Origin of the sequence: Streptococcus sp. A22, assembly GCF_043674215.1 — a bacterium.
Taxonomy (GTDB): Bacteria; Bacillota; Bacilli; order Lactobacillales; family Streptococcaceae; genus Streptococcus; species Streptococcus suis_V.
On the sequence record NZ_JBIMJQ010000004.1, the window covers coordinates 56,930 to 114,600 of the forward strand.

At 44.1% G+C, this 57,671-nt stretch carries 48 protein-coding genes and 3 pseudogenes (2 of these 51 running past the window's edge); 37 read left to right on the top strand and 14 right to left on the bottom strand.

Annotation, left to right across the window (positions count from 1 at the left end; translation table 11 throughout):
• The 17 genes and pseudogenes from cls to ACHBHN_RS02670 all read left to right on the top strand — a co-directional run.
• Positions 1 to 144, top strand: partial view of a cardiolipin synthase gene (gene cls / locus ACHBHN_RS02590; protein WP_105110755.1) — the 3' portion only. The gene continues 1,404 nt to the left of window position 1, outside the view; only the last 144 of its 1,548 coding nucleotides appear in the window; its start codon lies off the left edge, out of view; the stop codon is at positions 142 to 144.
• Positions 145 to 221: 77 nt separating this feature from the next.
• Entirely contained in the window at positions 222 to 2,432 is a 2,211-nt protein-coding gene (gene recJ, locus ACHBHN_RS02595; protein ID WP_394733575.1) for a single-stranded-DNA-specific exonuclease RecJ, read from the top strand.
• A complete protein-coding gene (locus tag ACHBHN_RS02600) occupies positions 2,417 to 3,415 on the top strand; it encodes a DUF3114 domain-containing protein (RefSeq protein ID WP_394733594.1) in 999 nt (332 codons plus the stop codon). Before recJ ends, ACHBHN_RS02600 begins: the two co-directional genes overlap by 16 nt.
• Positions 3,416 to 3,441: 26 nt before the next feature.
• Positions 3,442 to 3,954 carry an adenine phosphoribosyltransferase gene (locus ACHBHN_RS02605; RefSeq protein WP_105110758.1) on the top strand — a complete coding sequence of 171 codons (513 nt, stop codon included), beginning with the start codon at positions 3,442 to 3,444 and terminating at the stop codon, positions 3,952 to 3,954.
• Between the two features lie 112 nt (positions 3,955 to 4,066).
• The gene (gene metA, locus ACHBHN_RS02610; RefSeq protein ID WP_105110759.1) at positions 4,067 to 5,008 is read left to right on the top strand and encodes a homoserine O-succinyltransferase; all 942 of its coding nucleotides are present in this window, start codon (positions 4,067 to 4,069) and stop codon (positions 5,006 to 5,008) included.
• A gap of 9 nt (positions 5,009 to 5,017) precedes the next feature.
• The gene (locus tag ACHBHN_RS02615; RefSeq protein WP_105110760.1) at positions 5,018 to 5,698 is read left to right on the top strand and encodes a DnaD domain-containing protein; all 681 of its coding nucleotides are present in this window, start codon (positions 5,018 to 5,020) and stop codon (positions 5,696 to 5,698) included.
• A gap of 1 nt (position 5,699) precedes the next feature.
• Positions 5,700 to 6,383 (top strand): tRNA (adenine(22)-N(1))-methyltransferase TrmK, encoded by a 684-nt coding sequence (locus ACHBHN_RS02620; RefSeq protein WP_105110761.1) that lies wholly within the window; start codon positions 5,700 to 5,702, stop codon positions 6,381 to 6,383.
• Positions 6,373 to 7,167, top strand: a complete 795-nt coding sequence (locus tag ACHBHN_RS02625; RefSeq protein ID WP_105110762.1) for a Nif3-like dinuclear metal center hexameric protein — start codon at positions 6,373 to 6,375, stop codon at positions 7,165 to 7,167. Before ACHBHN_RS02620 ends, ACHBHN_RS02625 begins: the two co-directional genes overlap by 11 nt.
• A 205-nt stretch (positions 7,168 to 7,372) precedes the next feature.
• Complete coding sequence (locus ACHBHN_RS02630; RefSeq protein WP_105122675.1) at positions 7,373 to 8,197, top strand: ZIP family metal transporter; 825 nt, start codon at positions 7,373 to 7,375, stop codon at positions 8,195 to 8,197.
• Positions 8,198 to 8,289: 92 nt separating this feature from the next.
• A complete protein-coding gene (gene rfbA, locus ACHBHN_RS02635; RefSeq protein WP_105122676.1) occupies positions 8,290 to 9,159 on the top strand; it encodes a glucose-1-phosphate thymidylyltransferase RfbA in 870 nt (289 codons plus the stop codon).
• Complete coding sequence (locus tag ACHBHN_RS02640; RefSeq protein ID WP_105122677.1) at positions 9,159 to 9,752, top strand: dTDP-4-dehydrorhamnose 3,5-epimerase family protein; 594 nt, start codon at positions 9,159 to 9,161, stop codon at positions 9,750 to 9,752. Before rfbA ends, ACHBHN_RS02640 begins: the two co-directional genes overlap by 1 nt.
• On the top strand, positions 9,752 to 10,237 hold the full coding sequence (locus ACHBHN_RS02645; protein WP_105122678.1) for a phosphoribosylanthranilate isomerase: 486 nt from the start codon (positions 9,752 to 9,754) through the stop codon (positions 10,235 to 10,237). The genes ACHBHN_RS02640 and ACHBHN_RS02645 overlap by 1 nt, the downstream gene beginning before the upstream one ends.
• A gap of 197 nt (positions 10,238 to 10,434) precedes the next feature.
• Positions 10,435 to 11,475, top strand: a complete 1,041-nt coding sequence (gene rfbB, locus ACHBHN_RS02650; RefSeq protein WP_105122679.1) for a dTDP-glucose 4,6-dehydratase — start codon at positions 10,435 to 10,437, stop codon at positions 11,473 to 11,475.
• 55 nt (positions 11,476 to 11,530) lie between these two features.
• A complete protein-coding gene (gene rfbD, locus ACHBHN_RS02655) occupies positions 11,531 to 12,391 on the top strand; it encodes a dTDP-4-dehydrorhamnose reductase (RefSeq protein WP_394733105.1) in 861 nt (286 codons plus the stop codon).
• 335 nt (positions 12,392 to 12,726) lie between these two features.
• Positions 12,727 to 12,930 (top strand): annotated as a pseudogene (locus ACHBHN_RS02660) (IS481 family transposase); the annotation flags it as partial.
• 359 nt (positions 12,931 to 13,289) lie between these two features.
• Positions 13,290 to 20,411 (top strand): MucBP domain-containing protein, encoded by a 7,122-nt coding sequence (locus ACHBHN_RS02665; RefSeq protein WP_394733576.1) that lies wholly within the window; start codon positions 13,290 to 13,292, stop codon positions 20,409 to 20,411.
• A gap of 246 nt (positions 20,412 to 20,657) precedes the next feature.
• Positions 20,658 to 21,098 (top strand): annotated as a pseudogene (locus tag ACHBHN_RS02670) (transposase); the annotation flags it as partial.
• On the opposite strand, the pseudogene ACHBHN_RS02675 reads toward ACHBHN_RS02670, so the two are convergent.
• The 5 genes and pseudogenes from ACHBHN_RS02675 to ACHBHN_RS02695 form a co-directional block, all read right to left on the bottom strand.
• Positions 21,098 to 21,580: pseudogene (locus ACHBHN_RS02675) on the bottom strand (IS3 family transposase); the annotation flags it as partial. The pseudogenes ACHBHN_RS02670 and ACHBHN_RS02675 sit on opposite strands and share 1 nt — an antisense overlap.
• Positions 21,581 to 21,909: 329 nt before the next feature.
• Positions 21,910 to 23,628, bottom strand: coding sequence for a phospho-sugar mutase (locus ACHBHN_RS02680; RefSeq protein WP_394732968.1), 1,719 nt, complete (start codon positions 23,626 to 23,628; stop codon positions 21,910 to 21,912).
• A 93-nt stretch (positions 23,629 to 23,721) separates the two neighbouring features.
• Positions 23,722 to 24,261, bottom strand: coding sequence for an ECF transporter S component (locus ACHBHN_RS02685; RefSeq protein WP_161943036.1), 540 nt, complete (start codon positions 24,259 to 24,261; stop codon positions 23,722 to 23,724).
• Positions 24,262 to 24,280: 19 nt separating this feature from the next.
• Positions 24,281 to 24,826, bottom strand: a complete 546-nt coding sequence (gene coaC, locus ACHBHN_RS02690) for a phosphopantothenoylcysteine decarboxylase (protein WP_105160151.1) — start codon at positions 24,824 to 24,826, stop codon at positions 24,281 to 24,283.
• A gap of 4 nt (positions 24,827 to 24,830) precedes the next feature.
• Entirely contained in the window at positions 24,831 to 25,514 is a 684-nt protein-coding gene (locus tag ACHBHN_RS02695) for a phosphopantothenate--cysteine ligase (protein WP_394733577.1), read from the bottom strand.
• A 204-nt stretch (positions 25,515 to 25,718) separates the two neighbouring features.
• Between ACHBHN_RS02695 and ACHBHN_RS02700 the strand changes: the two genes are divergently transcribed.
• Complete coding sequence (locus ACHBHN_RS02700) at positions 25,719 to 27,389, top strand: formate--tetrahydrofolate ligase (protein ID WP_105122684.1); 1,671 nt, start codon at positions 25,719 to 25,721, stop codon at positions 27,387 to 27,389.
• 408 nt (positions 27,390 to 27,797) lie between these two features.
• On the opposite strand, the gene ACHBHN_RS02705 is transcribed toward ACHBHN_RS02700, so the two are convergent.
• Both ACHBHN_RS02705 and ACHBHN_RS02710 read right to left on the bottom strand, forming a co-directional pair.
• Entirely contained in the window at positions 27,798 to 29,330 is a 1,533-nt protein-coding gene (locus ACHBHN_RS02705) for an ATP-binding cassette domain-containing protein (RefSeq protein ID WP_394733578.1), read from the bottom strand.
• Between the two features lie 209 nt (positions 29,331 to 29,539).
• Entirely contained in the window at positions 29,540 to 30,175 is a 636-nt protein-coding gene (locus ACHBHN_RS02710; RefSeq protein ID WP_394733579.1) for an NAD(P)H-binding protein, read from the bottom strand.
• A gap of 111 nt (positions 30,176 to 30,286) precedes the next feature.
• Here ACHBHN_RS02710 and ACHBHN_RS02715 point away from each other — a divergent pair, with 111 nt between their 5' ends.
• On the top strand, positions 30,287 to 30,778 hold the full coding sequence (locus tag ACHBHN_RS02715) for a GNAT family N-acetyltransferase (RefSeq protein WP_105110774.1): 492 nt from the start codon (positions 30,287 to 30,289) through the stop codon (positions 30,776 to 30,778).
• Positions 30,779 to 30,933: 155 nt separating this feature from the next.
• On the opposite strand, the gene ACHBHN_RS02720 is transcribed toward ACHBHN_RS02715, so the two are convergent.
• Positions 30,934 to 31,674, bottom strand: coding sequence for an amino acid ABC transporter ATP-binding protein (locus ACHBHN_RS02720; RefSeq protein ID WP_105110775.1), 741 nt, complete (start codon positions 31,672 to 31,674; stop codon positions 30,934 to 30,936).
• The gene (locus ACHBHN_RS02725) at positions 31,674 to 33,878 is read right to left on the bottom strand and encodes an ABC transporter substrate-binding protein/permease (RefSeq protein ID WP_394733580.1); all 2,205 of its coding nucleotides are present in this window, start codon (positions 33,876 to 33,878) and stop codon (positions 31,674 to 31,676) included. The genes ACHBHN_RS02720 and ACHBHN_RS02725 overlap by 1 nt, the downstream gene beginning before the upstream one ends.
• A gap of 194 nt (positions 33,879 to 34,072) precedes the next feature.
• Here ACHBHN_RS02725 and ACHBHN_RS02730 point away from each other — a divergent pair, with 194 nt between their 5' ends.
• The 11 genes from ACHBHN_RS02730 to thrS all read left to right on the top strand — a co-directional run bounded on the left by ACHBHN_RS02730 (position 34,073) and on the right by thrS (position 44,691).
• The gene (locus ACHBHN_RS02730; protein ID WP_394733581.1) at positions 34,073 to 34,738 is read left to right on the top strand and encodes a hypothetical protein; all 666 of its coding nucleotides are present in this window, start codon (positions 34,073 to 34,075) and stop codon (positions 34,736 to 34,738) included.
• Positions 34,735 to 36,720, top strand: a complete 1,986-nt coding sequence (uvrB, locus tag ACHBHN_RS02735) for an excinuclease ABC subunit UvrB (protein ID WP_394733582.1) — start codon at positions 34,735 to 34,737, stop codon at positions 36,718 to 36,720. The genes ACHBHN_RS02730 and uvrB overlap by 4 nt, the downstream gene beginning before the upstream one ends.
• 202 nt (positions 36,721 to 36,922) lie before the next feature.
• Complete coding sequence (locus ACHBHN_RS02740) at positions 36,923 to 37,399, top strand: YSIRK-type signal peptide-containing protein (protein ID WP_105122691.1); 477 nt, start codon at positions 36,923 to 36,925, stop codon at positions 37,397 to 37,399.
• 161 nt (positions 37,400 to 37,560) lie between these two features.
• A complete protein-coding gene (locus ACHBHN_RS02745; protein WP_269089460.1) occupies positions 37,561 to 37,695 on the top strand; it encodes a hypothetical protein in 135 nt (44 codons plus the stop codon).
• A complete protein-coding gene (locus ACHBHN_RS02750; RefSeq protein ID WP_394733583.1) occupies positions 37,696 to 38,382 on the top strand; it encodes a hypothetical protein in 687 nt (228 codons plus the stop codon).
• A gap of 7 nt (positions 38,383 to 38,389) precedes the next feature.
• Entirely contained in the window at positions 38,390 to 39,136 is a 747-nt protein-coding gene (locus ACHBHN_RS02755; RefSeq protein ID WP_161943361.1) for an LPXTG cell wall anchor domain-containing protein, read from the top strand.
• Positions 39,137 to 39,303: 167 nt separating this feature from the next.
• A complete protein-coding gene (locus tag ACHBHN_RS02760; RefSeq protein WP_105122693.1) occupies positions 39,304 to 40,302 on the top strand; it encodes a glycosyltransferase family 4 protein in 999 nt (332 codons plus the stop codon).
• Positions 40,303 to 41,616 (top strand): glycosyltransferase family 4 protein, encoded by a 1,314-nt coding sequence (locus ACHBHN_RS02765; protein WP_105122694.1) that lies wholly within the window; start codon positions 40,303 to 40,305, stop codon positions 41,614 to 41,616.
• A gap of 11 nt (positions 41,617 to 41,627) precedes the next feature.
• The gene (locus ACHBHN_RS02770; RefSeq protein ID WP_105122695.1) at positions 41,628 to 42,011 is read left to right on the top strand and encodes a hypothetical protein; all 384 of its coding nucleotides are present in this window, start codon (positions 41,628 to 41,630) and stop codon (positions 42,009 to 42,011) included.
• 258 nt (positions 42,012 to 42,269) lie between these two features.
• On the top strand, positions 42,270 to 42,587 hold the full coding sequence (locus tag ACHBHN_RS02775; RefSeq protein ID WP_105122696.1) for a MazG-like protein: 318 nt from the start codon (positions 42,270 to 42,272) through the stop codon (positions 42,585 to 42,587).
• Between the two features lie 154 nt (positions 42,588 to 42,741).
• Positions 42,742 to 44,691, top strand: coding sequence for a threonine--tRNA ligase (gene thrS / locus ACHBHN_RS02780; protein ID WP_394733584.1), 1,950 nt, complete (start codon positions 42,742 to 42,744; stop codon positions 44,689 to 44,691).
• Between the two features lie 100 nt (positions 44,692 to 44,791).
• On the opposite strand, the gene ACHBHN_RS02785 is transcribed toward thrS, so the two are convergent.
• Positions 44,792 to 45,667 carry a LysR family transcriptional regulator gene (locus tag ACHBHN_RS02785; protein WP_105160161.1) on the bottom strand — a complete coding sequence of 292 codons (876 nt, stop codon included), beginning with the start codon at positions 45,665 to 45,667 and terminating at the stop codon, positions 44,792 to 44,794.
• 170 nt (positions 45,668 to 45,837) lie between these two features.
• On the opposite strand from ACHBHN_RS02785, the gene ACHBHN_RS02790 reads away from it, so the two are divergent.
• Entirely contained in the window at positions 45,838 to 46,389 is a 552-nt protein-coding gene (locus ACHBHN_RS02790) for a DapH/DapD/GlmU-related protein (protein WP_394719786.1), read from the top strand.
• A gap of 21 nt (positions 46,390 to 46,410) precedes the next feature.
• Complete coding sequence (locus ACHBHN_RS02795; RefSeq protein ID WP_394733585.1) at positions 46,411 to 47,457, top strand: zinc-binding dehydrogenase; 1,047 nt, start codon at positions 46,411 to 46,413, stop codon at positions 47,455 to 47,457.
• A 172-nt stretch (positions 47,458 to 47,629) separates the two neighbouring features.
• Here ACHBHN_RS02795 and ACHBHN_RS02800 read toward each other — a convergent pair whose 3' ends face one another.
• The 4 genes from ACHBHN_RS02800 to ACHBHN_RS02815 all read right to left on the bottom strand — a co-directional run bounded on the left by ACHBHN_RS02800 (position 47,630) and on the right by ACHBHN_RS02815 (position 50,919).
• The gene (locus tag ACHBHN_RS02800) at positions 47,630 to 48,289 is read right to left on the bottom strand and encodes an amino acid ABC transporter permease (RefSeq protein WP_105110789.1); all 660 of its coding nucleotides are present in this window, start codon (positions 48,287 to 48,289) and stop codon (positions 47,630 to 47,632) included.
• An 11-nt stretch (positions 48,290 to 48,300) separates the two neighbouring features.
• The gene (locus ACHBHN_RS02805; RefSeq protein WP_394719763.1) at positions 48,301 to 48,999 is read right to left on the bottom strand and encodes an amino acid ABC transporter permease; all 699 of its coding nucleotides are present in this window, start codon (positions 48,997 to 48,999) and stop codon (positions 48,301 to 48,303) included.
• A 309-nt stretch (positions 49,000 to 49,308) separates the two neighbouring features.
• Positions 49,309 to 50,148, bottom strand: a complete 840-nt coding sequence (locus ACHBHN_RS02810) for a transporter substrate-binding domain-containing protein (protein ID WP_105122700.1) — start codon at positions 50,146 to 50,148, stop codon at positions 49,309 to 49,311.
• Positions 50,149 to 50,157: 9 nt separating this feature from the next.
• Complete coding sequence (locus tag ACHBHN_RS02815) at positions 50,158 to 50,919, bottom strand: amino acid ABC transporter ATP-binding protein (protein ID WP_105110792.1); 762 nt, start codon at positions 50,917 to 50,919, stop codon at positions 50,158 to 50,160.
• 191 nt (positions 50,920 to 51,110) lie between these two features.
• On the opposite strand from ACHBHN_RS02815, the gene yycF reads away from it, so the two are divergent.
• The 5 genes from yycF to pbp2b form a co-directional block, all read left to right on the top strand.
• Entirely contained in the window at positions 51,111 to 51,815 is a 705-nt protein-coding gene (gene yycF / locus ACHBHN_RS02820) for a response regulator YycF (RefSeq protein ID WP_105122701.1), read from the top strand.
• Positions 51,808 to 53,157, top strand: a complete 1,350-nt coding sequence (gene vicK, locus ACHBHN_RS02825; protein ID WP_394733586.1) for a cell wall metabolism sensor histidine kinase VicK — start codon at positions 51,808 to 51,810, stop codon at positions 53,155 to 53,157. Before yycF ends, vicK begins: the two co-directional genes overlap by 8 nt.
• A 6-nt stretch (positions 53,158 to 53,163) precedes the next feature.
• Positions 53,164 to 53,967 (top strand): MBL fold metallo-hydrolase, encoded by an 804-nt coding sequence (locus ACHBHN_RS02830; protein WP_004298858.1) that lies wholly within the window; start codon positions 53,164 to 53,166, stop codon positions 53,965 to 53,967.
• Between the two features lie 252 nt (positions 53,968 to 54,219).
• A complete protein-coding gene (gene vga(F), locus ACHBHN_RS02835) occupies positions 54,220 to 55,605 on the top strand; it encodes an ABC-F type ribosomal protection protein Vga(F) (protein WP_394733587.1) in 1,386 nt (461 codons plus the stop codon).
• 78 nt (positions 55,606 to 55,683) lie between these two features.
• Positions 55,684 to 57,671 carry the 5' portion of a penicillin-binding protein PBP2B gene (gene pbp2b / locus ACHBHN_RS02840; protein WP_394732977.1) on the top strand. 100 nt of this gene lie beyond the right edge of the window, so only the first 1,988 of its 2,088 coding nucleotides appear in the window; it begins with the start codon at positions 55,684 to 55,686; its stop codon lies beyond the right edge, outside the window.

Genomic DNA, 57,671 nt, shown 5'->3' on the forward strand with positions numbered 1-57,671 from the left:
GGTGTTCTAGCAGCAATCAAGGAAGACTTTGACCAGTCCTTCAAGAAATCCCAGCAAATCAAGCTCCTGCCCTTTATCAAAACCTATTCGTGGAACAAACGACTGGCCGGAGCCATTATGCGCATTATTGCCCCCTTATTATAGAAAACGACAGATTTTCCCTGTCGTTTTTTCCTTTGAACATGGTATAATGGAAAGATAGATGCTAAGGAGAAAAAAGTATGATTAAACCACAATATGACTGGCAATTGATGCCCAGTTTTTCTGATGAAACATTTGTCAAATTGGCAAAGAAAGAAGGGTTGGACCCTATCGCAGCCAAGCTCCTCTACGAGCGGGGCATCCAGACAGCGGAGGATTTGCAGAAATTTTTGCAGCCCAGCCTTGAAGACCTGCATGATCCTTATCTACTGCATGACATGGACAAGGCCGTTGAGCGGATTCGTCGGGCCATTGAGGACTACGAGCAGATTCTGATCTATGGTGATTACGATGCGGACGGCATGACATCAGCTTCGATTTTGAAGGAGACCTTGGAGGAGCTAGGGGCGGAGGTCCAGGTCTACCTGCCCAACCGCTTTACCGATGGCTACGGCCCCAACCAGTCTGTCTACAAGTATTTCATTGAGCAGCAGGGGATTTCTCTCATTGTTACGGTTGACAATGGCGTAGCGGGTCATGAAGCTATTGCCTATGCCCAAGAGATGGGTGTTGATGTGATTGTGACGGACCACCATTCCCTTCAGGCGACTTTACCGGCTGCTTATGCCATTGTTCATCCAGAGCATCCCGAAGGCAACTATCCCTTTAAGCACCTGGCTGGCTGTGGCGTCGCCTTCAAATTGGCATGCGCACTTTTGGAGACGGTTCATGCAGACCTATTGGACCTAGTCGCAATTGGAACCATAGCCGATATGGTCAGCCTGACCGATGAAAATAGGGTTATGGTCAAATACGGCCTTTCTCTGCTCAAACAAACTGAGCGGGCTGGCCTACAAGAATTGATGAAGATTGCTGGGATTGAGCTCGATGGCCTTGATGAAGAAACGGTCGGTTTTCAAATTGCCCCCCGCCTCAATGCCCTGGGCCGCCTGGATGACCCCAATCCAGCCCTTGAACTCTTGACTGGCTTTGACGATGAAGAGGCCCATGAAATTGCCCTCATGATTGATGCTAAAAATGTGGAACGCAAGGATATTGTCCAGGCTATTTACGATGAGGCCAAGACCATGCTAGATACCAGTCGGCCTGTACAGGTTCTAGCCAAGGAAGGCTGGAATCCTGGTGTGCTGGGGATCGTTGCAGGCCGTCTCTTGGAAGAGCTGGGCCAGCTGGTCATTGTCCTGTCCATTGAGGAAGGGCGGGCCAAGGGCTCTGCCCGGTCACCGGAGGCTGTTGATATTTTCCAAGCCCTCAAGGACCACCAGGACCTCTTTATCGCCTTTGGCGGTCACGCTGGAGCTGCTGGCATGACGCTGGAAGTGGATAAATTAGACCAGCTGGCGGACACTTTAGCGACCTTTATCGAAGAGAATAAACTGGACTTGTCTCAGAAATCTGCACTGGTTATTGATGAGGAGCTTGACCTAGAGGAATTGACCCTGGATACTTTAAAATCCTTTGACAAGCTGGCTCCCTACGGCATGGACAACAAAAAACCTGTCTTTTATGTCAAGGATTTTCAGGTTGAGTCTGCCCGGACTATGGGGCAAAACAATGCCCACCTCAAGCTCCGGATTAGTAAGGGAGCAGCCGGATTTGACGTCGTTGCCTTTGGCAAGGGCAATCTGGCTCTGGAATTTTCTCAGGCCAAGGATCTGGAGCTGGCTGTGACCCTTTCTGTCAACAGATGGAATGGCAATACCAGCCTGCAGCTCATGCTGGTGGACGCGCGTGTGGACGGTGTTCAGCTCTATAACATTCGCAGTAAACAGCATCCGATTCCTGCTGGCATTCCTCTGGTGGACATGGTAGAGCAGACGAGTTCGCCTGTCATTGCTCTAGCTAGTTTGCCAGAGGATTTAGAAAGTCTGCGCAGCTATTTCCAAGAACATCAATTCGAGGCTATCTACTTCAAAAATGAGATAGCCAAGCCCTATTATTTGGATGGATACGGGAGTCGGGAGCAATTTGCCAAGCTCTATAAGACCATTTACCAGTTTGATGAGTTTGATGTGCGTTATAAACTCAAGGATTTGGCTGCTTATCTGAAAATTAAGGACAGCTTGCTGGTCAAGATGATTCAGATTTTCCAGGAATTGGAGTTTGTCACCATTTCAGATGGGGTGATGAGGGTCAATAAGGATGCCCAGAAGCGGGAGATTTCGGACAGTCAGATTTACCAAGACCTGAAGAAAACGGTCGTCCAGCAGGAGCTTTTTGCTCTGGGAACGGTCCAAGAAATTTATGATTGGCTGTGTGGTTCATCATGATCTGGCAGGTCTTATTATTGGCAGTCCTTATCTGTCTGCCCTTCTTACCCTGGCGTAAGTGTCGGACCTGTAGCGTTCCTCTTCAAGCTAAGAGACTAGACCAGTTGACCTTTGCCAGCCTAGCCCGTGCGGAGACTTTGAAGGAAATGAGAAGAAACTTGGACCAGGCAAGCTCTGCTCAGTTGGTGGACCAGATTATTGCCAGTCTTGAATTTCCAGAGGAATTGGAGCAGAAGCACCTGACCTGGTTAATGGGACAGATGGACCAAAATCTGCCTCCACATCATGCCTTTTGGAGGGAGTTTGCTCGGCTAGTTGACTTAGCTTACCCTGATGAGAGCCTACCTAAGCAGGTTCACCAGCTCCGTTACTTGATTTCCTACCAGCAGGCGGCTTGGGTCCGCAGGCACTACGGGCAGGGGAAATCAGACTGGCAGGCCTTGACTAGCTATCTGTCTACTTTGCCACGCCGGAGTTACCAGCTGCGGCAATCTGCCCGCCTCCACAACAAGCAACTCTTTCGCAGAGAAAAATTAACACAGAGCCTGCCCCTCAACATCAAGATCCTCATCCATTTTCACAGCGAGTTTATTTTGGATGAAAAGGGGAACTTTGCCTTGATTTTGGATGAGACTCCGACCTTAAATGGTCAGGTCAACGGTGCCTCCTTTAACTATGCCAGGGCCAATAATCTCAGGCACTACCAGCTGGACATGAAACCGGTTGGTCCCCACGACCCTGTCTACCGTAAGAAAATCCTCCGTTCCAAGGCAGGGGCTTATCTGTCTCCGGCTAGAATTTACTGGTTCCAACTGCGCAAGTCCAAGGCGGGCTGGAACCATTCCTATTTCAACCGGCAGGGAATATTTTCCTCAGGTGGAAATAGCAGAGCAGCCCAGGTAGCTAAACTGCGAAAGGAATTTTCCAGAGACATAGGATTTAGATTATGCCAAAAGATAAAATCATGGTATAATAAAGAGTAAAATTATTTTTAAAAAGTGAGAAAAACATGAACTTAAAAGATTACATCGCAACTATTCCTGACTATCCAAAAGAGGGTATCGAGTTCCGTGATATTAGCCCCTTGATGGCTGATGGAAATGCCTACAGCTATGCTGTTCGTGAGATTGTGCAGTATGCTGTTAGCAAGGATATTGATATGATTGTTGGTCCTGAGGCGCGTGGATTTATCGTAGGTTGTCCTGTTGCCTTTGAATTGGGTATAGGATTTGCACCAGTTCGTAAGCCAGGGAAATTGCCACGCGAAGTGATTTCGGCTGACTATGAAAAAGAATACGGTGTGGATACCTTGACTATGCACGCAGATGCTATCAAACCTGGTCAACGTGTCCTGATTGTAGACGACCTGTTGGCTACTGGTGGTACGGTCAAAGCAACAATCGAAATGATTGAAAAATTGGGTGGAATTGTTGCTGGATGTGCCTTCTTGATTGAGTTAGATGACCTCAAAGGCCGTGAAGCTATCGGCGACTACGACTACAAGGTTTTGATGCATTATTAAGATTATCTATCAAGGGTATAGTTATAATCTATAACTGGTACTAATTTTAAGCTATTTGATTTGTCTGGACACCTGCTTTATAATAGATAATAAGATAATAAGGAGGTTGTCCATGCCAATCAAGATTGAAAAATCCTTACCAGCAGTAGATATTTTGAGACAAGAGAATATCTTTGTCATGGATAGCGACCGAGCTAGCCATCAGGACATCCGTCCGATAAAGATTTTAATTCTTAATCTTATGCCCCAAAAAATTGTGACGGAGACCCAGTTGCTCCGTCTTTTGGCCAATACGCCCCTGCAGCTTGAAGTGGAATTTCTGCACATGGTCAGTCATGAATCCAAGAATACTCATGCTGACCACTTGGACCAATTTTACAAGACCTTTGAAGAGGTCAAGGATAGCTATTTTGACGGGCTCATCGTCACTGGTGCTCCAGTAGAAAATTTACCATTTGAGGAAGTGGACTATTGGCAGGAACTGGTCCAAGTTTTCGACTGGTCCAGGACTAATGTCTACTCAACCTTGCATATTTGTTGGGGGGCACAGGCTGGACTGTACGCCCGCTACGGTGTCGAAAAATACCAGATGGATCGCAAATTGTCCGGCGTCTATTGCCAAGAAGTAGTAGGGGCAAACAATCCCCTCATGCGTGGATTTGATGATGAGTTTCGCTCACCTCATTCCCGCTATACTGAGGTCAAGGCGGAAAATATTGCTCATTTAGGACAGCTGGAAATTCTATCCCAAGGAGCAGATGTCGGCCTGTCTATTCTAGCCAGCAAGGACTTGCGCGAAGTCTATAGTTTTGGTCATTTGGAGTACGACCGTGACACCCTGGCTAAGGAATATGAGCGAGATTGCCTGGCTGGGAAAAATCCCTATGTGCCAGAGAATTATTTCAAAAACGATGATCCGACCAGCAGACCAGCTCTGTCTTGGAATTTGCCAGCAGCACAATTCTTTACAAACTGGGTCAACTATGCGGTCTATCAAGAAACACCTTACGACTGGAATCACGCAGAATTATCAGCTCTTTCAGCGAGTTTATAAAGAGGAAGTATGAATTATTCACAGCAATTTCAGCAGGGCCACGTGGTCCTGCCTTCTGCCTTACTATTTCATTTTAAGGATGTATTTCCCTCATCACAGACTTTTTTGGTTTGGCAGTTTTTCTATTTTCAAAATACCAGTAAATTAGAAACCCTTGCCCCAAGCGACATCGCTCAGGCCATTGGGGCTACGGTGGCCGAGGTGAATCGGGCCATTGAACAGTTGCAGGATTCAGGCTTGCTGGAGATGAAAACCATTATCTTAGATGGTGAGATTGAGATGATTTTTGATGCAGCCCCAGCCCTGGAAAAGCTGGATGGTTTATTTGCTGCGCCTAAGGAATCTGCTGTGGAGATTCTTGCTCCTGCTAATGATTTGAAGATCATTGTAGGTGATTTTGAGCGAGAACTTGGCCGTCTCCTGTCGCCTTTTGAGATTGAGGATTTGCAGAAGACGATTGAAGAGGACAAGACCTCCGTTGAGCTCATTCGAGCAGCCCTCAAAGAGGCCGTATTCAACAATAAGACCAACTGGAAATATATTCAAGCTATTCTGCGTAACTGGCGTCGGGAGGGCATTACCACCGTCGCTCAAGTAGAGGCAAAAAATGCAGAAAGAGATTTGCCATCGCCCAAGAATGTCACTGCATCCAGCGATTTTCTGGCGGCCATGGATCTCTGGAAAGAGTAAAATGGAAACAAAATTATCAAAACGGCTGGAAACAGTCGCATCTTTCGTGCCAACCGGAGCACGCTTAGTCGATGTAGGGAGTGACCATGCTTATCTCCCTCTTTTTTTGGTGGAGCAGGGTAGGATTGACTTCGCCGTGGCAGGTGAAGTGGTCCAGGGCCCCTATCAGTCTGCCCTTCAAAACGTCGAGCAGGCGGGACAGACGGACAGGATTTTGGTTCGTTTGGCCAATGGGCTGGCGGCCGTAGAAGCTGTTGACCAGATTACTGCTGTGACTATCGCAGGCATGGGCGGTAGACTCATCGCCGACATCTTGGAGGCCGGTCAGGATAAGTTAGCAGGCGTTGAGCGCTTGATTCTCCAGCCAAATAACCGAGAGGACGATGTTCGGCGCTGGCTCCAGGCAAGTGGATACCGTCTGATTGCCGAGGAAATCCTGGAAGAAAATGACAAACTCTATGAAATCCTAGTAGCGGAGCCAGGAAAGATGAGCTTGTCTGCAACAGAAGAGCGATTTGGACCTTATTTATTGGAGCAGCAGTCTGCTGTCTTTGTTAATAAGTGGTTGAAGGAGCTGGATAAGCTCACTTATGCCCTGGAACAAGTGCCCCTTGAAAGACAGGATGACCGCTCTGCCATTTCCCAAAAAATCAATCACATCAAGGAGGTTTTGCATGTTAGCTAGTCAACTCATCGCACGTTATCAAGCCTTTTGTCCGCCCCATCTAGCCATGGAAGGGGATGTCAGCGGTCTGCAAATCGGGACGCTGAAAAAGGATATCAAGCGGGTCATGGTGGCCCTGGATATTCGTGAAACGACAGTGGCAGAGGCCATTGACAAGCAGGTGGATTTGATTATTGTCAAGCATGCCCCTATTTTCCGTCCGATTAAGGATTTGGTGGCGGATAAGCTGGAAAATCAGATTTATCTGAATTTGATTAAGCACGATATTGCGGTCTATGTCAGCCACACGGACATTGATGTGGTCGAGGGTGGTCTGAACGACTGGTTCTGTGAACTCTTGGGGATAGAGGAGACAACCGTTCTTCATGAGACTATTGAAGGTCACGGGATTGGTCGTGTGGGCACCATAGCAGAGCAGACCTTGGAGGAGCTGGCAGTGAAGGTTAAGTCCGTCTTTGGTCTGGATGCGGTTCGCCTGGTTACCTATGGTCATCAAGCCCAGCAATATGTTAGTCGAGTGGCTATTTGTGGCGGTAGTGGCGGTTCATTCTATCAGGATGCGATTGCGAAGGATGCGGATGTCTATATCACTGGTGATATTTACTATCATACTGGTCAGGACATGCTGACCCAGGGCCTCTTGGCCATTGACCCAGGTCATCACATTGAGGTGCTCTTTATTAAGAAAATCGCTGATTTGCTAGAGAACTGGAAGGCTGAAAACGGCTGGGATGTGGAAATCTTGCCTTCAACCGTGTCGACCAATCCCTTTCGACATTTGTAAAAATTATGCTTGGCACCCTAGTGGTGCTTTTTTTAACCAAAATAGAAAGATACCAGTGAGCAAGGGTCAGGTTGAAGGCAGTGGCAACAACCTTTGCTCTATTTTCGGTTCCAAAACTTATCCAAACTATCTGAGCTTGCAATTCTTCTGAATTTGGGTTATGCTAGAGGAACTTAAGATATTGATTTAGAAAGTTGGTTCTTCTATGACCTGGTTTATGGAACAATCAGTTGTTGTACAGGCCTTGTTGGGAGGGCTCTTTACCTGGTCCTGTACTATTTTAGGGTCAGCGGTTGTTTTTTTCTTTAAAACGATTAGTCGGAGGCTCTTGGATACCATGTTGGGCTTTGCGGCTGGAGTGATGATTGCGGCCTCGTTTTGGTCTCTCTTGGCTCCTTCGATTAGCTATGCGGAGGAGACCTATGGTGCCTGGGCTTGGGTGCCTGCAGCTCTTGGTTTTGCTTTTGGAGGCATCTTTTTACGCTTGGTCGATGCTCTGGTGCCACATTTGCACCTGGGGCACGACAAATCTCAGGCCGAAGGTGGGGGTGAGGAGGACAGGAAAAATCTGTCTAAAACAGCTCTGCTATTTTTGGCCATAACTATCCACAATATTCCTGAAGGGTTGGCGGTCGGGGTAACCTTTGGTGCTCTGGCGTCGAACTTTAGTCCTGCTGCCCTTGCAGGTGCTATTGGGTTAGCAGTCGGTATCGGTCTGCAAAATATTCCTGAGGGAGCAGCCCTGGCCATCCCTATTCGGACAGACGGCGCGACTCGAAGTAAGGCCTTTTTCTGGGGGTCCATGTCGGCCATTGTTGAGCCTATTGCTGCTGTGATTGGGGCAGTGGCGGTGACCTACATGACACCGATTTTACCCTATGCCCTATCTTTTGCGGCCGGTGCTATGATTTTCGTCGTGGTCGAGGAGCTCATTCCGGAGTCCCAGACCAATGGAAATACGGATATTGCAACGCTGGGCCTCATGGCTGGTTTCATCATCATGATGATTCTGGACGTGGCTCTTGGATAAACTTGAAAGTCTCTTCGGGGGCTTTTTCCTTATGACAAAAACGCTGAAAATATGGTATAATGGACTGGTATTATACGCAGGAAGGTAAGACTATGAAAGGTATTATTTTAGCCGGTGGTTCAGGCACTCGCCTCTATCCGCTGACGCGTGCAGCTTCCAAACAGCTCATGCCCATTTACGACAAACCCATGATTTACTATCCGTTGTCAACCCTGATGTTGGCTGGGATTAAGGAGATTTTAGTCATTTCCACGCCGCAGGATCTTCCACGCTTCAAGGATATGTTGGGTGACGGTTCTGAGCTGGGTATTTCTTTGGAATATGCAGAGCAGCCAAGTCCAGATGGACTTGCGCAAGCCTTTATCATCGGTGAAGAATTTATCGGTGATGACCATGTAGCCCTTATCTTAGGGGATAACATTTACCATGGAAATGGCCTGACCAAGATGCTCCAACGGGCAGCCAGCAAGGAAAAAGGTGCGACAGTCTTTGGATATCAAGTCAAGGATCCAGAACGTTTTGGTGTCGTTGAGTTTGATGAAAACATGAACGCTATTTCCATTGAAGAAAAACCAGAGGTTCCCAAATCAAACTTTGCGGTTACTGGACTCTACTTCTATGACAATGATGTTGTGGAAATCGCGAAAAATATTAAACCATCACCTCGTGGCGAGTTGGAAATCACAGATGTCAATAAGGCTTATCTGGAACGTGGCGACTTGTCAGTAGAGCTTATGGGACGCGGATTTGCCTGGTTGGATACAGGTACACACGAGAGCCTTTTGGAAGCGGCTCAGTACATCGAAACGGTTCAGCGCTTGCAAAACGTTCAAGTCGCGAACTTGGAAGAAATTGCTTACCGCATGGGCTACATTACAAAAGAACAAGTGCATGAATTGGCACAACCGCTTAAGAAAAATGAATACGGACAATACTTGCTCCGTTTGATTGGAGAGGCTTAATGACAGAAAACTTTTTCGGTAAAGAGCTTGCGGCTCGTCCAGTTGATGCTATTCCTGGTATGCTGGAGTTTGACATTCCAGTGCACGGAGATAACCGTGGCTGGTTCAAGGAAAATTTTCAGAAGGAAAAAATGTTGCCACTTGGTTTCCCAGAAAGTTTCTTTGCAGAAGGAAAATTGCAGAATAATGTTTCCTTCTCTCGTAAAAACGTTCTTCGTGGTCTTCACGCAGAGCCTTGGGATAAATACATTTCAGTAGCAGACGGCGGTAAGGTTTTGGGAACTTGGGTGGATCTTCGTGAAGGAGAGACCTTCGGTAATACCTACCAAACCGTTATCGATGCTTCAAAAGGTATCTTCGTTCCGCGCGGAGTAGCCAATGGTTTCCAAGTCTTGTCAGACTTCGTGGCCTACAGCTACTTGGTTAATGACTATTGGGCATTGGAACTCAAGCCTAAGTACGCTTTTGTCAACTACGCAGACCCTAGTCTCGACATTAAATGGGAAAACCTAAAAGAAGCAGAAGTTTCAGAAGCAGATGAAAACCATCCATTCCTCAAGGATGTCAAGCCTTTGAGAAAAGAGGACCTCTAATGTTTCAAGCCTTTTTGGAAATAGCAGAGCAGTTAAACAAGTTAGGAATCACTCCCTTGTTAATGGGCTCAGTTGGTTTGGAAAGGCGCACAGGGAGGGACTGGCAGGCAGGAGATTTGGACATCCATGTTCCAAGTGATCCGCGTGGCTGGGAAGCCCCAGACGACGAAAGGATTTATCAGGCGGATGCCTTGATTGCTATGATGAACCAACTAGGTTACGTCCTTGTTGACCGTCATGAACATGAATTTCATAAAGACGGCTTATCTGTTGAATTCGGAGGCCTACATTCACTGCCTGAATTTGCTGGTGTAGAGCTAGAAGATTTGGAAGAACTAGAAACAGCAGGTGTTCGCTATTACCTACCGACACTTGAACAATACCTGAAAATCTACCAAGCCTCTTCAAAAGATTCCTACCGTGCAGAAAACAACAATCAAAAAGACTTTGCTAAGATTGCTTACTTAAAAGAAATCTTGAAGTAAAATAAGCGAGCAAAGCGAGCCTATAAAGGGGAGTTGCTGCTGTAGCGATAGTACCCGAACTGCTTTGGAAGTTCGGGTACAGGGGATTTTCGAGACTTTTGGCTCGAAAATAAGCAATGAAACGCCTAAGGCGGTTGCTTGCGCCCCACGCTACCTTAAGCAGCTCAAAAAAATAAAAAACATTTTCGGAGAAAAAAATGTATAAAAACATCATCGTTACAGGTGGAGCTGGTTTCATCGGCTCAAACTTTGTGCACTACGTTTACAATAACCACCCAGACGTCCATGTGACTGTCTTGGATAAACTCACTTATGCAGGAAACAAGGCTAACTTGGAAGCTATTCTTGGTGACCGTGTGGAGTTGGTTGTCGGCGATATCGCAGATGCCGAATTGGTGGATAAGTTGGCTGCTAAAGCGGATGCGATCGTTCACTACGCAGCGGAAAGCCACAACGACAACTCTCTCAATGATCCAAGCCCATTTATCCATACCAACTTTATTGGTACTTACACTCTTCTTGAAGCGGCTCGTAAATACGATATCCGTTTCCACCATGTATCGACTGACGAAGTATACGGTGACCTTCCTTTGCGTGAAGATTTGCCAGGTCATGGCGAAGGTCCAGGTGAGAAATTCACTGCGGAAACCAACTACAACCCATCATCTCCATATTCATCAACTAAGGCTGCTTCAGACTTGATTGTCAAAGCATGGGTGCGTTCTTTTGGCGTCAAAGCGACCATTTCCAACTGTTCAAACAACTACGGTCCTTACCAGCATATCGAGAAATTCATTCCGCGCCAGATCACCAATATCTTGGCAGGTATCAAGCCAAAACTCTACGGTGAAGGTAAGAATGTTCGCGACTGGATCCACACCAATGATCATTCAACAGGTGTCTGGGCGATTTTGACAAAAGGTCGCATGGGCGAAACTTACTTGATTGGTGCCGATGGTGAGAAGAACAATAAGGAAGTTCTTGAATTGATTCTTGAAAAAATGGGTCAACCCAAAGATGCTTACGACCACGTGACTGACCGTGCAGGACATGATTTGCGCTATGCTATTGACGCAAGCAAACTTCGTGACGAGCTTGGCTGGACACCGCAATTTACAGACTTCTCTCAAGGTTTGGAAGAAACAATCCAGTGGTACACAGATAACCAAGACTGGTGGAAGGCTGAAAAAGAAGCTGTTGAAGCCAACTACGCAAAAACGCAAGAAGTTATTAAGTAAAAAAAACAGAAGGCTGGGGCAATTGCCCAAGCCTTTCTTGAAATAAGGAGCAAACATGATTTTAATTACAGGTGCAAATGGTCAGTTGGGTACAGAATTGCGTTATCTCTTGGATGAGCGTGGTGTCGAGTATGTTGCCGCTGACGTAGCAGAAATGGACATCACGGATGCAGACAAGGTAGATGCCTTCTTTGCAGAGGTGAAGCCTAGCGTTGTTTACCACTGTGCAGCCTACACAGCTGTTGATATGGCAGAAGATGAGGGCAAGGAACTCAACTACAAGATTAACGTAACGGGCTCTGAGAATGTTGCCAAGGCTGCAGCCAAATACGGTGCAACCCTTGTCTATATCTCAACAGACTATGTCTTCAATGGGGAGTTGCCAGTCGGTCAAGAGTGGCAAGTAGATGACCAACCCGATCCTCAGTCAGAATACGGCCGTACCAAGCGTTTGGGTGAAGAGGCCGTTGAGAAATACGCAGATAAGTTCTACACTATTCGCACGGCTTGGGTATTTGGAAATTACGGTAAGAACTTTGTCTTTACCATGCAAAACCTTGCACAGACCCGCGATACTTTGACAGTTGTCAATGACCAGCATGGTCGTCCAACTTGGACACGGACCTTGGCAGAATTTATGGTACATTTGGTGGAAACCAAGCAAGCATTTGGTTATTACCATTTGTCCAATGATGCGACAGAGGATACAACTTGGTTTGATTTTGCGACGGAAATCCTCAAAGATACTGATACAAAAGTCTTGCCAGTAGATTCTAGCCAATTCCCAGCCAAGGCAAAACGTCCTTTCAACTCGACTATGAGCTTGGACAAGGCGAAAGCGACTGGCTTTGTCATCCCGACATGGCAAGAGGCCTTGCAGGCGTTTTATGAGCAGGAAAAAATGGGTGATAAGTAGCTAGGATTATATAATATAGGTCACGAAACCTCTACATATCCCAGGAAATATTTCTTAGCATTCATATAATTTCCCAGGTATTTTACTTAAAAAATCAAGTTCATTGGTTTATAATAAAAATATTAAAGGAGTTAGCGCTAACTAACTCCTGCGTAAATCCGTTTAAGACTGAACAGCTCCCTGTCAAGTGGACAATGAAATAATAAAAGATTAGGCGACGGCCTTGTTCCTCATTTCAAGAGGGGCAAGGCCGTTGTTGCGCTCTTGAAAGCGTTGATGATTGTAAAAATAGATGTTCTCTTTTTTTGATAAGTATGTCGTATACACGTTCATCACAAGTTCAACTGCTAGATGTACTCTGTTAAAAGCTTGGCATTGAGCACAGAATCATTCGATCTCAGAATCCGAAACATAATGGCAATGCTGAACGCAGACATCGAAATGACAAACGCCGCTTCTATCAGCATGTAACCTTCTATTCCTATGATGATTCTATCAAGCAGATTCAGTGCTTTCTTTACTGCTCCAATCGACTCCCCCATTCAGACTTTAGTCTAGATATCTTTTATCGCGATCAGCAAATTTCTACTAGTAATATAGCTGAATATTTAGATTGCTTGAAAATGGCATTTTAAGCCTCGCTTCATTGACAATGGTGCCGTGGTAATTAGTAACATTTCTTGCTTCGATTACCATTTTGTTTGGTGAAGAGCAGTCACTATATTAAATAAATAAATGTGCAACCTTTTTTTTCTAAAACTAGTCGGAAGTCACATGAAAAAATCGGGTGTGTATTAGTGTATTTCCTTGCTTTCTAAGGAGAATTAGGATGTAATTAACGCATTTGAAACAGTAGATTAATTCATTGTTTCATAGAATATTTGGAGGACATTTCATAATGAAACGCAAAAAATCATTTGATTGGTATGGAGCGAGACAACGTTTCTCAATTCGTACTTATCATTTCGGTGCGGCGAGTGTTTTGCTAGGTTTGACATTGGCAACTGGCGCTCAAGCTGTACAAGCAGAAGAGCTTGTTGCTGACACTACTGTCACAACTAGCATTCAAAGTCCAGCGACTACCGATACGACACCAGCACTTACGACGGAAACTGTTACGCCAGCTGAGCGGACAGCAACCATCGATTACGTGGTTAACTATGTCTTGGAAGACGGCACACTTGTCAACGCTGGTGTGAAAACAGCTACCGTTACGACGACAGAAGCAGTTGCTTCAACTAGCGTTGATGTAGCAGTCGAAGTACCTGCCGGCTATGAGTTGGCGCAAGGTCAAGCGACAACGGTGACCCAAGTTGTTACCGAGGGCTCTGAAAATCTTGTTACCGTTCAATTGGTTAAAAAAGCTGAAGTAGTAGCTCCAACAACTGAAGCCGCAACAGAAGCACCTGCAACGATAACTGAAGCTGCAACTGAAACACCTGCAACGACAACAGAAGTAGCAGCACCTGTGACTGTTGAAGAAGCTTCAGTAATGCCAGCTGTTCCAACAACAGCTGAAGAAGCAAAAGTAGTTCTTGAGCAAGTAACTTCAGAAGCTGAAGTATTGGCTAACGAAGCGGAACGTCTTGTAGCAGCATCGGATAGCAATAACACTGCATTGAAAGCAGCTGCTGCAGCGACTAAATTAACTGCAACAGAAGCGACTGCAGTCTTGAACGATTCAGCAGCAACACTTGAAGAGGTTAACGCTCAAATCGACGCTGTTCGTACTAACGTTGAAGCATTTGCCTTGGAATTGCGGAAGTACTTAGGTACTGATGCAATCGAGATTGTATTGAACAATACTTTTTCTGACTTGCAAGTGGGTGAAGGTTTGGGTGTCTTAGTTGAGGCGTCAACAACAGCAACTCCGTCTATGGACGATCCAAACGGAGCTGGTATCAAACCACATACACTTCGAACTGGCATCACTGCTACAACTGAACCTGGATGGTATACATTTGATTCTTATGATTTATATTCTTATAATGTGAATATGAAAAGTTCCACTTTCAACGGAACTGAAGTTGACGCCTATATGCGATTCTCATTGAACTCAGATCCTACTACAAACACCATCTTGGCTGAATTGGTTAGTAAGGCAGATGGACAAGTAATAGAGAAACATACAGTCGAACCAGGTTCTAGTGTATTATATACTTATCCGAAAACAATCGATACGGATAATGAAAATATCCAAATGCTATATGAAACTCAAACTGCTGTCAACGGTAGTACCTATGGAAACTTGAGATTCATAGGTGACGGAACTGGATCAATTTATAACAATACAATTATTCCAGTTTATCAAATTAACACAACCACTTATAAAGTTGAAGATGGCCGGATTTTAGCGACCTATAACCTTCAAACAATCGGTGGTCAAACTGTTACATCTTCTGGTCAACGTGAATTTGAAGGTTATGAGTTTGTAGAAAAGCAAGTAGAACCTGCCCAAGGTGGTTATCCAGTAGGTACGGTTTATGTGGCTGGTGTAGTTAATTCTACAACGGATCCAACAAATACTATTCAGTATAAGGTAATTCGAACAATTGTCTCGAATACTGAGTACGTCCACGAGATTTTTGTATTGGATCCAACCTACACTGGAACTGTAGATTGGGAGGGTCTGGATACTAGTGGATTCTTCAAGTTGCTTGAGACTTCTCATTTGAGTTATACTCCGGATAGAGTATCGTATGATTATAATACTGAGGCAAGAATTTGGGCAGACCATACTATTGATCCAGAAAAAGGATATATGGTATTTGCAGAATCACCAGCTAATGCTGATGGTTCTAAATATCGCGTAGTTGCTAACTGGTCGGGCACATCAACTACCGGTCCTTACGGAAGAATTTTCATCGGCTCACAAGTATGGACTAAAGCGAATACGGGCGCTGATACTCCATTTGCATGGCAGTCTGTAGATGGCACATATGTTGACTTGGGTTACAAACCTTATGGTATCCAACAAACTTTGCGTGGTGCCTCTACTCCGGCCGCGTTAACAACTACATATGTTTATAAACCTTTAGAGCAACAAGCGATCATCCGCTACCAAATTGAAGGAGCGACAGATTACTTGGAAGATTCAGGTACATTGACTGGTGGTTCAGGTACTGATATCAACTACTCAACTGAAGATACAATCAACAAGTATAAGCAATTGGGTTATGAGCTTGTTTCAGATAACTTTACGACTACTGACGGTCAAGACTATGATACTGACACAGCAGTTTTACAAGAGTTTTTAGTTGTTATTAAGCCACGTGTCGAAGAAGTTCCAAATACAGCGGTTCCAGGTCAGCCAGTAGATCCAACCGATCCAAACTCACCTGTTTGGCCAGACACTATTAATAACCTTGAGACAACACAAGAAGTTACTCGTACAGTTGAGTACAAGTATGAAGATGGAACTCCAGTTCGTGTAGATGCTGCAGGCAACATCTTGCCTAAAGACTCTACAGAAGGTACGCCACTTGTTAAGACTGAAACAGTATCCTTTACTCGCCCAGCTCAAGTGAACCTTGTAACAGGTGAAGTGACTTATGGTGAATGGACAGCTGACTCGACAGATGTTCTTAATGGTAACCTCATTCCAGAAATCACAGACTACACAGCAACTCGTACAACTCTCGAAGGTGCTGATGCTCCAATGACAGAAACAGTAAAAGATAAGACTGTTACTGCAACTGATGCAGACATTAATGAAGTGGTTTACTTCAAAGAAAATCCTAAGTATGGTGATGTTGTTGTTAACTATGTAAACGAGGATGGCAAAGTTATTGCAACTCCTGTTGTAGATACAAACGATGCTCTTGTAGGTACAGACTACTCAACAGCTGACCAAGTTCCAGCGAAGATTGTTGAAGATGCAACTGGCGATGTATACTACTACAAAGAAATCAAAGCTGAAGATGCAACTAAAGAAACTGGCACAGTCGTAGAAGGTACTACAGAAGTAACCTACGTTTACGAAAAAGCTGGTGACGTTGTTATCAAGTATGTGGACGTTAACGGTCTTGAATTGAAAGCTCCAGTTTCGGACACTACAGACGGTAAACCAGGTTCAGACTACAACACAGCTGAAGGTACTGAAAAACCAGCAACTATCACAACAGCAGACGGTAAAGTATATGCTCTTGTTCCAGCAGGTGACTACCCAGTTGGTACAGTAGCAGCAGATAGCAACTTGGCTTCAGGCGCAACTCCAACAGGTACTGTTGAAGCAGGCGTAACTAAAGAAGTAACTTACGTTTACCAAGAAGTGAAAGGTAAGGTTGTCGTTAACTACATCACTGAGGACGGCACAGTGATTAAGACTCAAGTTGAAGATACAAAAGAATCATCAGCAGGAACTCCATACGACACAACAGATAACAAGCCAACAACTATCACAACTGATGATGGTAAGACTTACGAGTTGATCCCAGCAGCAACAATCGGTACTGAAGAAGGTACAGTTGAAGCAGGTAAGACAACAGAAGTTACTTATGTCTACAAAGAAGTGAAAGGTTCAGTAGTTGTTAACTATGTAACAACTGATGGCACAGTTCTTCAAGCACCTGTAACAGACACTCCAGAAACTTCAACAGGTACTCCATACGATACAACAGATGTTATGCCAGGAACTATCACAACTGCTGATGGTAAGACATACAAACTTGTTCCAACCCTTACTAAAGGTTCTGAAACAGGTGACGTTGTTCCAGGTGTAACGGAAGTAACATACGTTTACGAAGAAGTCAAGGGTGACGTTGTTATTAACTATGTAAACACTGATGGCAAAGTCATTGCTTCTCAAGTAGTTGATACGAAGGCAACTTCAACAGGTACAGACTATGATACAACTGATAACAAACCAGCTAAGATCACAACTGAAGATGGTACAGTTTACTACTACAAAGAAGTAGATGCAACTTCAGCTACTGAAACTGGTAAGGTTGTGGAAGGCACTACTGAAATCACTTACGTTTACGAGCAAGCTGGTTCTGTAACAGTTAACTATGTAACAACTGACGGTAAAGTTATCAAATCTCCAGTTAAGGATGAAGAGAATGCTGAGCCAGGTAAGACATACTCAACTGAAGACAACAAACCTGAAACAATCACAACAGAAGACGGTAAGACTTACAAGCTTGTTCCAAATGCAACTACAGGCGAAGAAAACGGAACAATCACTTCTGGTGAAGATAAGCAAGTCACTTACGTTTACGAAGAAGTGAAAGGTAACGTTGTTGTTGAGTACTACAACACTGCTGGTGAGAAGATTGCCGAAGATGTTGAAGATACTCCTGCATCATCAACAGGTACAGCCTACACAACTCTTGATAATAAACCAGAAACTATCACAGCAACTGACGGTACAGTTTACTACTACAAAGAAGTGAAAGCTGACTCAGCAGCTGAAACAGGTGACGTTGTAGAAGGTACAACTACTGTTAAGTACGTTTACGAACAAGCTGGTAACGTAGTTGTGAACTACATCACTGAAGATGGTACAGTTATCAAGCAACCTGTGAATGATGAAACAAATGCAGCTCCAGGTAGTGAGTACAACACAACTGATAACAAACCAACTACAATCACTACTGAAGATGGCACAACCTACGAATTGGTTCCAAGTGCAACTATCGGTACTGAAAATGGAGAAGTTGAATCTGGTAAGACTACTGAAGTAACTTATGTTTACCGTAAGGTTGAAACTCCAGCAGCTAAGACTGGTAACGTTGTGGTTGAATATTACAATACTGCAGGTGAGAAAATCGCTTCTGATGTTGTAGATACACCAGAAACAACAACTGGAACTGTCTATGAAACATTTGATTTCAAACCAGCAACAATCACAAAAGATGGTGTAACATACTTCTACAAAGAAGTGAAAGACACATCAGCTGCTGAGAAAGGTACTGTTGTTGAAGGTACTACAACTGTTCAATACGTCTACGAGCCAGCTGGTTCAGTAACAGTTAACTATGTAACTACAGATGGTACAGTAATCAAATCTCCAGTTAAGGATGAAGAGAACGCTGAACCAGGTAAGACGTACACAACAGAAGACAATAAGCCAACTACAATCACTACTGAAGATGGTAAGACATACAAACTTGTTCCAAGCTTGACTACTGGTGAAGAAAATGGATCAGTAACTTCAGGCGAAGACAAGCAAGTAACTTACGTATACGAAGAAGTGAAAGGTGACGTTGTTGTTAACTACATCGACACTGAAGGCAATGTCATCAAAGCACCTGTAACAGATACACCATCTACATCAACAGGTACATCTTACGATACAACAGATAACAAACCAACTACTATCACAACTGAAGATGGTACTGAGTACAAACTTGTTCCAGTATTGACTAAGGGCGAAGAAAATGGTTCTGTTGTTGAAGGTACAACTCAAGTAACTTATGTTTACCAAAAAGTAACAACTCCAGCTCCAAATCCAAACGGTAGCGTTGTCGTTAACTATGTGAACACGAATGGTGAAACAATTGCAACTTCAGTAAACGACACTACTGATGCGGCTCTTGATACAACTTACGATACAACAGATTTCAAACCAGCAGTTATCAAACACAATGGTGTTACATACTTCTACAAAGAAGTGAAAGCTGGCGATAACGAGTCTGGTAAAGTTGTAGAAGGTACTACAGAAGTAACTTATGTTTACGAGCCAGCAGGTTCAGTAACAGTTAACTATGTAACTACAAATGGTACAGTAATCAAATCTCCAGTTAAGGACGAAGAGAACGCTGAACCAGGTAAGACATACACAACTGAAGATAACAAACCAGGTACAATCACTACTGAAGATGGTAAGACATATAAACTTGTTCCAAGCTTGACTACTGGTGAAGAAAATGGATCAGTAACTTCAGGCGAAGACAAGAAAGTAACTTACGTATACGAAGAAGTGAAAGGTAACGTTGTTGTTAACTACATCGACACTGAAGGTAATGTGATTGCTTCTCCAGTAGAAGATACAAGCTCAACTTCAACAGGTACATCTTACGATACAACAGATAACAAACCAACTACAATTACTACAGCTGACGGTTCTGTCTATGAACTTGTTCCAGTATTGACTCAAGGTAATGAAAATGGTTCTGTAGTAGAGGGTACAACTCAAGTAACTTACGTATACCGTAAAGTATCTAGTGCAGTTAAATCTCCTGTAACCAACCACGTTGATGAGAATGGTAAGTCTATTTCACCTCAAGAAGATGGCACTAAACCAAATACATCAATTCCAGGTTATGAGTTTACAGGTAAGACTACTGTTGACGAAGATGGCAATGTGACTCACGTTTACCGTAAAGTAACACCTAAAGGTACAGTTGTCGTGAACTATATCACTGAAGATGGTACAGTTATTTCTACTCCAGTAACAGATACACCATCATCAGATGTAGACACACCATACGACACAACAGATAACAAGCCAGGTACAATCACATTTAACGGTGAGGAATACGAACTTGTTCGAGTTGACGGTACTGAAAACGGTACAGTTGTTGAAGGTGAAACTGTAGTAACTTATGTATACCGTAAAGTAACACCTGCTAAGAAAGTTGTAACCAACCACGTTGACGAAGATGGAAATGTCATCAATCCACAAGAAGATGGCACAACACCAAATAAAGGTAACTCAATTCCAGGTTACGTATATGTGAAGACTACAACTGACAGCGATGGTAATACAACTCATATTTACCGTAAGATTCCAACAAATCCTACAAGTCCTGTAACTCCAAATCCAGGTCGTCCAGTACCACCTACACCAGGTAAACCAGTTACTCCGACTCCTGACAAGCCTGTTACTCCTGTAACTCCAGAGCCAGGTAAACCAGGAACTCCTGCTACTCCGGCTAAACCAGCAACTCCAGCTGCGGGTCAAGCTCAATTACCAAATACGGGTGAAGCTTCATCTTCAGCAACTGTTCTTGGTGCAGCAATGCTTGTGGCAGCTCTTGCACTTGTTGGAAAACGTCGTCGTAATAACGAAGACTAATCTATTCTCTTTCTTGTGTGTCCTCCAACTATACAAGCAAAGAATGAAAATAGAAATTGGAAAGGTTAGCTTTTCCAATAAGCTGTTCTACGCTAGTAGTAAGCAGGCTAAAAAAGAGAAGACCAAATTGGTCTTCTCACAGATTGAAGACAAAGTCGTTAGAATTGTATTTCTAACGGCTTTTTCATATGTAAATTAGTATAATTGAGATAGGAATGCTAGCTAATAAACAGAGGGAAAATCGCTATGTTACACAAAGAAAACTCAGACTACAATCGCGGTCAATTTAGTTTCTATAGTCTAGATGACCTTGTTCCTCAAAATCGTCTCCTTCGTCAAATAGAAGAAGCTATTGATTTTTCCTTTATTTATGACTTAGTCGCAGATAGCTATAGCGATGATACGGGTCGCCCCTAGTCTTGACCCTATTCTGCTCATTAAAATTCCAATCCTGCGTTGTCTCTTCGGTATTCGCTCCATGCGTCAACCATTAAGGAAATTGGAGTGAACACTGCCTATCGTTGGTTTCTTGGTCTTCTACTGGATGATAAGGTGCCTCATTTCACTACCTACGGAAAGAATTATGTCCGTCGTTTCCAAGATAGACAGGTTATTGAAGGCATTTTTACCCATATCTTAGGTCTCTGTGTCAATGCAGGATTCATAGATCCGACAGAAATTTTCATTGTACAATAACCCTTGGCTCTTCTGATAATGGAACGTAGACCTAGAATGTGCATCAAGCGTCGAATCCGCTTCCTGTTGTAGTTTGTTTCAAGCTTGCGATTGACAAATAGCATCATACGACGATAACCAAGAATGTCTGTCATGAATTGTTTTTCGATGAGAAGCTGAGCGATTTTCTGGTGAATGACGGTTGCAATTTGGTGGTTCTTCTTGACCAGAGAAGTTTCTGCGACAGCCATTTTTCCGTAATTTTTACAGCGGAAACGGTGCTTTCTCAAGCGGATAAGCAGAGGGTAACCAGCAGATTCTAAGTATGGAATTTTAGAGGCTTTCTGGAAATCGTATTTAGCCATTTGACCATGACAAGAGTGGCATTTAGGAGCTGAATAGTCCAAATGACCATGAAGCTCTCTGTGCGTTCCCATATCGTATTCATTAGTGATAATAATATTTTTGTCTTTCGTTCCAAGTAAGTTTGTGATACTATCCTCGCTTTATTATTTCTTGGCTCGGGGATAAACAATCACTTCCCTGACTGTTTATCTATTCCATATGATTCCTTTCTAATGATGGTTTAGTCTTTTTTCATTATAGGTCATATGGGACTTTTTGATACTCAAAAAGGCTCCATAATCTCTATAGGGGATTTACCCACTACAGTCTTATAGAGCCGTTTTTTGAGTTTTTCGGTGCTTCCAACCACAAGTTATTGATCCGGTCAATCATCGAGCGGATGAAGTGGCGTAACTGATTTTATTAGTTGCTAAAATATAACCATAGAAAAAGCCACAGCTCAGCTGTGACCTTATTTCTATCCTACAAATTCTGTAATTTCTTTTTCGATATTGGCGATTTTTTCTTCAGCCTCACCTAAGGTTGCGCCAACTGTTGCGATGTAGAATTTGATTTTTGGTTCGGTACCTGATGGGCGAACGGCAAACCAGCTATCGTCTGTCAAGGTGTACTTGAGCACATCTGACGGAGGTGTTGTCAGTTCAGTTGTCGTTCCGTCAAGAGCGACAGCCTTTTGCAGAGCGAAGTCCTCGAATAGAGCAATGTCTGTCTTGTTGAACTGCTCAGGAGCATGCTCACGGAACTTAGCCATGATAGCCTTGATTTGCTCGGCACCGTCTTTACCAGAAAGAGTAACAGAGATGGTTTTCTCAGCGAAGTAACCGTATTCCTTGAAGATTTCGTCGATACCATCTGCCAAGGTCATGCCGCGAGAGCGGTAGTAGGCAGCAATCTCTGCGACCATCAGAACGGCTTGAATGGCATCCTTATCGCGCACGAATGGCTTAATCAAGTAACCAAAGCTTTCTTCAAAACCAAACATGTAAGTATGGTTGTGTTTTTCTTCAAATTCTTGGATTTTCTCAGCGATGAATTTGAAACCTGTCAAGACGTTGAACATGGTTGCGCCGTAGCTTTCAGCTATCTTAGTTACCAGTTCAGTTGACACAATCGATTTAGCAAGGGCAGCGTTTGCTGGGAGGGTACCTGCTTGTTTATGCGCTTCAAGGACATACTTAGCAATGATAGCACCGATTTGGTTACCAGACAGGTTCCAGTATGAACCGTCTGCTTGACGGACTTCGACACCGACACGGTCAGCATCTGGGTCTGTTGCCAGCAATACATCAGCACCAACTTCGCGGCCAAGTTCTTCGGCAAGTGCAAAGGCAGCCTGGCTTTCTGGGTTTGGAGAGGCAACTGTTGAGAAGTCTGGGTCAGCTGTTGCTTGGCTTTCAACAACTGCTACAGATTCAAAACCAGCTTCAGCCAAGGCACGACGAGCCAACATCTCACCAGTACCGTGAAGTGGGGTATAGACAATCTTCATGTCCTTACCATGCTCAGCAATCAAGTCTTTGTTGATATTGATAGACTTTAGCTCATCCAGGTAGAGGCGGTCTGTCTCTTCACCGAGAACCGTAATCAGACCGTTAGCCTTGCTTTCTTCCAAGTCAGCCAATGCCACTGCAAATGGATTGTCAATAGCACGGATGTAGTCCGTCAAAGCAGACGCATCTGCTGGTGGCATTTGTCCACCATCTTCGCCGTAAACCTTGTAACCATTGAATTCTTTAGGGTTGTGGCTGGCAGTCACCATGATACCTGCAACGGCATTGTAGTGGCGGACAGCAAAGGACAATTCTGGTGTTGGGCGTAGGCTTTCAAAGACGTAAGACTTGATGCCATGGGCTGCCAAGACCTGTGCGGATTCAAAGGCAAATTCTGGAGAGAAGTGGCGAGTGTCGTAAGCAATCGCTACCCCACGTTTTTTAGCTTCTTCACCTTTAGACTCGACCAATTTTGCCAAACCTTCGGTTGCTTGACGCACCACGTAGATATTGATGCGGTTGGTACCAGCACCGATATAGCCACGCATACCTGCTGTACCAAATTCAAGATTTGTATAAAAGGCATCTTCTTTGGTTTTTTCATCCATGGCCAATAAATCCTGACGAAGGTAGTCAGGCAGGTCAGCAACATCTAGCCAGGTTTGATAGGTTTCTTGATAAGACATAGGATATCTCCTTAAAAAAATTTTTTCTATTAAACGCTTTCATTATACCATTTTCAAAAAAAAAAATCATGCTTTCACATGATTTTCTGAGATTTATTTTACAACTTTCTGCAAAATCGGAACAATGGCTACGGTCAATAGGGCTGAGACAATCAATTCCGTGATGGAGTTGATAGAAACGATGCCTGCTAGGACCAGTTTAATGTCGCCCTTGTAGACAGAGCCAAAGAAAATGAAAATACCGGACAGGACAAAAATGGTATTGGTCAGGGTACCAGTCAGACCCGCCAGAGCCAGCCCAGGCTTATTGCTCAGCCATTTGTAGATATAATAAGGCGTGACCCCAATCAAAATTCGTGGGACAAGGGCAATCAGAATAGAGTAGAAGTTTCCGTTTTCCACCAAGGGGCTAAAGACATAGCTCATAGGCGATAAGATAATGGAATTTCGGATAATGGACATGACGCCCATGAAGCCGCCTAGCTTGGCTCCCAGCTTTGGTCCGTAGAGGATGCTAGCAATGATGACAGGGATGTGGGTAATGGTTGGCTTGACAGGAAGTACGAAGCTGGCAAAAATAGCCTGACTGATGACCTCGATAATGATCATAATGGCGATAAAAATGGCTGTCATGGCCACCTGATTGGACTGTTTATTTCTCACTTAAAATTCTACTCACTTTCTCTATGATGATGTCAACCTCAGCCAGGGCCCCAGTTCCAAAATCACCGCAGGCAAGCAGGGCCTCCCGAGGCTTGATTTCTTCATAGCCATAGCTTGTCAAGTTCTTCAGATTGTGTTGTGTGGCTGGGTGGAGGTACATATTGGTATTCATGGCAGGAGCGACCAATTTTGGCACCCCGATAGGGATGGCCAGAGCCGTCGCCGTCACCATATTGTCTGCCATACCGTTTGCTAGCTTGGCGATAGTATTGGCCGAGGCAGGAGCCACCAGGAAAAGGTCCGTTTCCTTGGCAATATCGATATGCTTGATAGAGGCAGGATTTTCCTCCAGCATGAGGTCGGTATGGACCAGATTTTTGGACAGGACTTGAAGGGTCAAGGGCGTGATAAAGTCCATAGCAGAGCGGCTCATGAGGACTGTCACAGAGTGACCGAGTTTTGTCAGCTGGCTGGTGATGTCAGCTGCCTTGTAGGCAGAAATAGATCCTGTCACCGCAAGCGTAATTCTTGCCATAGTCTTACCCCTTTTCTACGGTATTTAAAATGAGTTGGGCGATGTCCTGCTTGGTCGCCGCAGGAATAGCCTCGGTCTGAGACACCAGGTAGCCCAGATGTTTGTCGGCAGTAATGTCCACTAGGTCGTTGGCCAGGATGTAGTCTGCCTTGTTGTGCTGGATGCTATCTCGTGCCACGGCAAATAGTTCTTCCTTGGGCACGTCGACCAGTAACTTAAAGCCAATCAACTGGATGCCTGGATTCCATTGTTTGACATGAGAGATAACTTTGGGTGTTTTTTTCAAGAAGAGCACCTGGTAGTCAGCCTTGGATGAAATCTTGGTTTCCGTATTTTTCTTCTCCAGCAGGCTGGTGATGTCCTCTGTTTCCCTAACCTCGTCCAAGCCAGTCATATAGACCGGTGTGTAGTCGGAAACGGCCATGCTGTGGATGAGGACTTGGTGGGTCTTGACAAGAGGTTCAAGAGTTTCTTTCAGGCTCTCTACATTGGTGATTTCTACAATTGTCAGATGAGGATGAAATGTTGGCTTGACAGCTTGCTTGGTTGTCACCAAAGTTACCTCATGCCCTCTTGCCAGAGCCTGTTCGGCAATGATTTTTCCTAAGGTACCTGTTGCGTGGTTGGTGATAGCCCTGACCTGGTCAATAACCTCACTGGTTCCACCTGATGTAATGATGATTTTCATGTCCATATTGTACTAAATTTTCCATTTTCCGTAAAGTTTTCGCGACCAATAGTCTATTACTAAAATGGAATCAAACTATAACTGTTATTGAATGATAGTCCGCCTCAAAATCCGAATACTCTTACTATTTTTCATAAAAATGTTTCCGATTTTCCAAGGGGATGTGATATACTGGAAAAAAATATTTCGCTAAGGGGAGCCAGCATGAAAACAGACATTGAAATTGCACAGAGTGTTTCACTCAAGCCGATTACAGAGATTGTTGAGCAGGTCGGAATTGGATTTGATGACCTCGAATTATACGGAAAATACAAGGCTAAATTGTCTTTTGATAAAATCAATGCAGTCAAGGACAATGAGCTTGGCAAGTTAATTTTGGTAACAGCCATCAACCCAACTCCAGCTGGAGAAGGCAAGTCCACTGTGACTATTGGATTGGCAGATGCTCTGGCAAAAATTGGCAAGAAAACCATGATTGCTTTGCGGGAGCCATCGCTTGGACCTGTAATGGGTGTCAAGGGTGGAGCTGCTGGTGGTGGCTATGCGCAGGTACTACCGATGGAAGATATCAATTTGCATTTCACAGGGGATATGCACGCCATTACAACAGCTAACAATGCCCTGTCTGCTCTGATTGATAATCATTTGCATCAAGGAAACGAGTTGGGCTTGGATCCGCGCCGGATTATTTGGAAACGGGTGGTAGACCTAAATGATCGCGCCCTTCGTAAGGTCACAGTTGGTCTGGGTGGACCGCTGAACGGTGTACCGCGTGAAGATGGCTTTGATATTACGGTTGCCTCTGAAATTATGGCCATTCTCTGCTTGGCGACGGACCTAGACGACCTCAAAGAACGCTTGGCAAGCATTGTCATTGGTTATCGCTATGACCGTACACCTGTTTTTGTTCGGGATTTGCAGGTGGAAGGAGCGCTGACTCTCATTCTCAAAGATGCGATTAAACCAAATTTGGTTCAAACCATTTATGGTACGCCCGCTTTGGTTCATGGTGGTCCCTTTGCCAATATTGCCCATGGTTGTAACTCAGTCCTTGCGACTACGACGGCTCTACGTTTGGCAGATTATACGGTCACAGAGGCTGGTTTTGGAGCAGATTTGGGTGCAGAGAAATTCTTGGATATTAAGACACCGAATTTGCCAAAATCGCCTGATGCCGTGGTGATTGTTGCCACGCTGAGAGCTCTGAAGATGCACGGTGGTGTCGCAAAATCAGACCTTGCGACTGAGAATGTCGAGGCTGTTAAAGCTGGCTTTGCCAATCTCAAGCGCCATGTCGAAAATATCCAGAAATACGGTATTCCAGCTGTCGTTGCCATCAATGAATTTGTATCTGATACAGCTGACGAAATCGCTGCACTCAAAGAACTGTGTGGTCAAATCGGTGTTCCTGTCGAACTTGCCAGTGTCTGGGCAGACGGTGCGGCCGGTGGAGTTGCTTTGGCTGAAACGGTAGTCGCAACCATTGAAAAACAGCAGGCCAACTACCAAGCCATTTATCAGTCTGACGATGATTTGGCAACCAAGGTCAGTAAGATTGTGACGCAGATTTACGGTGGAACGGGTGTCGTTTTTGAAAAGAAAGCCCGCAATCAATTGGCCGAATTTGCCAAGAATGGCTGGGATAAATTGCCTGTTTGTATGGCCAAGACCCAGTACAGTTTTTCAGATGATCCATTTGCGCTGGGGGCACCGACTGATTTCGATATTACTGTCCGTGAATTTGTACCAAAATTAGGTGCTGGCTTTATCGTGGCTTTGACCGGTGATGTCATGACCATGCCTGGTTTGCCAAAAGCACCTGCGGCTCTCAACATGGACGTGGCAGCAGATGGTTCAGCCTTGGGCTTGTTTTAGAAATGAGTTTATGATTAGAACCAGCCTAATTGAATAAAAATACAAAAAAGTCTCGCTATGAGACTTTTTGAGTTTGGAGACAAATCTCTTTTCAGACTTACCTGAGGTGATATCGGACGGTAGTAAACTTTCTTGTTTCTAGGTTTACTCCTCAAACAGTCCCCCAGACTGTTTGAGCTACCTACGGAATTCTATACCTAGTATTTGAGCCTAAGGTCTCAAATACTCCGAATGCCTGAAACGACAACGTTTCAGGCATTTTCATCACAGTGGAAAGTCCTGGCTTAGGGCTCGCTCCGCTCGCAAAATAAACTAAATTTTTGTTTTTTCTTAGTAGAGCTACTTAGTTTATTTATCCAGAATTTAGTTTGTCTGCATTATGAAAAAGTCTCGCTGTGAGACTTTTATTTAGATGCTGTCTAGCCTGTATAGTCCTTGCTTGCTTAGTTTGTAAACCTGATGACAAACCTCCCTCAAAAATCGTCGATCGTGCGAGACGCAGATAAGTGTCCCCTGATAATCCGAGAATAATTCACGAATGTAGGGCTGTGAAATGGGTGAAAAATTGCGACTGGGCTCGTCTAGTAGTAAAACATTGGCCTTGTCCAATACCATTTTTAAGAGCAGTAATTTTGCTTGTTGCCCCCCTGATAAATCGGAAATAGCATGGTGAACCTCTTCGCGGGTGAATTGGAGACTGGCCAGGTAGGTGAGAGCAGCCTCTTGTTCCTCTTTATCCTTTTCTCCTGCTAAAAATGCGAGAGGAGTTTTGCTTAATGGCAATAAATCTGCGTAGTGCTGAGGCATGTAGCCCAGCTGTAGGTCAGACCTGGTTTGCAGATGCTGATAGAGGAACTTGATGAGGCTGGATTTTCCGACACCGTTGGCTCCGATAATGCCGACTTTTTCACCAGCCTTGACCTTCATGAAGAGATTTTTGACCAACAGGTGCTCATGGCACCACAGTTCTTCCCCCTGTACGTCAATAATCTGTTTGTGCGCTGGCAACGGCTGAATGTCAGAAAAGAACAGGTGAATGGCATCTTCATGGTAGGGCATTTTGGTCATGCTTTCAGCCTGTTTTTCATAGCGCTTTTCCCTAGCTAAAACAGATTTCATCTTTTTGGCTACTAGCCGTCCAGCTGTTGCATCATGGGTATTAAGTAAGGTATTCCGGACCTGAGATTTTTGGCGACGGTGTTTTTCCATGACTTTTTCAAATTCCTTGCGGTCGTTTTGCGCTTGCTGGATCTGTTTATAGTAGGCTGCCTCGCGCTGGTCACGGTAGGCTTGATAATCTATGGTCTGAACGCTTGTTTTGGCCAGCATTTTTTTCTTTACAGATTGTAAATGCACAATTTTTGTGGCAGTTTTGGCAAGAAAATCCTCATCGTGTGAGACGTAGACAATCGTTTTGGAGCTAGTGGCAATATAGTTTTCCAACCATGAGAGCGTATCTAGGTCTAGGTCGTTTGACGGTTCGTCTAGGAAAATAATATCAGAATGCTTAGCGAGCGATTTGATGAGTTGGATTTTGAGTTTTTCTCCACCGGACAGGCTAGAAATCAATTGGTCACTGCTCAATCGGTCACTGTCAAAAGCCAGTTGGTCGGCGAAGCGATAGAGCAGTCCGAAATCAATATCCAGATCTACTTGAGAAAAGAAGTAGTCATTGAGTGTCAGCTCTGCCATTTCCAAAGGAAGAGACTGTGGGATGTAGATCGGTGCGGTGAAGTGGCGCTGAATCGTGCCACTTATCAGGAGATAGTCTGCTACCATGTCTGGATTGAGCAAGGTCTTGAGAAGGCTGGACTTGCCATTGCCTTCTTCGCCAATGATAGCCACCTTATCGCCACTATTGATGGTGAGGGTGAGGTCGGCTACTAGTGGACGCAGGTCTTTTTGGTGGTGGATCGAGAGATTTTGTGTTGTGATGAGCATAAGGCCTCCTTGTATGAGAAAAAACACACTACTTACTCAGTAGCGTGCCTGCTCAAAAAAGACCTATTTTGGGAATAGGAGAACAGGAAAAATAGACACAGGCAAGCTACCTCTAAGTATAAACTTAATAGAGATTACTTGTCTGTGTCCATGGTCCTTTACCTCGTATTTTTTTGATAGTATTACTATATCTGATTGGGAATAATTTGTCAAGCCATATCATCATTTTCGAATATGGTTTGGTCAGTTTTTCCGTTGACAATGTTAGCAATGGTCTGGGCAACCTTTTCCACGGCAATTGGTCGACCGGCCCAAGCTGGACTTGCAGGATCCATTTTTTCCAGAATAGCCTGGGCTCTTTCACTTGTTCCTGCTTTGCCTGGACCGTACATCATGCTAGGACGGACGATGCTCGTTTTGAAGGATTGCGCCAAGAGATAATCCTCCGCCTCTTTTTTAGCCTTGCGGTAGCTTTCTGGCGTCGCAAGCCCTTCGAGGTGGGTGGATACGTAAATGTAGTGGTGGTCACTTTTATCTGCCATAACATCCGCAATCACCTTGGCAGCACCGAGAATGACCTTATCATAGGTTAAGCCTTTTTCGGGCTCTTCTTTGACCATGCCGACCAAGTTAATGACAACAGTATGGTCATTAAGCGATTCCTTCCACTGATCTGCTTGATAGAGGTCGGCCTCTACCCAGTTGACGTCTGGACGGAATTTTTTGCTATTTTCAGGATCAAATGACCGTGTAATAGCAGTTAGCTGATGACCGCTCGCAATCAATTTTTCCATCACTTCTTGACCTAAAAAGCCACTTGCTCCGAATAAAAGTACATTTGACATAAGAATTCCTCCCTTGGATATCACTATGTAGTAATTATATACCTATTTTGAGCATTTGTCACATATAATACAGCCTTATGCTATAATGAAAGGGAAAAAGGAGAATTCGCAATGCCAATAAGGAATATAAGACAATCAGAGCAACTAGAAATTGATACTACCGTACGCCTTCGTGCCTATGATGGTCAATATGAGCTTGCTTTTGACTGGCATCAAAATATGGAGCTAGTCTGGTTGGTTGATGGTGTGAAAGAAGCTTATAGCTTGGAAAAATTAGCTAGGATGTACCGTTTTTTATCGGAAAATGGCGAGTGCTACTGGATAGAAATTCGGGAAAAGTGTGGTTGGAGACCAATTGGAGACGTGACCCTGCTGGCAGATGACTTTGCGATTTCCATCGGCGATAGCCGTTACTGGGCAAGGGGCATTGGTGGCAAGGTCTTAAAACGGATGATAGAACGTGCGAAAGAGCTAGGCTTCACAGAAATTCGAGTAGGAGAAATTTATGATTGGAATATTGGTTCCCAGCGTCTGTTTGAGAAGATGGGATTTAGCAGGCTCGAAAAAACAGAGAAGGGCTGGTCTTACAAGGTGACAGTATAATGATGATTAATAGTCCCGGTGCTGGGAAATCGACCTTTTCACTCTACTTTCCGTGTATCAGGGCAAGATGGGCTTTATATTACATCCAGAAAAGACGCTAATAATAATTTGAAGAAACTCAAAAAACCTTGACAAAGCAAGGTTTTTTCTAATCTTTATACGTTCAGGACCTTATCCAGGAAGTCTTTGAGACGTGGGTGTTGTGGGTTGTCGAAGATTTGTTCGGGTGTGCCGTCTTCAAGGAATTCACCGCCGTCTGTAAAGATGACGCGGTTAGCAACCTTGCGGGCAAAGCCCATCTCGTGCGTAACAATCAACATGGTCATGCCTTGCTCAGCTAGGTCTTTCATAACGTTGAGTACGTCGCCGACCATTTCTGGGTCAAGGGCAGACGTTGGTTCATCAAAGAGCATGATGTCTGGGTTCATAGCCAGCGCGCGGGCAATAGCTACACGCTGTTTCTGACCACCGGACAGGCTATCTGGCATAGCGTCACGCTTGTCTGCTAGACCGACCTTTTCCAGTAATTCCATGCCGACTTTCTCGGCTTCAGCCTTATTCAATTTTTTATGTTCGATAGGAGCAAAGGTGATATTTTCTAAGACGGACATGTGTGGGAAGAGGTTGAAGTGCTGGAATACCATTCCGACATTTTCACGGAAGGCATCAACATCTGTTTTAGGGTCAGTCAGATTGTAACCATCTACCATAACATGACCACTTGTGATGGATTCCAGGAGGTTGAGTGTACGAAGGAAGGTTGATTTACCAGATCCAGAAGGACCGATAATGCAGACAACATCCCCCTCGTAGAATTTTGCAGAGACGCCTTTCAAGACCTCGTTTTTCCCGTAAGACTTGTGCAGGTCTTCAACATTGATTTTTAATAAAGCCATTATTTGCCTCCTTTTTCAAGTTTACGTGCCAAGCGAGTCAAGAGGGTGATAACCACCAAGTATATGATAGCAAGGATTGCATACATACGGAAGGATTGGTAGTTACGGGCAATGATAATCTTACCAGCTTGGAAGAGTTCGACAAGACCAATCGCAGAGATGATGGTCGTATCTTTCAATGTAATAACAAATTGGTTGATGAAGTTTGGCAGCATGATTTTACCAGCCTGTGGTAGGATAATCTTGCGCATGGTTGTCCCGTAGGAAATACCCAAACTGCGTGATGCCTCCATTTGTCCCGCAGGAACGGCTTGAATACCACCGCGGACAATTTCTGCGATATAGGCACCGGAGTTAAGGGATAGGGCAATGGTACCGGCTACGAAGTCGTTGATTGGTGATTGTTGACCAGTGATAGACTCAATCAAGTTTGGAATACCCCAGAAGATGAAGGCTGCAACAATCATCAACGGAATACCACGAACCACATCAACGAAGACGGATGAGATAACACGAAGGGCCTTGATTGGGCTCACCGCAAACATACCAAAGATAATACCGATGACGATAGCAATGGCAAATGACAAGAGAGCCAAACCAACTGTAATACCAAGACCAGACAGGAGCTGACCGTAGTTGTTTTTCAAGAGACCGAAAATGGTGGTTTCATCAACTGTTTCAGTGGCTGTACTTGGTGTTGTCTCTTCTTTGGCATTGAAGTATTTGTTGAAAATCTCATCGTACTTGCCTGATTCTACCAATGCAGCCAAGCCATTGTTGAACATTTCAATCAGTTCAGGATTGCTACCTTTTTTCACAGCAAATCCGTATTCACCAGATTTTTCACCTGGGATTGGAGTAGCGAAGTCACGACCTTGTTGGATAGCGTAGAGGAGGACCGCTTCATCATCCATGAGGGCGTCAATTGAGCCAGAGTTGAGACTGTCGTACATGCCAGAAGCCTCGTCGAAGGCCTTCAAAGTATAGCCGTACTTGTCTTTGTTGCTTTCCAAGAAAGTGTAAGACGCTGTACCGTTTTTGGCACCGACTGTCTTGCCTTTGAGGTCTTCATAGGATGCAATGTCACTGCCGTTTTTAACAGCCAGCAGGATATTTGACGAGTAGTAGGCATCTGAGAAATCAAAGATTTCCTTACGAGCGTCAGTAATCGACATACCAGCGATAACGGCATCTGCTTGACCAGCTTGGACAGCGTTAAGGGCTGCATCGAAACCAGGATTTTGGATAGTGATGGTGATTCCTTGTTGCTCCGCAATGGCCTTGATCAATTCCATGTCAATGCCGACGTACTTACCAGACTCGTCCTGGTATTCAAATGGGGCAAATGATGAATCTGAAACGATCGTGTAGCTTGACTTGATAGGGTTTGCTTTTTTAGTAGCATCACCAGATAATTTCAAGCGAGATGAGTAGTTCTGCATATCAGCAGAGGCGGTAGCTACACCAAACCATTTATTCATGATTTTTTCGTAGGTGCCGTCTTCTTTCATAGCTGCAAGAGCCTTATTGAAATCATCAACGAGGTACTCATATTGGCTTCCTTTTTTAACAGAGAAACCAAATGATCCAATTGGTTCGCCAGGGATGTCTAAGCTCAGGTCTTGCCCTTGTTGGATAGCGTATTGGATAACCGCCTCATCGTCCATAGCAGCGTCAATAGCGCCAGTGGAAAGACTGTTGTACATCGTGTCCCCTGTGTCGAAGGTTTTGATAGTAAAACCGTACTTGTCCTTGTTTTCTTCGAGGAAGGTTTGAGAAGCAGTACCGTTTTTAACACCAACTGTCTTACCTTTGAGGTCTTCATAGGAGGAAATCTTGTTAGACTTGGTTGTTGCAATGATAATCTTCGTATCAAAGTAGGGGTCTGAGAAGGTAAAGACCTTTTTGCGGGCTTCGGTAATGGTCGTACCAGCCATGAGGGCATCGGCCGAACCAGACTGGACCGCATTGACAGCAGCATCAAATCCTGGGAAGGATTGATTCATTTTCCAATTTGAACGTTTTGCAACTTCGTTGATAATATCAACATCTAATCCTTTATAAGTTTGGTCAGAATCTTTAAATTCAAATGGTGCATAGGCATTGTCAAAGACGATATCGATCGTATCATCTGCCTGGACACCTGTAAAAATAAAGAAGACCGGCAAAATGCTTGCCAATAGCATGAATAATTTTTTCTTCATTTATATACTCCTTCTATTATAAAATAACTTTCCCATTGTATCATATTATGAAAATTAATGCAAAATCGAGGTTTTTATAATGTTAGAATTTCTGACATACAGAGTCAGTGAATTGTGAGAAAATTTAATATTTTAGGACAATTGATTTTGAGTAAGTTCAAGCGGACTTGTGGTAAAATAGAATAGTGAAAGGAATGGGTATGATTGTTCGTTATAGCAGATGGAAATCTTTGTCGGCCTTGGGTCTGAGTTTGTTTTTTGGCTTGCCATTGTCTTATCTAACGGTTGATTTATTTATCAGTTTATGGGGAGAAGATGTAGCGACAGTGATCTTCGGTGGGATTTTATTTTTACTGATCTTTGGCATTCCAACCTTGGCTTCACATCTGGTTATTATCGTTTCTATACAGCGCCTCTTTTTTGGATTAAAAGCATTTGAACTGACAGAGAAGCACTTTGTTCTCTATCGGGGAATATTTCGAAGAAAAGCTGTGTCCATTCCTATAAACGAAATTGAGTATATCTGCCTAGAAGAACAGACACTAGGAGCAGGCTTGAGCCGTCTTTTTGGAAATGTTTCTGAAAAAACAGTAGAATCTGTAGGGAAGACAATCGCATTTGCGACTGGGGCTAAAACGAGTGCAAGGGCCAGTTTGTCGGACACCTACACGCACTTATTGATATTGTTTCATGACAGTGAGCGAGCTGTCTTTTATGCTAAACAATATGGAATTAAGATAAAGAATTTATTGAAATATACGGCGGCAACTTCGATTCTTGATGTTGAACCCGGCCCAATTGAGCATTTTTCCGAAGAGATGTTGCAAGATTTACTAGAAGAAAGAAAACTGAGCAAATGATTAACCGAAATACTGAAAACCAATTTAAACTTGTGTCAAAATATGCACCGTCTGGTGACCAGCCCCAGGCCATTGAGACCCTGGTGGATAATATCGAGGGTGGGGAGAAGGCTCAAATTCTCATGGGAGCGACGGGGACCGGTAAGACCTACACCATGAGTCAGGTTATCGCCCAAGTCAACAAACCGACCCTAGTCATCGCCCACAATAAGACGCTGGCTGGCCAGCTCTACAGTGAGTTCAAGGAATTTTTCCCAGAAAATGCCGTTGAGTATTTCGTGTCTTACTACGATTACTATCAACCAGAGGCTTACGTGCCTTCATCCGATACCTATATTGAAAAAGATAGCTCTGTCAACGATGAAATTGATAAACTTCGTCATTCAGCGACCTCAGCTCTGCTGGAGCGAAATGATGTCATCGTCGTTGCCTCCGTTTCCTGTATCTATGGTTTGGGTTCGCCCAAGGAATATTCTGATAGCGTGGTCAGCCTGCGACCAGGTCAGGAGATTTCCCGTGATCAGTTGCTCAACTCTCTGGTAGATATTCAGTTTGAGCGCAACGACATCGACTTCCAACGGGGGCGTTTCCGTGTCCGTGGCGATGTGGTGGAGATTTTCCCGGCTTCTCGAGATGAACACGCCTTCCGTGTGGAGTTTTTCGGTGATGAAATCGACCGCATTCGTGAGATTGAAAGTCTGACTGGCAAGGTATTAGGCGATGTTGACCATTTGGCGATTTTTCCCGCTACTCACTTCGTGACCAACGACGACCACATGGAAACGGCTATTGCCAAAATCCAGGCGGAACTGGAGGAGCAGCTCAAGGTCTTTGAGGCTGAGGGCAAGCTCTTAGAAGCTCAGCGATTGAAACAGAGAACCGAGTATGATATTGAAATGCTACGGGAAATGGGCTACACCAACGGAGTTGAGAACTATTCACGACACATGGACGGGCGAAGCGAGGGCGAGCCCCCATACACCCTGCTGGACTTTTTCCCTGAAGATTATCTCATCATGATTGACGAGAGCCACATGACTATGGGGCAGATTAAGGGGATGTACAACGGTGACCGCTCACGGAAAGAGATGTTGGTCAACTATGGTTTCCGTCTCCCGAGTGCACTAGACAATCGTCCGCTGCGCAGGGAAGAATTTGAGAGTCATGTTCATCAGATTGTCTATGTCTCAGCGACGCCGGGTGACTATGAGATGGAGCAGACAGAGACCGTTGTCGAACAGATTATCCGGCCGACCGGGCTCTTGGACCCTGAAGTTGAGGTTCGTCCAACCATGGGGCAGATGGATGACCTCTTGGGCGAAATCCATGCGCGTGTTGACAAAGGCGAGAGGACCTTTATCACTACCCTGACCAAGAAAATGGCAGAGGACTTGACCGACTACCTGAAAGAAATGGGCGTTAAGGTCAAGTATATGCACTCGGACATTAAGACTTTGGAGCGTACGGAGATTATCCGTGATCTTCGCTTGGGCGTCTTTGATGTCTTGATAGGGATTAACCTCTTGCGTGAAGGGATTGACGTGCCAGAAGTCAGTCTGGTTGCTATTCTAGATGCTGACAAGGAAGGTTTCCTCCGTAATGAACGAGGGCTCATCCAGACAATCGGTCGGGCAGCTCGTAACTCTGAGGGCCATGTGATTATGTATGCGGACAAGGTCACCGAGTCCATGCGGAAGGCTATGGACGAAACCGCCCGCCGTCGTCAAATCCAGATGGCTTATAATGAAGAACATGGCATCATTCCACAGACCATTAAGAAAGAGATCCGTGACCTGATTAGTGTAACTAAGGCCATTGCCAAGGAGACGGAAGAAGTAGTTGACTTTGACAGTCTCAACCGTGACGAACGTAAGGCCATGATTAAGAAGCTGGAGGCTCAGATGCAGGAAGCAGCAGAAGTGCTTGACTTTGAACTGGCAGCCCAGATTCGGGATATGGTCATTGAACTCAAGAACAAGTAGAAAAGTAATAGAAAATCAGATCAAGGGGTATCGATTAGATACTCTTTTTTCTATATTTTTACAGGAAGTAGTGTCTACAAGTTCATGCTGAAAAATTCTTTCGATTTTTGATTCAAATTAGTCTTTGCTTTGGCCTTCTCCAGATATAAGAGTCTGACTTGCTTTCAGTAAGTTTTTAAGATGAATGTAGGGGGAAACAGATTTGTTTCGTAAGCAACGATTTAGTATTCGTAAATTTTCAGTAGGAGCCGCATCAGTCTGTGTGAGTCTATTTTTAGGTGGTCAGATTGTTAACGCCGATAGTTTGCCAACTGAAAATCCAGCAACAGTTGCGGTGAGCAACCAGGATGTGCAGGCTGAGGTGGTAGCACCTGCGGTAACAGAAAATCAAGAACCGGCTATATCAGTAGAAGTTTCTGTTGAAACTGAGACAGAACCGGTAATTGAAGTGCCAGCACCAGCGGAAATTCCTGTAGAACAGCCACTTGTGGTTGAGGAAGTACCAGGAGAATCAGATCCTGAGCTAATTCTTTATCACAATCAATATAATACCATGTCTACCTTGCCAGGTACTGAGTATGCAACAGCTAAGTTCCCATTAGATCCTAATGAAAAACTGTTTGAAGAGGATATTCCCTATGTTGAGCCAGTAACTGCAGGCGACGGAGCAATATTATAGAGTTGCAAGATGATACTCCTGAACAAAAGATGTTTGATGCGACGACAGGTCACTATACAGCACAGTTCAGCGTTGACTTGACAAAAGAAAAGCCAAGTGACTAGATTGTTATCGATCAATCAACGTTATGGGCAAATGGTTACGGGGATATTCTGATAAATATGACTGTAAGAAATTTGACCATTTCTGACCGTGGTTCACCGATGGTTGGTACGACGCGTTACGCTCGTACTAGTACCTATTCTCGTGCGGAAAATCCACAAATGGCTGTATTCAATAGAAACGACCAAGGTTGATTGGACCAGCAAAAACTGGCCATGCAGGAATTGGTGACCATGTCTAACCGAGCGTCCGTCTTGGGAGCGATTAGCCCGAGTGACCGCTACACTTTTGGCACGGTTATCCCGGCCTGTATGTATGCGGAAGCCAAGGCTATCATGCTCAGAAGTGAGGCAATTTACGCAAAAATCGGTAGTACAACTGCCTCTGATGCAACTTTAAATCGCGTCAAAGATCTCTTTGCTAGTTTGACAAACCGCTATAATGTCTACATGAACCGTAGCGATTTGGTCACTAAGGAAGATTTGATCAAGATTTATGGCAACTTCACAGTTAAAAATAGTGCTATTGACAATTTCTATAATTTCTACCAGACCATGCCAGACGCCGCCAAATCACAATACGGTCTTATCAAAATTTATGACGACCCCTATGGCTTTGGTGGAAATACCCTTGGATATGATGCTACTATCAATATGAATAATGCCGGTTTCAAAGGTGGTGTTATCGATGTGGAGAAAGGTCAATTTACCTGGGAAACCTATGTCATGGCTCACGAGCTCGGTCACGTTGTAGATGCTTATTCGGAAGAGACGGTACAGATCAATAATTTTTCAAGTGAGCAAGCATTCCAACCGATGGAACTCCAGTCATTGTTGCACCAGAAGAGAAAGTCATTACCAAGGTACACAGCCGGTAGTTGAGACAGTGATGATCGAGTATGGTACTCGCTATGAGTCAGATTCTACTAAACCTGTGGGCTACTATAGTGAGACTGGTGGTGTTGACGGCAGTGAGACGACAACCACAACTTATAAAATTGACGCAGTCACTGGCGAAGTAACAGCGACAAGTACAACTACAATTATCGAACCAATTGCCAAAGTTATCATTATCGGCAGTCAACCGGCGCCAGTCGAAGAGACCCCAGTTGATGAACCAGCAGTTGTCACCCCAGAAGACGAACCACAGGTAGAAGCTCCGGTTGAGGAACCTCAGGTAGATACGCCAGTTGACGAACCAGCCGTTATAACACCAGCCGACGAGCCAGTTGTTGTAGCTCCAGTCGACGAACCGCAGGTTGAAACACTGGTTGAGGATTCAATTATCACAGCAAAAGGCGACAGCGTTACACATGAATTACCAGAGCTTGACATTACAGCCATTCTAAGTCAGGGTCACATTTTACCTACTGAAATCTTGCAAGAAACAACAGTTACTCCAACAATTTCGCATCTAGTTGGTGGTGGTGCTGCAGCTGGCGGTTCAGCAGAGGAAACCAGCATCTCATCCCAAGGAACTGGTAACACTGAACAATCTGTTAGCAATCAATCCTCAGGACAAACTGCTAAAACATTGCCGAATACTGGACAAGTAGATGCTTTGACATCTCTTGGACTTGTAGTGGGAATGCTTGGATTTGGTTTAGTGAAAAGAAAAAAAGCTGAACTCGGCTAAAATATATATTTATTATGATGGGAAGTTGACCTTGTGTCAGCTTCTTTTTGGTTTTCTGCTCCTCGATTTATTATCAGTGTAGAAGGTTGAATAAAGCTAAGCCTTGTCTTCTTGGATTTTTCATGTTTCCGCTATATTTTTTCTTTTAAATCAACTATAATAGAATCATGAAAGTTTTACTCTATTTGGAAGGCAAGACAGTTCTGGAAAAATCAGGGATTGGTCGGGCCCTCCACCATCAAATGGAAGCCCTGGACATGGCTGGAATTCCCTATACGACGGACCTTTTAGGGGATTATGATGTCATTCATATCAATACCTATGGGCCACGTTCCTGGTTGCTTTTGCACGCTGCCAAACGTCATGGAAAGAAGGTCATCTTGCACGGGCATTCGACCAAGGAAGATTTTCAAAATTCCTTTATCGGATCCAATCGCCTGGCGCCATTTGTGGGAAAATATCTGGCCAGCATGTACCGAAAAGCAGATTTTATCATTACCCCGTCAGAGTATTCTAAGCAGCTCATCCAATCCTATGGGGTGACAACTCCAATCGTTGCCGTGTCCAATGGGATTGATTTGAACAAGTACAAGAAAGATGCTCGCAAAGAGGCTGTTTTTCGGGATTATTTCGGTATTAAAGAGGGACAACCAGTCGTGGTCTGTGCCGGGCTTTATTTCCGCCGCAAGGGCATAGAGGATTTTGTCAAGGTGGCTGAAAAGCTTCCCCATGTGCGCTTCATTTGGCTGGGCTCTATCAATAAATGGATGATTCCATCCTATATCCGGAAAATTGTAGAAGGAGCTCATCCGCCTAATGTCGAGTTTCCTGGTTACTTCAAGGGTGCTGTTTTTCAGGGGGCAATGAGCGGAGCGGATGCCTTTTTCTTCCCATCCTATGAAGAGACGGAAGGGATTGTCGTCTTGGAAGCTCTAGCCAGCCACCAACATGTTGTGCTGAGAGATATTCCAGTTTATGAAGGCTGGATTGATGAAACAAGTGCTGAATTGGGCAAGACTGTCGATGATTTTGTCCAATCCATTCAAAATATCTTAGATAAAAAAGTAGACAAGCGCGAGGCAGGTTATCAGGTGGCAGTTAGTCGCTCGATGGACAATGTAGCCCACCAGCTAGTAGAAGCCTATCGCCAAGTCATGGAGTTGTAAATGCGTATTGGATTGTTTACAGATACCTATTTTCCGCAGGTTTCGGGGGTTGCGACGTCTATTCGGACCCTGAAAACGGAGCTGGAAAAACTAGGTCATGCAGTATTTATTTTTACGACCACTGATGAGGGTGTCAACCGCTATGAGGATTGGGATATTATCCGCATTCCTAGTGTGCCCTTCTTTGCCTTTAAGGACCGTCGAGTGGCCTATGCTGGCTTTGTGGATGCCTTGAAAATTGCCAGCCGTTACAAGCTGGATATTATTCATACCCATACGGAGTTTTCTCTGGGGATTTTGGGGAAATTGATTGCCAAGGAATTGGGGATTCCAGTTATTCATACCTACCATACCCAGTATGAGGACTACGTCCACTATATTGCTAAGGGGAAAATTATCCGCCCTAGCATGGTCAAGTATATCCTCAAACCCTTCTTCCGTGACCTTGATGGGATTATCTGTCCCAGCGAGATTGTAGAAGATTTGCTGAATAAGTATCAGGTTCCTATTTCCAAAAGGGTCATACCGACAGGAATTGATTTGGCCAAGTTTGACCGACCTGAGATTTGCCAAGAGGATATTGATGAACTGAGGCATCAACTGGGGATTGCTAAGGATGAAACCATGCTGCTCAGCCTGTCTCGTATCTCCAATGAAAAAAATATTCAGGCCCTTGTCAAGGCCATGCCGGCTATTTTGGCTGAAAATCCCAAGGTCAAGCTGGTTATCGTTGGTGGTGGTCCTTATGCGGGAGAGTTGCAGGAGATGATTGACCGCATGCAGATGGCCAGTCATATTCAGATGACGGGCATGATTGCGCCGAGCGATACTGCTCTATACTATAAGGCGGCTGATTTCTTTATCTCGGCATCGACCAGTGAAACCCAGGGTCTGACTTTCTTGGAAAGCCTGGCATCAGGCACTCCAATCCTAGCCCATTCGAATCCTTATTTGGATAATTTGGTGACGGACAAGATGTTTGGAACTCTCTTTAAGCGGGAAAAGGACATAGCAGATGTGGTCATTGATGCAATTTTGGCGACGCCAAGCATGAATGCCTACTTGCTGGAGAAAAAGCTCTATGAAATTTCCGCCAAGAATTTCGGTCACCGAGTTTTTGAGTATTACCTGGATTTGAAAATTTCCCATGATTTCCAGAAGGAACACACCAATCAAGACAGTGTGGCAGAAGTATTGCTCAAGGGAGCGGTCACCTTACCAGCCAAGGCCGTTGTCAAATCAACCGACACCACAGCTCGCATTCTCAGAAAATCAGTTGCTCAGGTCAAATCCGTTCGTAATTTCTTTGATTAGGAGGGATGAAAATGAAGAATTCAGGAAAAATCTTTTGGTACATCTTGCCTACTTTGCTGGTCTATTATCTGGTGCCGGTGCTGATTATGTATTCTCCGCTGGATGACTATACTATAAAAGGGATTTTGATTAACTTAATTATCATCTACCAGCCGGTCTTTATTTTACTTGTATCGACAATCTATTCAATAAAAAACGGCTTTTCCTGGTGGTTTCCACTGCTACAAGGCTTGCTTTATCTGCCAGTCGATACCCTGATTTTTCCAAATGCAGAGGGCTCAGAAATCTACGTTATTCCTTACATTCTCATAGGTTTTCTCGGAGTAGGAGTAGGGGTTTTGATGAGGAAGATGCTTGGAATTGGAAAATCTAGAAATTCTCGCAAAAATCCTTGAAAAATCCGAAAATCCTGCTATAATAACTGTTAGAGACTTATCCATTCTAGGAAATCTTTGAGAGAGTGCGCGGTTGCTGTGAGCGCATAGAGGATAGGATGGACACTACTCGGTATGATTTTATGCAAACATAAAAGGGTGGTTCCCTTATCGCCATTCTGAGGTCATCAGTTTTTTTGAGCTGGTGATGAATGAAGGTGGAACCACGTTACGACGTCCTTTTGTGAGGATGTCGTATTTTATTTTGGAGGAGTAGTTATGCTACCTGATGACTTATTAAAACGGTGCCAAGATGTGCGAATAGCCTATAGAGAGTTGGAACTCAAGCACCATGACAAAGAATGGTCTATTGAAGAGGACCTCTTGGCCTTGACCAATGATATTGGCAACATGAACCGTCTGATTATGACCAGGCAGGGTCGTTACTATGACGAAACGCCCTATAGCTTGGAGCATAAAATGGCTGAAAATATCTGGTGGTTAATCGAATTAGCTGACCGCCTAGATATTGATATTCAAAAAGAAATGGAAACCTTTTTAACTCAGAAAGAAGAGTTATTGGGGATTAAAAAATAAATAAAAAATAGAAAGGACTAGGGTCTCCGTATTTGGTTGAACTGAATACGGGCTACGGACTGGGCCAAAAAGATAAACGAGAACTAGACGCTTGCGTCGTCGTTCTGTTTCCTATTTTGTCTGTGTCCGCTTAACGCCCTTTATATCTTATATTATGATTAAAATTACTTTCCCAGATGGTGCTGTTCGTGAGTACCAAGCTGGTGTGACTACTTTTGAAATTGCTGAGAGCATCAGCAAGTCTTTGGCGAAAAAGGCGCTTGCTGGTAAGTTCAATGGTAAATTGATTGATACTACTCGTGCTATTGAAGAGGACGGCACGCTTGAAATCGTAACACCTGACCATGAGGATGCCTTAGACATTTTGCGTCACTCAGCAGCTCACTTGTTTGCCCAAGCGGCTCGTCGCCTTTTCCCAGACATTAAGTTGGGTGTTGGTCCAGCTATTCAAGACGGTTTCTACTATGACACGGACAATGCGGCTGGTCAGATTTCAAATGAAGACCTGCCACGTATTCAGGAAGAAATGATGAAGATTGTCAAGGAAAACTTCCCTTCAGAACGCTGTGAGGTGACCAAGGAAGAAGCTCTTGAGATTTTCAAAAATGATCCCTACAAGTTGGAATTGATTCAGGAACATTCTGATGACGAAGGCGGTTTGACCATTTATACACAGGGCGAATACGTTGACCTTTGCCGTGGCCCACACGTTCCGTCAACAGGTCGTATCCAGATTTTTGAATTGCTCAATGTGGCAGGTGCTTACTGGCGTGGTAAGAGTGAAAATCCAATGATGCAACGGGTCTATGGTACAGCTTGGTTTGACAAGAAAGACCTCAAGGCTTACCTTCAAATGCGTGAGGAAGCCAAAGAGCGTGACCACCGTAAACTTGGTAAGGAATTGGATCTCTTCATGATCAGCCAAGAAGTTGGTCAAGGTTTGCCATTCTGGTTGCCAAATGGTGCAACTATCCGTCGTACCTTGGAACGTTACATCACAGACAAGGAACTGGCTTCAGGTTACCAGCACGTTTATACGCCACCTTTGGCTTCTGTCGAACTCTACAAGACTTCGGGTCACTGGGAGCATTATTCAGAAGATATGTTTCCAACTATGGACATGGGTGACGGTGAAGAGTTTGTTCTTCGTCCGATGAACTGTCCGCACCACATTCAAGTTTACAAAAACCATGTGCGTTCTTACCGTGAGTTGCCAGTGCGTATCGCTGAGCTTGGTATGATGCACCGCTATGAGAAATCAGGTGCATTGACTGGTTTGCAGCGTGTACGTGAGATGACGCTCAACGACGGTCATATCTTTGTGACACCTGAACAAATCCAAGAAGAGTTCAAAAAAGCTCTCCAGTTGATTATCGATGTGTACGCAGATTTCAACCTAAATGACTATCGTTTCCGCCTCTCTTATCGTGACCCAGAGGACAAAGAGAAGTACTATGACAATGATGAGATGTGGGAAAATGCCCAGCGTATGTTGAAGGGCGCTATGGATGAAATGGGCGTGGACTACTTCGAAGCTGAGGGTGAAGCGGCTTTCTACGGTCCGAAATTGGATATCCAAGTCAAGACTGCCCTTGGTAACGAAGAGACCCTGTCAACCATTCAGTTGGACTTCCTCTTGCCAGAACGTTTTGGCTTGACCTACATTGGTGCTGACGGCGAGGAGCACCGCCCAGTCATGATTCACCGTGGTGTTATCTCGACCATGGAACGCTTCACAGCTATCTTGATTGAAACCTATAAGGGTGCCTTCCCAACCTGGTTGGCTCCAACCCAAGTGACCATGATTCCAATCTCTGTGGAAGCTCACTTGGACTACGCTTGGAAGGTTGCCAAAGAATTGCAAGACCGTGGCGTTCGCGTACACGTAGATGAGCGTAACGAGAAGATGCAATACAAGATCCGTCAGAGCCAGACCAGCAAGATTCCATACCAGCTCATCGTCGGTGATAAGGAAATGGAAGACAATGCTGTCAACGTCCGTCGCTACGGAAGCAAGGCAACGCAAACTCAGTCTGTATCAGAATTTGTGGACCATATCCTAGCAGATATTGCCCGCAAGTCACGTCCAGCTGATGCTGAATAAATAAAGTAAGAAGTCCGAAAGGGCTTCTTTTTTGGCAGAAAAAAATCCCAAGTTGTCAAAATAGAATAGACTAGATTTCTTTAGAAAGCTGATTGTCATTTTACTGGACATTCGATTCAGAAATTTCTTTTAAAATTTTTAAAAACTTATTGGCGACCCGGGATTGATTGTTTTGTTTTTTCCAGAGAACTTGTAGAGGGTCATGGTTACCTTCTTGTAATTTTATAAATTTTAGTTGGCTATATTCATCAGTCAGGACAATGCCGTTCAAGCAAAGTGCAACACCAACACCTGCTTTGACAAGAAGGGCAGCATTATATAGAAGATTATAAGTTGCAACAATGTGATAATCACCAACTTTATCTAGTTCTTCAAAGGTGATGTTGGGCTGAGCAGATACTATCAGTGGATATTTGATTACATCATGAAGTTTTGGGGTCTGAAGAGTGGCTAAGGGATGATTTTTTGGAACAAGTATCCCCCAAGAATCTCTATTTGGAAGAGGTAAGTGATTATATTTACTTTCATCAAAAGAACCAAAGGTTATACCGATATCAATATTGCCTTGGTCTAAATACTCTTGTACATAGTCAGCGTTACCACTAAGAATGTGTACTTTAACTTCTGGATAGGTAGTGGTCAATTTTTTAACGGCTCGTGCCATGATATCCAGAGATTGACTTTCCGCGGCTCCAATACTAAGTTCACCCGAAATACCATCGTTTCTACGGATGTTATTTTCTGTTTTATTGACTAAGGATAGAATTTCTATGGCGCGATTGTAAAGGTAACGCCCGTCTTCGGTTATCTGAATTTCTCGGCTACCACGATCGAAAAGCTGAGTTTCTAATTCTGTTTCCAAGTCTCGAATTTGTCGAGAAAGGGTTGGCTGTGTGATATGCAAGGCCTTGGCGGCATTAGATATAGATTTGGTTTGTACGATTGTGACAAAGTAATTAAGAACACGGATATCCATTGCTATCTCCTAGTGTTTTTTTAGAATTATTATACCACAACATATGCCTTACAGGCATACGTAGAACATAAAACAAGTATTTGATTATGGTTTGTGTTTGTAATAAAATATCTAAAGAAAACAGGAAAGGAAACAGTAACTAAAATAAGGTATGAAGTATGCATCAAGAAATTAAATCGTTCATTGAAACAGGAGAAATCATTAAAAAAGGAGACATTGTTTACGAACTTATTCACGAAATTACTGCTGAAACCTTACCGCTTATAGAAAAATTGAATACAGAAGTCCAAAGCGAAGCAAGTAAACGTGACTTGCTGGAAAAAATCATGTGTAAGAAGTTGGATGATACAACGTCAATTGCATTGCCTTTCCGAACGGATTTCGGACGCCATATTTCCATTGGTAAGGAAGTTTTTATCAATACGGATGTGATGATGACAGATTTAGGTGGGATTGTTATTGAGGACAAGGTCTTGATTGGTCCTCGTGCTATGATTATCTCAGTTAATCACCCTCAAGAATCATCACAGCGACGGGGCTTAATTTTGAAATCCGTCCATATTAAGAACAATGCTTGGATAGGTGCGGGAGCAACTATATTACCAGGGGTGACGGTTGGTGAAAATGCTATAGTAGGTGCTGGAAGTGTTGTGACAAAGGATGTACCTGATAATACAACTGTTGCAGGTGTACCTGCTAAAATTATAAATACAAATCATTAATTTTTGGAAGGAAATATTAAATTGAAAACTGCTATTTTTGAAAAAGCTGGGTCAATGATTATCAAAGAGGTTAATAAACCAATGATTCAAGCACCGGATGACGCCATTATAAAAATTGTCCGTGCCTGTGTTTGTGGTTCGGACCTCTGGTCATACTCTCATGGGGATGGTAAAGAAGTTCATTCTGTCAATTCTGGACACGAGGCACTTGGTATTGTTGAAGAAGTTGGTCCCGAAGTGACAGATATTCATCCCGGAGATTTTGTCATTGTACCCTTTACACATGGTTGTGGTGAATGCGATGCCTGCCGTGCTGGATTTGACGGCACTTGTGATAATCATGTAGCTCCGACCAACTGGGGAAACGGTTACCAGGCAGAATACCTGCGTTTTCACTATGCAAACTGGGCACTGATTAAAGTACCTGGTCAGCCATCTGATTACTCAGAAGATCTGCTGAAGTCTTTACTGGCCTTGGCAGATGTCATGCCTACAGGATATCATGCTGCGAGGGTAGCACAAGTGAAACAAGGCGACAAGGTCGTTGTGATTGGAGATGGCGCTGTCGGTCAATGTGCCGTTATTGCTGCTAAAATGCGAGGTGCGTCTCAAATCATTATGATGAGCCGTTATGAAGATCGTCAGAAATTAGCCCTTCAACTGGGTGCAACTGCTGTTGTTGCTGAACGTGGTGAGAAAGGTATTGCAAAGGTGCGTGAAATTTTAGGTGGAGGAGCAGATGCTGCCCTTGAGTGCGTTGGTACAGAATCTTCTATTGAGCAGGCACTGGGGGTCCTTCATAATGGTGGTCGTATCGGCTATGTTGGTATTCCTCACTACAATAACCGTCCGATTGGCTCGACGTTTTCACAGAATATTTCCTTCGGCGGTGGTTCAGCATCGGTCACTACCTATATCAAAAATGAATTACTCGAAGCCGTCTTGGATGGAAGGATTAACCCTGGTAAAGTTTTCACAAATACCTATGATTTCAGTGAAATTAACCAAGCCTATCAGGATATGGCGGATCGTAAAGTGATTAAATCTATGTTGATTGTTTCTGAGTAACCGTTATCTCATAAATTCGTTCGCTCAAAAATCTCGAATATTATCAGCACGATTTTGTCCTTCAACATAGTCATTTTCTATCAACTAGCAGAACGATTTTGTAAATCAGCGAAGTCCGAAAGGACTTCTTTTTGCATAGAAAAAAACTCCCGAAAATCAGGAGTTGTCATTCTTATTCAATACTGCTTGCCCAAGACTTAGCCACGTAGCGTGATAGGCTGGAAATGGCGAAGTTGATGAGGAAGTAGATGAGGGCAACCATGAGATAGAGAGCAAAGACCTGCTCGGCCTCAAAGTAGCGTCCCATGAGGATTTGGCTGGAGCCAAAGAGTTCCTGGAGGGCAATAACGGAATAGAGGAAACTGGTGTCCTTGATGACCGTTACGATTTGTGAAATGATGGCTGGCAACATCTTGCGAATGGCCTGTGGCATGATGATATAAATCATAATCTGGACAGGTGTGAATCCTTGCGCCAGACCAGCCTCTGTTTGACCTGGACCAATGGCATTGAGACCACCGCGGATGATTTCTGCCATAGCAGCGGTCGTGAAAATGGTAAAAGCTGTAATACCAGCTGGCGTTGACTTCATCTGAAATACCAAGAAAACAGTGAAAATCCAGAGCAGGTTGGGTACGTTACGGACAAATTCGATATAGATCGTTGCAATCCACTTGAAGAGTGGATTTTTTCCATTTCGCATGATAGCCAAAATCATTCCGAAGAGGACAGATAGGACCACAGAGATGCTTGAAATGTAGAGAGTTAGCTGCAAACCAGACCAGAGCAATTGGAAGGTCGATGGTTTGAGAAGTTCTGAAATAGTATTCATCATAGACCTCCTTAATGACTGAAGGCAGCCTTGTTTTTCTCTTCAATCCGGCGTCCCCAGCTAGCAACTGGGAAACACATGATAAAGTAGAGAAAGGCCGCGCCTGCAAAGGCTGGAATGTAGTTGGCATTCATGGCAGACCAGGACTTGGTCATGAATATGATGTCTGCACCAGAGATAATAGCGACCGTGGCCGTATTTTTAATCAAGTTAACCACTTGGTTGGTTAATGGTGGAAGAATGGTTGGTATAGCCTGTGGCAAGATGATGATGCGCATAGTCTCGCTGGCAGTAAAGCCTTGAGATAGGGCAGCCTCAGTCTGACCAGTCGGTACTGCCTCGATACCTGCACGGATAACTTCGGCAATATAGGCACCGTGGTAAAGCCCGACACAGATAACCGCTGTCCAATAGATAGATGGCATGAGCACATAGTTGGAAATCAAGGGCAGACCGTAATAGACAATCATGAATTGCACCAAGAGTGGTGTGTTTTGGTAGTATTCAACATAAATACGGGCCAACAATTTGAGTGATTTTTTCTTGCTGGATGATAGGCTACCGAAGAGAATTCCTAGCAGCATGGCCGTGATAAAGGCACCGATAGAAATAGCTAGGGTAAAGAGGAAGCCTTGGAAAAAGACTGGAAAATCATTGAAGTAGCTCAGCCAGTTTTCCCAAGCATAGGGGCTAGTTGCAAAAACAAACATAACCGTTCCTTTCTAGTATGTAGTAGTAGGTGGTTGGATGTGAGTCTCGGCTCACTTGCTGTGGTTCGAGTCAGCATCTCAGCACAATGGTTGATTGGCGGTTTCGTTCGCGTTTTACGCTCCGAACCAGCCCTAACGAATGATATGAACTGTGTTCGTTCAATTTCCAACCTCCAAAGGTTCCCCGTACCTTGGAGCTGTGCGGGGGAGGGAGTAAAACGGTCTGGGAATAGACCGTTTTAGCCTGAACCTAGAAACTCGAGAGTTCAGACGAACTCTCTTTCCCTTAGTCGAGTTCTTTCCCGCTCCCTATTCATCTGTTTCAGTGACAGGTTTGAGTCCGTTGGCATCGTAGATAGCCTGTAGACTGCCATCCGCTGTCCATGTTTCGATGAGACCGTTTAAGTAATCATTAAGGTCGTTATTGGATAATTTAGTCACAATGCCGTAGTCCGATGCTGAGAAGCTGAAGTCCATGAGCTTAGACTGGGAACCAATATAGCCTGACAGGATAGACTGGTCTACTGAGAAGGCATCTGTGCGATGGGCACGGAGAGAAACAGAGAGTTCAGGATAAGAACCCAATTCTGCGAAGGTTACGGAAATGCCGTGCTTATCAGCTAAATCAGAAATTAGTTTTCGTGTGATAGAGCCTTGGGCAACCCCGATGTTCTTACCGTCCAAATCCTTGAAGGTCTTGATACCAGAATCCTTATTAACCAGGAAGCCGACAGCGTCTGTATAGTAAGGGCTGGTAAAGTTATAGAGGAGTTTGCGTTCTTCCGTGATGGTGAAAGTCGCGATGACCATGTCGACCTGCTCGTTGTCTAGAAGTGGACCACGGGTCTGTGCTGTAACTGGTGTAAATTCGATATCTACGCCCAGTTCTTGTGCAATTTTGCGGGCAATGTCAATTTCCATTCCTTCAAATTCGCCAGTGTCTGGATTTTTAAAACCAAAGTTTGGTACGTCTTGTTTGACGCCGACACGGAGAACACCACGGTCAATGATAGCCTGGACCTGGTCGCTGCTGACAGCTTGAGCAGGAGTTTCAGTCTGCACCTTGGTTTGACTGAAAGCAAAGAGGAGGACCACACCAATCAAGAGCATCCGAATGGCGAAAAATAAATTGATTTTCTTTGTATCCATAGGCACCTCCTAGATCTTAACCTTATCTGATTCGTGGTTGATAATCTTGCTGAGGAACTGCTTGGCGCGTGGTTCTGTTGGATTGTCGAAGAAGCCATTGACGTCGGTCGTATCCACCAAAACCTCGCCCTCTGCCATGAAGATGATACGATCAGCCACCTCACGGGCAAAGCCCATTTCATGGGTTACAACAATCATGTTCATGCCGTCGCGGGCCAATTTTTGCATAACTGCAAGAACATCACCGATGGTTTCAGGGTCAAGGGCAGAAGTTGGCTCATCAAAGAGCAGGAGTTCTGGGTGCATAGCCAGTCCACGGGCGATAGCCACACGCTGCTTCTGTCCACCAGAAAGCATAGCTGGATAAGAGTTCTTGCGGTCCCAGAGGTTTACAAATTCTAGGTATTTCTGCGCAGTCTTCTCTGCTTCTGCCTTGTCAATGCCCAAAACCTTGATAGGGGCTAGGGTAACATTTTCTAGGACTGTCTTATGAGGATAGAGGTTGAAATGTTGGAAAACCATGCCGACCTCTTTGCGGAGAGCAACTAGTTCCTTGGTAGATGAACCAGATACGGTGTGGCCGTGTACCACCAATTCACCGTCTTCTACAGACTCCAGTCCATTGATGGTACGAATCAATGTGGATTTTCCAGAACCAGAAGGGCCGAGGAGTACAACAACCTGACCAGGTTCAAATTCTAAGTTGATATTGCGTAGGGCGTGGTAGTCGCCGTAATATTTATTAACATTCTTAAACGATACTAATGACATGAGAATCTCCTTTATCTAACGCGATACTAAGCATCATATCATTGCAAAGATTAAATGTCAAGTATATTCTGACAATTTAAGAATTCTATATGTTAGAAAATATAACATAGAATAGCGGGATAGATTTTAAACATGAATTTTCCAGATAAGTTATGATATAATAGAAGAAATAAATAAAAGGTATAAGTAATATGAAAAAAATTCTAGTTGTAGATGATGAGAGACCCATCTCGGATATTATTAAATTTAACATGACCCGTGAGGGCTATGAGGTCGTGACAGCTTTTGATGGTCGCGAGGCCTTAGAAGTATTTGAAGCGGAGTTTCCGGACATTGTCATTCTGGATTTGATGTTGCCAGAGTTGGATGGTTTGGAAGTGGCCCGTAACATTCGCAAAACCAGCAATGTGCCCATTATTATGTTGTCTGCCAAGGATAGCGAATTTGACAAGGTTATTGGCTTGGAAATTGGAGCGGACGATTATGTGACCAAGCCTTTCTCTAACCGTGAATTGCAGGCCCGCGTCAAGGCTCTACTTCGCCGGAGCGAGTTGACAGAGACCCAGTCCATTCCTGTAGTGGCTGGCAAGGCGGAATTGGTCATTGGAGACCTGGTGATTTTGCCCGATGCCTTTGTTGCCAAAAAACATGGTAAGGAATTGGAATTGACCCACCGGGAGTTCGAGCTGCTCTATCATCTGGCCCAACACATTGGTCAAGTCATGACCCGCGAGCACTTGCTGGAAACAGTTTGGGGCTATGATTACTTTGGTGATGTCCGGACGGTAGACGTGACGGTTCGTCGTTTGCGTGAGAAAATCGAAGACATTCCAAGCCGCCCTGAATACATCTTGACCCGCCGTGGCGTCGGATACTTTATAAAAGCCAATGATTAATCAACTGCGTTACCTGATAACGACCTCGGAATTCTGGTTTATTGTCATCAGTATTGGCTTTGTGATTGCCATTACTGTTCTCTTGATTGAGAATTACCGGGACAATAAGCAGATTAAACAATTAAATGAACGTGTTAAGTCGCTCATGGAAGGAGATTATGCGGATGTTCTGGATCTAAGAGGTAGTCCGGAAATTACGGATATGACCAACTCCTTGAACGATTTGTCTGAAATGATTCGTCTAACGCATGATAATTTGGAACAGGAAAAAACACGCCTCAGTTCCATTTTGTCTTATATGAGTGATGGTGTTGTGGCAACCGATCGAATGGGGCGCATCATTATGATTAACGACATGGCCCAGAAACAATTAGGTCTGAGCGTACAGGAGGCGACGCAATCAGATATCTTGGATGTTTTGGACCTCCAGGAGGAATACAGTTTTCGTGAATTGCTGGCTCAGACACCGGAAATTGTGCTTGAGCACACCAATGAAAACCAGGAATTTATTACCCTTCGGGCCAATTTTGCAACCATTCGGAGCGAAAGCGGTCTAATTTCAGGCTTGGTTGTCGTCTTGCATGATATGACCGAGCAGGCCAAGGAAGAACGGGAACGCCGTCTCTTTGTCTCAAATGTCAGCCATGAATTGCGTACACCTTTGACATCTGTCAAATCCTATTTAGAAGCCCTGGATGAGGGGGCGTTGACGGAATCAGTTGCACCAAGTTTTGTTAAGGTATCCTTAGATGAGACCAACCGCATGATGCGAATGATTACCGATTTGTTAAGTTTGTCAAGGATTGATAATCAAGTCGGTGAAATGGATGTTGAATTGATTAACTTTACAGCCTTTGTGACCTTTATTCTCAACCGTTTTGATCAGATGAAGCATTCTGATTCTGATAAAGTTTATACCATTGTTCGTGATTATCAAATAAGTCCAATCTGGGTCGAAATTGATACAGATAAGCTGACCCAAGTTTTGGATAATATCTTAAACAATGCCATCAAGTATTCACCTGACGGTGGGACTATTACCTTTAGTATGAAAACGACAGATAGTCAGTTGATTGTTTCAATTTCGGATGAAGGCTTGGGCATTCCAAAGGCTGATTTACCAAGGATTTTCGACCGATTCTATCGTGTAGATAAGGCTCGTTCACGCGCCCAGGGTGGTACTGGTCTAGGTTTGGCCATTGCCAAAGAAATTGTCAAGCAACACAAGGGATTCATTTGGGCCAAGAGTGAGTATGGTCATGGGTCAACGTTTACGATTGTTCTACCGTACAGTAAGGATATTACTATGGATGAGTGGGATGATTCGGATGAGGAAGAATAGGAGAATATGATCGGAAAAGGATTTAACTACAGTATTTTGGCTTCGGGATCTAGTGGAAACTGTTTCTATTTGGAAACGGATAAGAAGAAGATCTTGGTAGATGCTGGCCTATCAGGAAAAAAGATTACTAGCCTTTTGGCAGAAATTGACCGCAAGCCAGAAGATATTGATGCGATTTTAGTCACCCATGAGCATAGCGACCATATCCATGGTATCGGTGTTCTGGCACGTAAATATGGTATGGATATTTATGCCAACGAATTGACTTGGCAGGCAATGGAAAGCAAATTGGGTAAGATTGATGTGGCTCAAAAACATATCTTTGAATTGGGTGCCATGAAGACCTTTGGTGACCTAGATATAGAGTCTTTTGGTGTCAGTCATGATGCGGCCTGTCCTCAATTTTATCGCTTTATGAAGGATGATAAGTCCTTTGTCATGTTAACGGATACTGGCTATGTCAGCGATCGAATGGCTGGGATTGTAGCCAACGCAGATGCCTATTTGATTGAGTCTAACCATGATGTTGAAATCTTGCGTGCGGGTTCTTACTCTTGGAACCTCAAACAACGGATTTTGTCTGATAAGGGGCACCTTTGTAACGAGGATGGGGCAGATGCCATGATTCGCTCACTAGGAAATCGGACTAAAAAGATTTACCTTGGGCATTTATCAAAGGAAAACAATATCAAGGAATTGGCTCACATGACCATGGTTAATCAGTTGGCGCAGGCTGATTTAGGAGTTGGAGTGGATTTCCAGGTCTATGATACCTCGCCAGATACAGCGACACCCTTGACCAAGATTTGACAAATTCATTGAACTTGTTTAGAATAAATATATAAAATACGTGAGGTGAAGTTACATGAATAATTAAGCTACTTATTAGTCGTTCTTAAAACTTGTTGTGAGGTTACATGAACCGACGATACAAGGGATAATACTGCTCATAAGGGCTTACTATTCATGTGACTTTTCCATAGGGAAAGGTCATGTTTTGCATGGCTTTTTTGCATGCACTTTTCAAAGATATAAGTCCTTATACGAAGAAAAGAGGTCTATATGGAAATGATAAAATGTATTCAATTAGAGAAGGAGATTGCAGGGCGTAGCTTGTTTACAATCCAGCAGTTGAGCCTTCAAGCTGGTCAAAAGGTTGGTTTGGTTGGAAATAATGGTGTTGGCAAGTCTACTTTTTTGAAAATCTTACTAGGACTGGATAGGGATTTTGCCGGTCAGATTGAGGTAAAAGCAGACTGGGCTTATGTACCCCAGTTACAGGAAAGGAGCTCGCTTTCAGGTGGGGAACAGGTTTGGAAGTCTATTCAAGAGGCTTTTGCCCAAAGACCACAGTTGTTAATCATGGATGAACCGACTGCCAATCTGGATCAAGAACACCAGGAAAAGCTAATCAAACAAATCAAACGCTATCGTGGCAGTCTACTGGTTGTCAGTCATGATCGGCATTTTCTCAATCAAATAGCCAGTCACATTTGGCATTTAGAAGAAGGAACTATTCAGGTTTATCCTGGGAATTACGAGGCATTTGTAGAAAGTCGCCGAGCTAGGCGAGAGGGGCAGCAGGAGGCCTATGAAGCCTATCAGAAAAAAGTCACTCAACTAAAAAAAGCCCAGCAAGAGCGTCAGGCAAAGGCTCAAAAGATGGGGAAGAAAAAGAAGGGCATTTCATCATCAGAGTGGAAAGTTAATGCCATGATGGGTTCCTATGATAGTCAAGCCAAGTCAATGGCAAAGTCTGCTAAACAGTTAGAGAAAAGGATTGAGAGGTTGGAAAAGGTTAGTCAGCCCAGAAAGGAGGCGTGGGTAAAGATGGAAGCGAAAGGTGCTTTGGATACTGGTCTTCACAGTCTCTTTCGCTTGCAGGCTGGTCAGCTCTGGATTGGGGAAACCTATTTATTTGATTTTCCTCAGCTTGGCACGACTTTTGGGGATAAACTAGCTTTGGTTGGGTCAAATGGCTGTGGAAAAACAAGTTTTGTTCGGAAATTGATTTCAAAAGAATTAGAAGGCTATTACAATCCAAAATTAAAAATTGCTTATTTTTCCCAGGATTTGACAAGTCTCAATGAAGAAGAAACAGCCTTTGTGAATGCTAGCTCGACATCGCTTCAAGATAAGGTAACGGTTCTCAATTTATTGGGCATGTTGGGACTCTCTTACGATAAGGCTCAGCAGAAGGTGGCAAATCTGTCTGGTGGTGAACGTGTTCGGCTTTCCTTGGCCAAGGTCTTGTTATCGGATGCAAATCTTTTGATAGTAGATGAGCCAACAAATTATTTGGATATTACAGCTATCGAAGCTCTGGAGAAATTTTTGCAGGAATACCAGGGAAGTGTGCTCTTGATTTCCCATGATCAGCGGTTTGTTGAGAGTGTTGTGCACAGAAAATGGTTGGTTGAGAATTGTCAGCTTGTTCAACGTTTATAGAGAAAATATTATTTGAATCGACAGTTGGGTTTCAAAAATATTTTTCGCCTGTGGTATAATAAGTAGAAACTTTCTAGAATGAGGTCCGATGTGTCGAATAAATTGCCTTCGCGAGTGGGGCGAGAGGATAGGATTATCCCAAGGCGGTTGAACATGCTGTTTGCCATTGTCGTCTTCCTGTTTTCAGTCCTGATTGCTCGTTTAGTGGATATGCAGCTAATCAATAAAGATTTTTATGTCCAAAAATTAGAGACTGCCAGTCAAAAAGTGGTGTCAAGAAGCTCGGTCCGCGGTCAGATTTATGATGCCAAAGGTCTTCCGCTTGTTGAAAATAAGTTAAGCCAGGTGGTGTCCTTTACTCGGTCAAATAAAATCACTGCCAAAGGAATTCGGGATATTGCGGAAAAATTGGTAGCCTGGGTGTCCTTACCTGAGGATATTCGTGTGTCGGAGCGGGACAAGGCAGATTACCTCTTGGCGGATACAGATATCTATGAAAAGGTTGTCGCAGAGCTCCCAAGAGAGAAGCGGTTCGGTATCGATGGAAACCTCCTGAGCGAAGGAACAATTTATGCCAATGCCGTAGAAAGCTTGGACCCCAAAGATTTACAATTGACGGAGGCTGAAGAGAAGGTTGTCTACCTCTTTACCCAAATGAACAAGGCTGGCTTTTTTGAGACCGTCCGCCTAGCAACCCAGCCCCTCAATGCAGAACAGATTGCCTTGATTGCTTCTCATGAGCAGGACATGCCCGGGGTTACAACAGTGACCAATTGGGACCGTCTTGTCAAAGATACCTCGCTTTCCTCGATTATTGGAACGGTGACGACGGAGCAGGTTGGTCTCCCTGCAGAAGATGCTGAAGATTATCTGGCCAAGGGCTATTATCTGAACGACCGTGTGGGAACTGCCTACCTTGAAAAGCAGTACGAAGGCGTCTTACAAGGACAACGAGAGCTCAAGGAAGTCAAGCTCAATCGAAATGGAAATGTCGAGTCTATCGATACAATCCAAGAAGGTCAAAAAGGAAATAATATCCAGTTGACCATTGATTTGGCTTTCCAAGATGGTGTCAATGCCATATTGAAGAAATACTTTGAAAGTGAGTTATCAACCGGAAGCGCACTCTATTCAGATGGTGTATATGCTGTAGCTTTAGAACCGACTACTGGTGCAGTGCTGGCCATGTCGGGTTATAAACATGAAAAGGGGACAAGTAGTATTACCGAGGATGCTCTTGGAACTATCACAAGCGTCTTTACTCCAGGTTCTATTGTCAAGGGTGCAACTATTTCATCTGGTTGGGAAAATGGAGTTATCAGTGGCAATCAAGTGCAGTTAGACGAACCAATCTATTTTGCAGGTTCAGCACCAATTACATCTTGGTATGGGGCCTATGGTAGTAATATTGATGCGACAGAGGCTCTGGAATATTCTTCAAACGCTTACATGGTAAAAATTGCTTTGGGGTTATTAGGTCAAACCTATTCGCCAAATATGTTTTTGAACGATGGAGATGCATTGACAAATGCCATGACAAAACTTCGTTCTACTTTTGCGGAATATGGATTAGGTGCTCCAACAGGAATTGACTTACCGCTTGAATCAACAGGTTTCTTACCAGAAGAATATTCCACCGCAAACTTTATTACGAATGCATTTGGACAGTTTGATAACTATACACCGATGCAGATGGCTCAATATGTAGCGACAATCGCCAATAATGGAACTAGAGTAGCTCCTCACTTGGTGGAGGGGATTTATGGGAACAGTTCAGATGGGGGATTAGGTGATTTGATTGAGAAAAAGACAAGTCAGGAACTCAATAAAGTTGCTATCTCAGCACAGGATTTGGCTATTCTACAACAGGGATTTTATCAGGTAGCAAATGGAAGTGGTAGCTTTAATACCGGGCGTCAAATCAGTAATGGTGCTGCTGTGTCTATCAGTGCCAAAACAGGTACTGCAGAGACATTTACGACGGATAGAAATGGTCAGGTTATAAGTGCTGTAAATACCAATATCGTAGCTTATGCCCCAAGTGCTAATCCTAAAATTGCTGTAGC

Coding starts and splice junctions, on each gene's coding strand:
- recJ (WP_394733575.1), top strand. CDS start 222: ATGATTAAACCACAATATGACTGGCAATTGATGCCCAGTTTTTCTGAT.
- ACHBHN_RS02605 (WP_105110758.1), top strand. CDS start 3,442: ATGAACTTAAAAGATTACATCGCAACTATTCCTGACTATCCAAAAGAG.
- metA (WP_105110759.1), top strand. CDS start 4,067: ATGCCAATCAAGATTGAAAAATCCTTACCAGCAGTAGATATTTTGAGA.
- ACHBHN_RS02615 (WP_105110760.1), top strand. CDS start 5,018: ATGAATTATTCACAGCAATTTCAGCAGGGCCACGTGGTCCTGCCTTCT.
- ACHBHN_RS02620 (WP_105110761.1), top strand. CDS start 5,700: ATGGAAACAAAATTATCAAAACGGCTGGAAACAGTCGCATCTTTCGTG.
- ACHBHN_RS02625 (WP_105110762.1), top strand. CDS start 6,373: ATGTTAGCTAGTCAACTCATCGCACGTTATCAAGCCTTTTGTCCGCCC.
- ACHBHN_RS02630 (WP_105122675.1), top strand. CDS start 7,373: ATGACCTGGTTTATGGAACAATCAGTTGTTGTACAGGCCTTGTTGGGA.
- rfbA (WP_105122676.1), top strand. CDS start 8,290: ATGAAAGGTATTATTTTAGCCGGTGGTTCAGGCACTCGCCTCTATCCG.
- ACHBHN_RS02640 (WP_105122677.1), top strand. CDS start 9,159: ATGACAGAAAACTTTTTCGGTAAAGAGCTTGCGGCTCGTCCAGTTGAT.
- ACHBHN_RS02645 (WP_105122678.1), top strand. CDS start 9,752: ATGTTTCAAGCCTTTTTGGAAATAGCAGAGCAGTTAAACAAGTTAGGA.
- rfbB (WP_105122679.1), top strand. CDS start 10,435: ATGTATAAAAACATCATCGTTACAGGTGGAGCTGGTTTCATCGGCTCA.
- rfbD (WP_394733105.1), top strand. CDS start 11,531: ATGATTTTAATTACAGGTGCAAATGGTCAGTTGGGTACAGAATTGCGT.
- ACHBHN_RS02665 (WP_394733576.1), top strand. CDS start 13,290: ATGAAACGCAAAAAATCATTTGATTGGTATGGAGCGAGACAACGTTTC.
- ACHBHN_RS02680 (WP_394732968.1), bottom strand. CDS start 23,628: ATGTCTTATCAAGAAACCTATCAAACCTGGCTAGATGTTGCTGACCTG.
- ACHBHN_RS02685 (WP_161943036.1), bottom strand. CDS start 24,261: ATGACAGCCATTTTTATCGCCATTATGATCATTATCGAGGTCATCAGT.
- coaC (WP_105160151.1), bottom strand. CDS start 24,826: ATGGCAAGAATTACGCTTGCGGTGACAGGATCTATTTCTGCCTACAAG.
- ACHBHN_RS02695 (WP_394733577.1), bottom strand. CDS start 25,514: ATGAAAATCATCATTACATCAGGTGGAACCAGTGAGGTTATTGACCAG.
- ACHBHN_RS02700 (WP_105122684.1), top strand. CDS start 25,719: ATGAAAACAGACATTGAAATTGCACAGAGTGTTTCACTCAAGCCGATT.
- ACHBHN_RS02705 (WP_394733578.1), bottom strand. CDS start 29,330: ATGCTCATCACAACACAAAATCTCTCGATCCACCACCAAAAAGACCTG.
- ACHBHN_RS02710 (WP_394733579.1), bottom strand. CDS start 30,175: ATGTCAAATGTACTTTTATTCGGAGCAAGTGGCTTTTTAGGTCAAGAA.
- ACHBHN_RS02715 (WP_105110774.1), top strand. CDS start 30,287: ATGCCAATAAGGAATATAAGACAATCAGAGCAACTAGAAATTGATACT.
- ACHBHN_RS02720 (WP_105110775.1), bottom strand. CDS start 31,674: ATGGCTTTATTAAAAATCAATGTTGAAGACCTGCACAAGTCTTACGGG.
- ACHBHN_RS02725 (WP_394733580.1), bottom strand. CDS start 33,878: ATGAAGAAAAAATTATTCATGCTATTGGCAAGCATTTTGCCGGTCTTC.
- ACHBHN_RS02730 (WP_394733581.1), top strand. CDS start 34,073: ATGGGTATGATTGTTCGTTATAGCAGATGGAAATCTTTGTCGGCCTTG.
- uvrB (WP_394733582.1), top strand. CDS start 34,735: ATGATTAACCGAAATACTGAAAACCAATTTAAACTTGTGTCAAAATAT.
- ACHBHN_RS02745 (WP_269089460.1), top strand. CDS start 37,561: ATGACTGTAAGAAATTTGACCATTTCTGACCGTGGTTCACCGATGGTT.
- ACHBHN_RS02755 (WP_161943361.1), top strand. CDS start 38,390: ATGATCGAGTATGGTACTCGCTATGAGTCAGATTCTACTAAACCTGTG.
- ACHBHN_RS02760 (WP_105122693.1), top strand. CDS start 39,304: ATGAAAGTTTTACTCTATTTGGAAGGCAAGACAGTTCTGGAAAAATCA.
- ACHBHN_RS02765 (WP_105122694.1), top strand. CDS start 40,303: ATGCGTATTGGATTGTTTACAGATACCTATTTTCCGCAGGTTTCGGGG.
- ACHBHN_RS02770 (WP_105122695.1), top strand. CDS start 41,628: ATGAAGAATTCAGGAAAAATCTTTTGGTACATCTTGCCTACTTTGCTG.
- ACHBHN_RS02775 (WP_105122696.1), top strand. CDS start 42,270: ATGCTACCTGATGACTTATTAAAACGGTGCCAAGATGTGCGAATAGCC.
- thrS (WP_394733584.1), top strand. CDS start 42,742: ATGATTAAAATTACTTTCCCAGATGGTGCTGTTCGTGAGTACCAAGCT.
- ACHBHN_RS02785 (WP_105160161.1), bottom strand. CDS start 45,667: ATGGATATCCGTGTTCTTAATTACTTTGTCACAATCGTACAAACCAAA.
- ACHBHN_RS02800 (WP_105110789.1), bottom strand. CDS start 48,289: ATGAATACTATTTCAGAACTTCTCAAACCATCGACCTTCCAATTGCTC.
- ACHBHN_RS02805 (WP_394719763.1), bottom strand. CDS start 48,999: ATGTTTGTTTTTGCAACTAGCCCCTATGCTTGGGAAAACTGGCTGAGC.
- ACHBHN_RS02810 (WP_105122700.1), bottom strand. CDS start 50,148: ATGGATACAAAGAAAATCAATTTATTTTTCGCCATTCGGATGCTCTTG.
- ACHBHN_RS02815 (WP_105110792.1), bottom strand. CDS start 50,919: ATGTCATTAGTATCGTTTAAGAATGTTAATAAATATTACGGCGACTAC.
- yycF (WP_105122701.1), top strand. CDS start 51,111: ATGAAAAAAATTCTAGTTGTAGATGATGAGAGACCCATCTCGGATATT.
- vicK (WP_394733586.1), top strand. CDS start 51,808: ATGATTAATCAACTGCGTTACCTGATAACGACCTCGGAATTCTGGTTT.
- ACHBHN_RS02830 (WP_004298858.1), top strand. CDS start 53,164: ATGATCGGAAAAGGATTTAACTACAGTATTTTGGCTTCGGGATCTAGT.